The organism is Citromicrobium sp. JLT1363 (assembly GCF_000186705.1).
In the GTDB taxonomy this organism is placed as follows: domain Bacteria; phylum Pseudomonadota; class Alphaproteobacteria; order Sphingomonadales; family Sphingomonadaceae; genus Alteriqipengyuania.
On record NZ_AEUE01000001.1, the window covers coordinates 111,287 to 167,372 of the forward strand.

The 56,086-nt window shown below is 66.2% G+C and carries 51 protein-coding genes (2 of these 51 cut by a window edge); 27 read left to right on the forward strand and 24 right to left on the reverse strand.

The features are described from left to right. The 3 genes from ADAD_RS0100580 to ADAD_RS0100590 form a co-directional block, all read right to left on the reverse strand. Positions 1-1,050 carry the 5' portion of an NAD(P)/FAD-dependent oxidoreductase gene (locus ADAD_RS0100580; protein WP_010408051.1) on the reverse strand. 180 nt of this gene lie to the left of the window's left edge, so the window shows 1,050 of its 1,230 coding nt (coding positions 1-1,050); its start codon is at positions 1,048-1,050; its stop codon lies beyond the left edge, outside the window. A 40-nt stretch (positions 1,051-1,090) separates the two neighbouring features. Further along, positions 1,091-5,797, reverse strand: a complete 4,707-nt coding sequence (locus ADAD_RS0100585) for an NAD-glutamate dehydrogenase (RefSeq protein WP_010408054.1) — start codon at positions 5,795-5,797, stop codon at positions 1,091-1,093. A gap of 124 nt (positions 5,798-5,921) precedes the next feature. Further along, positions 5,922-6,659, reverse strand: coding sequence for an alpha/beta hydrolase (locus ADAD_RS0100590; RefSeq protein WP_010408058.1), 738 nt, complete (start codon positions 6,657-6,659; stop codon positions 5,922-5,924). Positions 6,660-6,921: 262 nt separating this feature from the next. Between ADAD_RS0100590 and ADAD_RS0100595 the strand changes: the two genes are divergently transcribed. Continuing rightward, the gene (locus tag ADAD_RS0100595; RefSeq protein WP_010408060.1) at positions 6,922-8,601 is read left to right on the forward strand and encodes an alkaline phosphatase D family protein; all 1,680 of its coding nucleotides are present in this window, start codon (positions 6,922-6,924) and stop codon (positions 8,599-8,601) included. 18 nt (positions 8,602-8,619) lie between these two features. Here the strand turns inward: ADAD_RS0100595 and ADAD_RS0100600 are convergent, their stop codons facing one another. From ADAD_RS0100600 to ADAD_RS16935, 5 genes are all read right to left on the reverse strand, one after another. Then, a complete protein-coding gene (locus tag ADAD_RS0100600) occupies positions 8,620-11,124 on the reverse strand; it encodes a GNAT family N-acetyltransferase (RefSeq protein WP_010408063.1) in 2,505 nt (834 codons plus the stop codon). A 90-nt stretch (positions 11,125-11,214) separates the two neighbouring features. Continuing rightward, positions 11,215-11,406 carry a helix-turn-helix transcriptional regulator gene (locus ADAD_RS0100605; protein ID WP_010408064.1) on the reverse strand — a complete coding sequence of 64 codons (192 nt, stop codon included), beginning with the start codon at positions 11,404-11,406 and terminating at the stop codon, positions 11,215-11,217. Continuing rightward, complete coding sequence (locus ADAD_RS15290) at positions 11,396-12,010, reverse strand: hypothetical protein (protein WP_139020287.1); 615 nt, start codon at positions 12,008-12,010, stop codon at positions 11,396-11,398. Before ADAD_RS15290 ends, ADAD_RS0100605 begins: the two co-directional genes overlap by 11 nt. Beyond that, a complete protein-coding gene (locus ADAD_RS0100615; RefSeq protein WP_010408068.1) occupies positions 12,007-12,189 on the reverse strand; it encodes a hypothetical protein in 183 nt (60 codons plus the stop codon). Before ADAD_RS0100615 ends, ADAD_RS15290 begins: the two co-directional genes overlap by 4 nt. A gap of 42 nt (positions 12,190-12,231) precedes the next feature. Continuing rightward, complete coding sequence (locus ADAD_RS16935) at positions 12,232-12,405, reverse strand: hypothetical protein (protein WP_010408072.1); 174 nt, start codon at positions 12,403-12,405, stop codon at positions 12,232-12,234. Between the two features lie 297 nt (positions 12,406-12,702). Between ADAD_RS16935 and ADAD_RS15295 the strand changes: the two genes are divergently transcribed. The 3 genes from ADAD_RS15295 to ADAD_RS0100635 are packed head-to-tail and all read left to right on the forward strand — an operon-like array spanning position 12,703 to position 16,008. Then, entirely contained in the window at positions 12,703-13,209 is a 507-nt protein-coding gene (locus tag ADAD_RS15295; protein WP_010408073.1) for a 3'-5' exoribonuclease, read from the forward strand. Between the two features lie 54 nt (positions 13,210-13,263). Further along, complete coding sequence (gene thrS, locus ADAD_RS0100630; RefSeq protein ID WP_010408075.1) at positions 13,264-15,261, forward strand: threonine--tRNA ligase; 1,998 nt, start codon at positions 13,264-13,266, stop codon at positions 15,259-15,261. Between the two features lie 3 nt (positions 15,262-15,264). Then, on the forward strand, positions 15,265-16,008 hold the full coding sequence (locus ADAD_RS0100635; RefSeq protein WP_010408078.1) for a sulfite exporter TauE/SafE family protein: 744 nt from the start codon (positions 15,265-15,267) through the stop codon (positions 16,006-16,008). Between the two features lie 161 nt (positions 16,009-16,169). Here the strand turns inward: ADAD_RS0100635 and ADAD_RS0100645 are convergent, their stop codons facing one another. Both ADAD_RS0100645 and ADAD_RS0100650 read right to left on the reverse strand, forming a co-directional pair. Beyond that, positions 16,170-17,156: an agmatine deiminase family protein gene (locus ADAD_RS0100645; RefSeq protein WP_010408083.1), complete on the reverse strand. Its 987-nt coding sequence runs from the start codon at positions 17,154-17,156 to the stop codon at positions 16,170-16,172. A 23-nt stretch (positions 17,157-17,179) separates the two neighbouring features. Continuing rightward, a complete protein-coding gene (locus ADAD_RS0100650) occupies positions 17,180-18,877 on the reverse strand; it encodes a M28 family metallopeptidase (protein ID WP_010408086.1) in 1,698 nt (565 codons plus the stop codon). Positions 18,878-19,008: 131 nt separating this feature from the next. On the opposite strand from ADAD_RS0100650, the gene ADAD_RS0100655 reads away from it, so the two are divergent. The 4 genes from ADAD_RS0100655 (at position 19,009) to ADAD_RS0100670 (ending at position 24,858) form a co-directional block, all read left to right on the forward strand. Then, the gene (locus ADAD_RS0100655) at positions 19,009-21,705 is read left to right on the forward strand and encodes a bifunctional [glutamine synthetase] adenylyltransferase/[glutamine synthetase]-adenylyl-L-tyrosine phosphorylase (protein WP_010408091.1); all 2,697 of its coding nucleotides are present in this window, start codon (positions 19,009-19,011) and stop codon (positions 21,703-21,705) included. After that, a complete protein-coding gene (locus tag ADAD_RS0100660; RefSeq protein WP_010408094.1) occupies positions 21,702-22,169 on the forward strand; it encodes a peroxiredoxin in 468 nt (155 codons plus the stop codon). The genes ADAD_RS0100655 and ADAD_RS0100660 overlap by 4 nt, the downstream gene beginning before the upstream one ends. Before the next feature lie 416 nt (positions 22,170-22,585). Continuing rightward, positions 22,586-23,218, forward strand: a complete 633-nt coding sequence (locus ADAD_RS0100665; protein WP_010408096.1) for a M23 family metallopeptidase — start codon at positions 22,586-22,588, stop codon at positions 23,216-23,218. A gap of 107 nt (positions 23,219-23,325) precedes the next feature. Beyond that, the gene (locus ADAD_RS0100670) at positions 23,326-24,858 is read left to right on the forward strand and encodes an acyl-CoA synthetase (RefSeq protein ID WP_010408098.1); all 1,533 of its coding nucleotides are present in this window, start codon (positions 23,326-23,328) and stop codon (positions 24,856-24,858) included. Between the two features lie 6 nt (positions 24,859-24,864). On the opposite strand, the gene galU is transcribed toward ADAD_RS0100670, so the two are convergent. Further along, complete coding sequence (gene galU, locus ADAD_RS0100675; RefSeq protein ID WP_010408101.1) at positions 24,865-25,746, reverse strand: UTP--glucose-1-phosphate uridylyltransferase GalU; 882 nt, start codon at positions 25,744-25,746, stop codon at positions 24,865-24,867. A gap of 133 nt (positions 25,747-25,879) precedes the next feature. Here galU and murA point away from each other — a divergent pair, with 133 nt between their 5' ends. After that, positions 25,880-27,163, forward strand: coding sequence for a UDP-N-acetylglucosamine 1-carboxyvinyltransferase (gene murA / locus ADAD_RS0100680; RefSeq protein ID WP_010408104.1), 1,284 nt, complete (start codon positions 25,880-25,882; stop codon positions 27,161-27,163). A 68-nt stretch (positions 27,164-27,231) separates the two neighbouring features. After that, a complete protein-coding gene (locus tag ADAD_RS0100685; protein ID WP_010408107.1) occupies positions 27,232-27,459 on the forward strand; it encodes a hypothetical protein in 228 nt (75 codons plus the stop codon). Position 27,460: 1 nt separating this feature from the next. On the opposite strand, the gene ADAD_RS0100690 is transcribed toward ADAD_RS0100685, so the two are convergent. From ADAD_RS0100690 to ADAD_RS0100705, 4 genes are all read right to left on the reverse strand, one after another. Then, on the reverse strand, positions 27,461-27,721 hold the full coding sequence (locus ADAD_RS0100690; protein ID WP_010408109.1) for a ribbon-helix-helix domain-containing protein: 261 nt from the start codon (positions 27,719-27,721) through the stop codon (positions 27,461-27,463). Next, positions 27,718-28,536, reverse strand: a complete 819-nt coding sequence (locus ADAD_RS0100695) for an alpha/beta hydrolase (RefSeq protein WP_010408114.1) — start codon at positions 28,534-28,536, stop codon at positions 27,718-27,720. The genes ADAD_RS0100690 and ADAD_RS0100695 overlap by 4 nt, the downstream gene beginning before the upstream one ends. Positions 28,537-28,605: 69 nt before the next feature. After that, complete coding sequence (gene phbB / locus ADAD_RS0100700; protein ID WP_010408117.1) at positions 28,606-29,328, reverse strand: acetoacetyl-CoA reductase; 723 nt, start codon at positions 29,326-29,328, stop codon at positions 28,606-28,608. A 120-nt stretch (positions 29,329-29,448) separates the two neighbouring features. Continuing rightward, positions 29,449-30,204, reverse strand: coding sequence for a hypothetical protein (locus tag ADAD_RS0100705; RefSeq protein ID WP_010408118.1), 756 nt, complete (start codon positions 30,202-30,204; stop codon positions 29,449-29,451). A gap of 330 nt (positions 30,205-30,534) precedes the next feature. Here ADAD_RS0100705 and ADAD_RS0100710 point away from each other — a divergent pair, with 330 nt between their 5' ends. Genes ADAD_RS0100710 through holA form a run of 4 tightly spaced genes read left to right on the forward strand, consistent with a single transcriptional unit; the run spans position 30,535 to position 35,076 of the window. After that, the gene (locus tag ADAD_RS0100710) at positions 30,535-30,978 is read left to right on the forward strand and encodes a DUF3576 domain-containing protein (RefSeq protein ID WP_029139801.1); all 444 of its coding nucleotides are present in this window, start codon (positions 30,535-30,537) and stop codon (positions 30,976-30,978) included. A 30-nt stretch (positions 30,979-31,008) separates the two neighbouring features. Then, a complete protein-coding gene (leuS, locus tag ADAD_RS0100715; protein WP_010408121.1) occupies positions 31,009-33,537 on the forward strand; it encodes a leucine--tRNA ligase in 2,529 nt (842 codons plus the stop codon). Next, complete coding sequence (gene lptE, locus ADAD_RS0100720) at positions 33,537-34,028, forward strand: LPS assembly lipoprotein LptE (protein WP_010408123.1); 492 nt, start codon at positions 33,537-33,539, stop codon at positions 34,026-34,028. Before leuS ends, lptE begins: the two co-directional genes overlap by 1 nt. Before the next feature lie 4 nt (positions 34,029-34,032). Then, positions 34,033-35,076, forward strand: a complete 1,044-nt coding sequence (gene holA, locus ADAD_RS0100725; protein ID WP_010408125.1) for a DNA polymerase III subunit delta — start codon at positions 34,033-34,035, stop codon at positions 35,074-35,076. A gap of 17 nt (positions 35,077-35,093) precedes the next feature. On the opposite strand, the gene ADAD_RS0100730 is transcribed toward holA, so the two are convergent. The 3 genes from ADAD_RS0100730 to ADAD_RS0100740 are packed head-to-tail and all read right to left on the reverse strand — an operon-like array spanning position 35,094 to position 36,949. Next, positions 35,094-35,630, reverse strand: coding sequence for an LptA/OstA family protein (locus tag ADAD_RS0100730; protein WP_010408127.1), 537 nt, complete (start codon positions 35,628-35,630; stop codon positions 35,094-35,096). 11 nt (positions 35,631-35,641) lie between these two features. Then, positions 35,642-36,310, reverse strand: a complete 669-nt coding sequence (gene lptC / locus ADAD_RS0100735; protein ID WP_010408129.1) for an LPS export ABC transporter periplasmic protein LptC — start codon at positions 36,308-36,310, stop codon at positions 35,642-35,644. Positions 36,311-36,328: 18 nt separating this feature from the next. Beyond that, complete coding sequence (locus tag ADAD_RS0100740) at positions 36,329-36,949, reverse strand: ribonuclease D (protein WP_010408133.1); 621 nt, start codon at positions 36,947-36,949, stop codon at positions 36,329-36,331. Positions 36,950-37,067: 118 nt separating this feature from the next. Between ADAD_RS0100740 and ADAD_RS0100745 the strand changes: the two genes are divergently transcribed. After that, entirely contained in the window at positions 37,068-37,766 is a 699-nt protein-coding gene (locus ADAD_RS0100745) for a uracil-DNA glycosylase (protein ID WP_010408136.1), read from the forward strand. 19 nt (positions 37,767-37,785) lie between these two features. Here the strand turns inward: ADAD_RS0100745 and ADAD_RS0100750 are convergent, their stop codons facing one another. Together ADAD_RS0100750 and ADAD_RS0100755 are read right to left on the reverse strand one after the other, a co-directional pair. Then, entirely contained in the window at positions 37,786-38,958 is a 1,173-nt protein-coding gene (locus tag ADAD_RS0100750; RefSeq protein ID WP_010408138.1) for a hypothetical protein, read from the reverse strand. After that, positions 38,955-40,229, reverse strand: coding sequence for a TIGR04063 family PEP-CTERM/XrtA system glycosyltransferase (locus ADAD_RS0100755; protein ID WP_010408142.1), 1,275 nt, complete (start codon positions 40,227-40,229; stop codon positions 38,955-38,957). Before ADAD_RS0100755 ends, ADAD_RS0100750 begins: the two co-directional genes overlap by 4 nt. A 126-nt stretch (positions 40,230-40,355) precedes the next feature. On the opposite strand from ADAD_RS0100755, the gene ADAD_RS17050 reads away from it, so the two are divergent. From ADAD_RS17050 to ADAD_RS0100790, 7 genes are all read left to right on the forward strand, one after another. After that, positions 40,356-40,502, forward strand: coding sequence for a hypothetical protein (locus ADAD_RS17050; RefSeq protein WP_010408144.1), 147 nt, complete (start codon positions 40,356-40,358; stop codon positions 40,500-40,502). Further along, a complete protein-coding gene (locus tag ADAD_RS15300) occupies positions 40,499-41,908 on the forward strand; it encodes a putative O-glycosylation ligase, exosortase A system-associated (protein WP_010408146.1) in 1,410 nt (469 codons plus the stop codon). Before ADAD_RS17050 ends, ADAD_RS15300 begins: the two co-directional genes overlap by 4 nt. A gap of 53 nt (positions 41,909-41,961) precedes the next feature. Next, positions 41,962-42,411 (forward strand): MaoC family dehydratase, encoded by a 450-nt coding sequence (locus ADAD_RS0100770; protein ID WP_010408148.1) that lies wholly within the window; start codon positions 41,962-41,964, stop codon positions 42,409-42,411. 165 nt (positions 42,412-42,576) lie between these two features. Beyond that, positions 42,577-43,755 carry an acetyl-CoA C-acyltransferase gene (locus ADAD_RS0100775; RefSeq protein WP_010408150.1) on the forward strand — a complete coding sequence of 393 codons (1,179 nt, stop codon included), beginning with the start codon at positions 42,577-42,579 and terminating at the stop codon, positions 43,753-43,755. A 22-nt stretch (positions 43,756-43,777) separates the two neighbouring features. Next, complete coding sequence (locus ADAD_RS0100780) at positions 43,778-44,749, forward strand: DUF5996 family protein (RefSeq protein WP_010408152.1); 972 nt, start codon at positions 43,778-43,780, stop codon at positions 44,747-44,749. 130 nt (positions 44,750-44,879) lie between these two features. Next, complete coding sequence (locus tag ADAD_RS0100785) at positions 44,880-45,518, forward strand: hypothetical protein (protein WP_029139803.1); 639 nt, start codon at positions 44,880-44,882, stop codon at positions 45,516-45,518. 64 nt (positions 45,519-45,582) lie between these two features. Further along, positions 45,583-46,188 carry a DUF4126 domain-containing protein gene (locus ADAD_RS0100790; protein ID WP_010408156.1) on the forward strand — a complete coding sequence of 202 codons (606 nt, stop codon included), beginning with the start codon at positions 45,583-45,585 and terminating at the stop codon, positions 46,186-46,188. Between the two features lie 26 nt (positions 46,189-46,214). Here ADAD_RS0100790 and ADAD_RS0100795 read toward each other — a convergent pair whose 3' ends face one another. Beyond that, a complete protein-coding gene (locus ADAD_RS0100795) occupies positions 46,215-47,450 on the reverse strand; it encodes a polyhydroxyalkanoate depolymerase (RefSeq protein ID WP_010408159.1) in 1,236 nt (411 codons plus the stop codon). 165 nt (positions 47,451-47,615) lie between these two features. Here ADAD_RS0100795 and ADAD_RS0100800 point away from each other — a divergent pair, with 165 nt between their 5' ends. The 5 genes from ADAD_RS0100800 to ADAD_RS0100820 all read left to right on the forward strand — a co-directional run bounded on the left by ADAD_RS0100800 (position 47,616) and on the right by ADAD_RS0100820 (position 53,400). After that, positions 47,616-49,451, forward strand: a complete 1,836-nt coding sequence (locus ADAD_RS0100800) for an ABC transporter transmembrane domain-containing protein (RefSeq protein WP_010408163.1) — start codon at positions 47,616-47,618, stop codon at positions 49,449-49,451. A gap of 166 nt (positions 49,452-49,617) precedes the next feature. Continuing rightward, a complete protein-coding gene (locus tag ADAD_RS0100805; RefSeq protein WP_010408167.1) occupies positions 49,618-51,792 on the forward strand; it encodes a M13 family metallopeptidase in 2,175 nt (724 codons plus the stop codon). Between the two features lie 80 nt (positions 51,793-51,872). After that, positions 51,873-52,682, forward strand: a complete 810-nt coding sequence (locus ADAD_RS0100810; RefSeq protein ID WP_010408170.1) for an undecaprenyl-diphosphate phosphatase — start codon at positions 51,873-51,875, stop codon at positions 52,680-52,682. 86 nt (positions 52,683-52,768) lie between these two features. Continuing rightward, the gene (locus ADAD_RS0100815) at positions 52,769-53,023 is read left to right on the forward strand and encodes a hypothetical protein (RefSeq protein WP_010408172.1); all 255 of its coding nucleotides are present in this window, start codon (positions 52,769-52,771) and stop codon (positions 53,021-53,023) included. 116 nt (positions 53,024-53,139) lie between these two features. Further along, complete coding sequence (locus ADAD_RS0100820; RefSeq protein WP_010408174.1) at positions 53,140-53,400, forward strand: pentapeptide MXKDX repeat protein; 261 nt, start codon at positions 53,140-53,142, stop codon at positions 53,398-53,400. A 126-nt stretch (positions 53,401-53,526) separates the two neighbouring features. Here the strand turns inward: ADAD_RS0100820 and phhA are convergent, their stop codons facing one another. From phhA to ADAD_RS0100835, 3 genes are all read right to left on the reverse strand, one after another. Continuing rightward, complete coding sequence (gene phhA, locus ADAD_RS0100825) at positions 53,527-54,417, reverse strand: phenylalanine 4-monooxygenase (RefSeq protein ID WP_050803675.1); 891 nt, start codon at positions 54,415-54,417, stop codon at positions 53,527-53,529. A gap of 93 nt (positions 54,418-54,510) precedes the next feature. Continuing rightward, the gene (locus tag ADAD_RS0100830) at positions 54,511-55,371 is read right to left on the reverse strand and encodes an FAS1-like dehydratase domain-containing protein (protein WP_010408178.1); all 861 of its coding nucleotides are present in this window, start codon (positions 55,369-55,371) and stop codon (positions 54,511-54,513) included. Next, positions 55,368-56,086, reverse strand: partial view of an acetyl-CoA C-acetyltransferase gene (locus ADAD_RS0100835; RefSeq protein ID WP_010408180.1) — the 3' portion only. Its footprint extends 502 nt past the window's final position; 719 of the gene's 1,221 nt are visible here — the last part of the coding sequence; its start codon lies off the right edge, out of view — the gene reads right to left on this strand; the stop codon is at positions 55,368-55,370. Before ADAD_RS0100835 ends, ADAD_RS0100830 begins: the two co-directional genes overlap by 4 nt.

Consider the following 56,086-nt stretch of genomic DNA (forward strand, 5'->3'; position numbering starts at 1 on the left):
GCGCAGGATCGCCTCGTCATCCTCGGATGAAAAGCCGACCGTCTGCAGGCGCAGATCGTACTGGTTGGACCAGAACCAGGGAATCGTATCGTAGGGTACGCGTTCGCCAGTCAGGTGCTTGGCGACGGTGGTGGCCATGTCGGTCGCGTTCTGGACCGATTCCAGCCGGATCACCTTGTTTTGCGCATAGGCATTGGCATGCGCCGCGCAGTCTCCGATGGCGTAGGTATCGTCGAGGCTGGTCCGGCAGAATTCGTCCACGTCCACGCCGTTGGTGCCCGCCGCCCCGGCGGAGAGCAGCGGGCCGACCGCTGGGACGATCCCGATGCCCGCGATCACCAGATCCGCCTCGATCTCGCCGCCGTCCGCCAGCGCGACCGCGCGTACCCGGCCCTGATCGTCGCCCCGCAGCGCTTCGACCTCGTGACCCAGCAGCAGGTCGACACCCTGCCGCCGGTGCTCAGCCTCGTAGAATTCGGAGAGCTCCGCCCCGGCCACGCGGCTCAGCACGCGGTCCTCACGCTCTATCACCGTGACGGGCAGGCCCATCGTGCGGAACACCGCCGCTGCCTCCAGCCCGATATAGCCACCGCCGATCACCGCGACCTGCCTCACGCCGCCGTCCAGCTGCGCGCGGATGCGGTCCACATCGCCGCGCGTGCGGATCGAGTGCACGCCATCGAGATCCGCACCCTCGCACGGCAGGCGCCGCGGGTCGCCGCCCGCCGCCCAGATCAGCGTGTGGTAGTCCAGCCGGCTGCCGTCGCTCAGTTCCACGCTGCGCAGTTGCGGCGCGATGGAGACGACCGCACAGCGTGTGCGGATGTCCACCGACCGGTCGGCCCAGTATTTCTCGGGCCGGATCAGCATCTTCTCGAAGGGGCGCGTGCCCGCCAGATAATCCTTCGACAGCGGCGGCCGCTCGTAGGGCAGCCAGGCCTCGCGCGCGATCATGACGATGCGCCCTTCGAACCCGCGCTGGCGCAGCGCGAGCGCGGCCTGCGCGCCGCCGTGCCCCCCGCCCACGATCAGAACGTCGGCAAAGCTCATCGAACATAACTCCCGCTGGCTGGAATTGTCGGAATCGCGATCACCGGCCCAGCAGGTTGCGCGCCTGACTGGCGACCTGCGCCAGCGTGGCGGGCGTGACGGGGTTCTGTGCCTGAGCCCGGCGGACCATGCCGCGGAACTGCTTCACCGCAGGCTCGTGCGCTTCGATCCAGGTCTCGACCAGCACGCAGGGCTCTGCCGAAGCACTGCTCTGCTCGCACACGCGGTGCAGGAATTCGAGCCGCATCTGCTGGAAGTCGCGCGCCAGCCCGGCGACCAGCAGGCGGTCCCACACGTCCGACGGAGACATCAGCGCGGCGGTACCCTGCGCCCAGTCGATCCCCAGTTCGGCCCCCAGCTGGGTGAAGGCCTTGGCCATCATCCGCGGTTCTATGTCGAGGTCGCTGGCCAGGTTGGCAATGCCGATCGCCCCGTCGAGATCGAACAGGTGCGCCACCTGCGAAGCGATTTCTTCGGTCGCGCCGCTCTTGGCGAATTCGGCGCGCATCCTGGCGGAACGCTGGCGCGATTCGGCCGCCAGCAGATCGGCCGTGTCTTCCTTGAGGACATCGAGCGATGGGCGCAGATCGGCCACGATCTCGCTGGGCGAGGCGGAGCCGCACACGCGCAGCGCATCGGCCATCTGGATGCGCATCGCGGTCGCCACGCGGTCGAACAGCGTCAGCCGGATATCCTCGGGCATGTCGCTTTCGTCCAGCGCGTCCCAGATCTTCTGCACGTCGAGCAGCCGGTCGGCGGTGACGAAGGCGCTGGCGATCTGGTTGAGGCCGACGCCTTCCTCCTCCGCCAGTTCGAACGGGAGGACCATGCCCATCCGGTTGACGATCCGGTTGGCGAGATCGGTCGCGATGATCTCTCCGCGCAGGCGGTGCTGCCGGATCTGTTCGGGGAACTTCTCGCGCAGGGGCGCCGGGAAGTACGAGAACAGCGCGCTTTCCAGCAGGGGATCGCGCGTAAGACCGCCCGCCTCGATGGCATCCTGCAAGGTCAGCTTGCTGCTGGAGAGAAGCACCGCGAGTTCGGGCCGGGTCAGCCCGATTCCCTCGCCCGCTCGGCGAGTGAAGGTCTCGTTATCGGCGATGCCTTCGGTCCGCCGGTCGAGCATGCCCGCTTCTTCCAGCGTCTCGATCAGGCGGATGGCCGATGCGGTGGCCGCGTCGCCGCGCTGCTGCGCGATCGAGATCGCGAGTGCCTGCAGCCGGTTGTCTTCCAGCACGATGGCCGCGACATCCTCTGTCATCTCGGCGAGCAGGGCGTTGCGTTCTTCCTCGGTCAGTGCGTCGGCCCGGCGGGCGGCGGCCAGCGCGATCTTGATGTTGACCTCGTTGTCCGAGCAGTCGACCCCGGCCGAATTGTCGATGAAGTCGGTGTTCAGACGGCCGCCGGCCCCGCCGTTTCCTTTCAGCGCATATTCGATGCGGCCCGCCTGGGTCATGCCCAGGTTCGCGCCTTCGCCGATCACCTTCACGCGCAGGTCTTCGCCGTTCACGCGCAGCGCGTCGTTGGACGGGTCGCCGACCTGGATGTTGTTCTCCCGCTCGGCCTTCACATAGGTGCCGATGCCGCCGAACCACAGCAGGTCGGCGGGGGCCCTGAGGATGATGGAGATCAGCGTTTCGGGATCGACCTCGGTCTCATCGGTGCCGAGTGCCTTGCGCGCCTCTTCGGACAGGGAAATCGACTTCTCGGTGCGGGGGAACACGCCGCCGCCCCTGGAGATCAGGCCCTTGTCGTAATCGTCCCAGCTCGACCGGGGCAGATCGAACAGGCGCTTGCGCTCGTCCCAGCTCTTCGCCGGATCGGGATCGGGATCGATGAAGATGTGGCGGTGGTCGAACGCGGCGACCAGGCGGATGGCCTTGGACAGCAGCATGCCGTTGCCGAACACGTCGCCCGACATGTCGCCGCAGCCCACGACCTTGGTCGGCTCGGTCTGCACGTCGACGCCCATTTCGCGGAAGTGCCGCTGAACGGAAACCCACGCGCCGCGCGCGGTGATGCCCATTTCCTTGTGGTCGTAGCCGTTGGAGCCTCCGCTGGCGAAGGCATCGTCGAGCCAGAAATCCTCGCTCTCGGCGATGGCATTGGCGACATCGGAGAAGCTGGCCGTGCCCTTGTCCGCCGCGACCACGAAATAGGGGTCCGGCTTGTCGAGGATGCGCACGCCGTCGGGGTGCACCACGTTGTCGTCCACGATGTTGTCCGTGATCGACAGCAGGCTGCGGATGAAGACCTGGTAGCTGGCCTTGCCCTCGGCGAACCAGGCATCGCGGTCGAGCGCGGGATCGGGCAGCTGCTTGGGATAGAAGCCGCCCTTGGCACCCGTCGGCACGATCACCGCGTTCTTCACGCGCTGCGCCTTCATCAGGCCGAGCACTTCGGTGCGGAAGTCGTCGCGCCGGTCGGACCAGCGCAGCCCGCCGCGCGCAACCGGCCCCGCGCGCAGGTGAATACCCTCGACCCGGCGCGAATAGACGAAGATTTCGCGGAACGGGATCGGCTTGGGCAGGCCGGGCACCTTCGCGGAATCGAACTTGAACGACAGTGCGATGTCGGGGTGGAGCGCGAAGGCGTTGGTACGCAGCATCGCCTCGATCACGCTGCGGTAGAGGCGCAGCAGCCGGTCGTCGTTGATTGCGGCGACCTGCTGCAGGCCGTTCTTGATCGCGTCCTGCGCGTCCTTCTCCGCCCGGTTGCGGTCGCCTTCGAACGCGGGATCGTGCCGCGCGACGAACAGCGCGACCAGCGCGCGGGTGATCGCGGGCGCATTGGCCAGCGCATCGACCACGGTGTAGATGGTGAAGCCCATGCCCGTCTGGCGCAGGTAGCGATAGATCGCGCGCAGCCATTCCGCCTCGCGGGCACCCAGGCCCACCGCGATTACCAGCCGGTTGAAGGGATCGTCCTCCGCCAGGCCGTTGAGCACCCGCGCAATCGCATCCTCGATCGCAGGCGCGCGGTCGAGCAGGTCCTCCGGATCGATCCGGGGCCCCAGATCGCACTGGAAATCGTGGATCGTGCCGAGAGAGCCCTGAGCGAGAAGCGTGGGCACTTCGCTGATCGACTTGAGGCCGAAATTCTCGAGCGCGGGCACGGCTTCGGAAAGCGGCAGGGTGCCTTCGTTCTGGTAGATCTTCAGCCGCAGGTTGGCGCCGTGTTCGCCCGGGCTGCGGCGCAGGCGGACCCCGCGCGCGTGCAGATCGGCATCGCCCTCGCCGGCATGGCTCGCCAGTTCACGCATGCGCATGATGTCGAGCGCGGCTTCCTCCGCACCGCTCGCGGCGCGATAGAAGGGCGGGAAATTGTCGGCATAGCGGCGCGCCAGCGACGCGGCGAGGTCCGCATCGACATGCGCGCGCAGTTCTGTCTCGACTGCCTCGGCCCAGACCCGCAGCATTTCCTGCAGGCGGGTCTCCAGGTCCTCTTCGTGATACCGGGTGCTGCTTTCCCTGAAGTCCAGCACGAAGCGCAGCAGCGCCAGATTGCCGCCTTCGATCTCGAGGCTCCAGTCGAGCAGTGTGGAGCCGGTCTGTTCTTCCAGCAGCGCCTGAATCTGCTGGCGCACCTGGGTCGACATCGAGTCGCGCGGCAGCCACACGAAGGCGAACAGGTGCCGGGCGAGCGGCGCCTCGACCAGCGCGAGGCGCGGGCGGGGCCGGTCGGTCAGGCTCATGGTGATGCTGGCCACCCGGCGCACGTCCTCGTCGCGGAAGCCGATCAGCAGATCGTGCGGCAGCGAGGTGAGCGCGTGGACCAGCGCCTTGCCGGCATGGCCGTTCGGATCGAAATCCAGCGCGTCCATCATCTCGGCGAGCTGGCGCCGCAGGCGCGGCACGGCATGCGGATCGGTGGAGAGCGCGGCGCTGGTCCAGATACCGGCGTGGATCGAGACCGCGACCGTTTCGCCGCCCTCGCGGATGGGGATCAGGAACAGGTCCAGCGGCACGCGCCGGTGAACGTTGGAAACCCGGTTCGCCTTGACGATCAGCGGCATGCGCGCATCGGCATTGGCGGGATCGTCGAACCACGCGAAGGCCCGATCGTAGGATGCGTCGGCAAGGATCTGGCGCGCGCTCGCCCGGCAGATGCCCAGTGCGCTGTCCTCGCGCCCGTCGCGGTGGCGCACCAGATGGCCGAGCTGGGTCAGCATGCCGCCGCTCAGCCATTCGAGCAGGCCCGCGCCTTCCTTGTCGTCCAGCTTCTGCGCATCCTGCTGCATGGCCTTGCGCATCGCGGCCCAGTCTTCGACCGAGGCGCGCACATCGGCGAGCGTGGTGCGCAGCTGCTGCGCGAGCTCTTCGCGCGCGTCGGGCTCGGCATGGTCCGTTTCGAGGTAGATCATCGACTCGCGCGGCGTGTCGCTGGCCTTGCCGGGCAGGTCCTGCAGCACGCCGTGCGCATCGCGCTGCACGTGCAGCACCGGGTGGACCAGACGGTCTATCGAAAGCCCGAACTCGGCCACCTGGGCGGAGACCGAATCGACCAGGAAGGGCATGTCATCGTTGACGATGGCGATGCGCAGCTTGCGCTTGCCCTCGCCCCCGTCCGCCATCGCGACAGCGGGCTCGCCCTGCGTGCGGGACGAAGCGGTGTCCAGAACCAGCTCGGCAGCCGTGTCGAGATTGGCGTCGTCGAAGGGCTGGTCCACCGGCAGCAGCGATTCGCGCATCCGATCGGTCAGCCGGGTCAGCAATTCGGCTTTGGACTGCGTATCGTGGCCTGCCATTGCGATGTTGTCTCCCAAAAGAGGATTATTGTGCCTATCCCCCCTCGCTCCCTGCGGGGGCAGCCCCCCGTGGCAACGTCCTTTATGTCGCGCCGTTAGAAGGTCGCGCGGTCCCCCGCAAGGATCACGCGCGCGTCAGGTGGCCTTCCACGGCGGCCAGCAACCGCGCGATGTCCTGCCCGGATGAAAGGCGATGATCCCCGCTTTTGCTCAGCAGAAGAAGAACATCGGGGGTGGTCAGGCGTTCCACCAGCCGCAGGCTTGTCTGCCACGGCACGTCGGCATCGGCCTGGCCCTGCAGCAGCGTGACCGGACAATCGAGCGGGATCGGCGCATCCAGCAGCAGGTGCAATTGCGCGTCCGACCAGAAGCCCGGGTACGTCGGCGTGGGGTCCGGGCCGTAGGGGTTGTCCTCCAGCACGGTCTCTCCGTGCCTGAGCTGCGCCTTTTGCGCATCGTCGTAACCCCAGTCCGAAAAGTCGGGCGCGGCCGCGATGCCGACCAGCCCTGCGAGCCGATCCTTGCCGAGTTTCAGCGCAACCAGCAGCATCAGCCAGCCGCCCATCGACGAACCGACCAGCAGCACCGGCCCGTCAAGCTTCGCCTCGATCAGTGCCAGCGCTTCGTCGCGCCAGCGCGAGAGCGTGCCTTCGGCAAGATCGCCCCCCGATTCGCCGCAGCCCGAATAGTCGAACAGCAGGCAGGTGCGGCCTTGCTCGCGCGCCCATTCGAACAGCGCACTCGCCTTCGATCCCGCCATGTCGGACATGTAGCCCGGCAGGAAAACGATCGCGGGGCCGGTGCCTCGGGTCAGGCGGTAGGCGATGCGGCGCCCGTCGGGCAGGTCGAGAAAGTCGGTCATGTCCCGAAGGAGTAGGAGGCGCGCAGGCCCGTGTCCATGCGCGCAGTGGGCAAGCGCAGGGGCCGATTTTCCTACCCGTTGGCAACGCGCTACAGCATGATGGATGATCGAAGCGCACCCTGTCCGGAAGGCTCTTGAACCTCCGTGCGCGTCCCTTCGGGCCCGGCGGAATTTTCCGCCCCTGGACACTGTGTCAGGTGTGTCAGGCAATGGCGGTGCGGATCGTCTCGGTTCCGTCACGCAAGGCGAATAAGCGCGCCTCATGAGCAATCTTCTCGCCCCCCCGCCCGCCGCCGAAAGCCACCCGCGTTCGGCCCTGTCGATCAATCGCCGCTCGCTGCTTGTGGGCGGCGCGCTGGGGGCGGGCTTCGCGGCCATGCCGCTGTCCGCACAGGCGCGCGCGAAGGGCTTCACGCATGGCATCGCCAGCGGGGAGCCTCACGCGAACGGCGTGCTGCTGTGGACGCGCTTCGTGGGATCGAACGAGGCGAAGCTGGCCTGGCAGGTCAGCGACAGCGCGCAGTTCACGCGCGTGGTGGCCGAAGGCGAAACGCTGGCCGCGCCGGGCAGCGACTGGTGCGCCAAGGCAAAGGTGACGGGGCTGGAGCCCGATTCCTGGTACTATTACCGCTTCGTGGGCCCGGATGGTTCGCGCTCCGCAGTGGGCCGGACCCGCACGTTGCCGGTCGGCCCCACCAGCCGTTTCCGGCTGGGCGTGTTCTCCTGCTCGAACATGGGGTTCGGCTATTTCAACGCCTACGCCCATGCGGCCGAGGCGAACGAATTCGACCTGCTGCTGCACCTGGGCGACTACCTGTACGAATATCAGGTGGGCAAATACCCGGACGCGGACCAGAGCGTCGAAGGGCGTACTCTCGCGCCGACCAGCGAGATCGTGCAGCTGGCCGATTATCGCCTGCGTCATGCGACCTACCGGATGGACCCGGATCTGCAGCGGCTGACGCAGCTCTATCCGATGATCCTGGTGCCCGACGATCACGAAAGCGCGAACGATTCGTGGAAGGGCGGGGCGGAGAATCACCAGCCCGCGACCGAGGGATCGTGGGATGTGCGCAAGGCGGCCTCGATGCGTGCCTATCGCGAGTGGCTGCCCGTTTCCGACGATCCGTGGAAGGCGTACGATATCGGCGATCTCGCCACGCTCTTCCGGCTGGAGACGCGGCTGATCGGGCGCGACCAGCAGCTGAGCGTTGCCAGCGTGCTGGCGGGCAGGAAGACCCCGGACGAGATGATGGCCGCGCTCACCGCGTTCCGCGACGGGGCCTGGGCCGATCCTTCGCGCCACATGCTGGGCGCCGCACAGGAGGCGTGGCTGGCCGAACAGCTGCGCGCCTCGACCCGCAGCGGCAGGCGCTGGCAGGTGCTGGTGCAGCAGGTTCTGATGGGCAATCTCAGCACGCCGACCGCGCTTGCGGGCGCGCTGCCCGCCAACGCGCCCGAGGCGCTTCGCCAGCGGGTGCAGGCGGGGGCCATGGCCAGCCAGGTAGGGCTGCCGCTGAACATGGATGCGTGGGACGGCTACCCTGCCGCGCGCGCACGCGTGTTCGATGCCGCGCTCGCTGCCGATGCCAATCTGGTGGTGCTGGCGGGCGACACGCATAATGGCTGGGCCTTCGACCTTGCGCAGGACAAGACGCCGGTGGGCGTCGAATTCGGCGTGTGCTCGGTCACTTCGCCCGGCTTCGAAGGCTACCTGCCGCAGATCCCGACCGCACTGATGGAGCAGGGCCTGGTGGCCGCCAACCCGCAGCTGCAATGGGCCGATACCTCGCGGCGCGGGTACATGGCGGTGGAGCTGACCCCCTCGGCGGCGACCTGCGAGTGGCGCTTCGTCTCGGGCATCCGCCAGCGCGGCACCACGCTGGCGGGCACGCACCGGATGGCGAGCGCGATGGGATCGAACCGGCTGGGGGTCGCATGATCGGGGCCCGCGCGCGCTTCACCTGTCGCGGCGGGCGGTAATCTCGTTCCAGATGAAATAGGCGATCAGGACGAGCGCGGCGGTGATCAGCACCCAGAAGGTGACGATGCCGACCGAATCGCTCTTTTCCAGCGCCAGTGCGATGTCGTTGCCCACGCTCACCAGGCCCAGCAGCGCGATCACGGCGAGGGCCTGGTTGGTGCGCTTTTCGGTATAGGCGCTCTTCATGCTGGTCGTATCCTCGACCAGCCCCTCGATCCGGTCGATCATGGCGAGGGCGCGTTCGAAGCGGTCGTCGATGCCTTTCTCGTGGAGCAGCATCTCCAGCGCGGCCTTCTCCTTCGGGTAGCGGAAGATCTTGCCGGTGCGATGGATCGTGTGGAAGCGGAACAGGTCGAGCCGGCGCTGCAGGTTCTTCTCCAGAATGCGCGCGCCGCTGCGCCCCGACATCCGCTTCGCATTGCGCCGCACGCTGTCGACGTCGCGCATCGCGATCGCCCGGAAGCGGGCGGGTTCGCGCCCCGGATCGTAGATCATGTCTTCGATCCGGTCCTCGATGGTGGTCACGGTCAGCTCGTCCTGCACCGCCGCGATCCACATCAGCAGCAGGTAGGGGCAGTTGCCCAGCGAATCGAGCGAGTTGGTGAAGGAGCGCCATTCGCGCGCGACCTCGAGGATGAAGCGGGGATGGACGTAGAGAACCGAGTCCACGCTGGCACCGCCGGGCCGCGTGGAATCGTGCACTTCGGACTTGTCCTGCCACGGAAAGTCCGGAACCCCCGTCGCCAGTCCGGCAAGGGCAAGCAGCTTGCGGTCGATATCGTTCTCCGGATCGTCGTGCGGCGGAAGATCGAGCGTGCCGCCGGGCGCGATCCAGGATCGGTCGGCGGACTTCAGCCGCGAAAGGTCGGGGGCGCCGTTGCCGTCATGGTCGAAGATCGCATTCGCCCGCTCGGCCGTTTGCACCAGCTCTTCGCTCTCGATCGAGATGCACAGGTTGCGCAGGTCGGCGGGGCGGACGGCCCGGCGTTCGAAGCCGGGGCGCCGGATGCCGTAGGCGTGGATGAGGTCGCGAAAGGCGCCCGGCTGCGTCGCAGGCTCGTTGCGTTCGAGCCAGGCGAGCCGTGCCTCGACGAAGTCGAAGATCGATCCGCCGAGCGGTCCGTCATGCTCGAAAGGTTGCCAAGTGAATTCGAGGTCTCCGTATCGGCGCACTTCGTCCGGATCTTCCGGCTTCATCGCGAGCGCCTGGAGCTGGAGAACGGTGTACTCGTCGATGCCCTCTTCGGCGTCTTCGGGAAGGACCAGGGTGGGCAGATAGAACACCCGCCCGCTTTCGAACACGCAGAAGCAATCGCGCAGTTCGAAAGCGGTCGTGCGGGGCGCGGCGTGCATCTCGCGCCCCTCGTTCTCGGCCTTGTAGAGCCAGCGTTCAGGGCGCTTCAGCATCACGCGCCTGTTCGGGCTTCCGCGGTAATCGCCCGCCGCGAGGAACAGCAGCGGGCGGCCATTGTGGCCGGGAGGGCCGGTCGTCACATCGTCGAGGTAGGAGCGCGCAGGTTCGATGAGCTTCTCGCGCACCTTCTTGTCGCGCAGCAGCGTGTCCATGATCGACTTGAGGACGATGGCAGGAGGCTGCTCCTCACCCCTGGGGCCGGTAAAACCCAGTTCGAAGGCGAAGGTGAAGGCGGCAGGTCCGTGAAGCGGGATGACGGGCGTTTCGCGGAACCTGCGGTCGAAGCGCGTTCCCGGAAGCCGGCTGACGGTCAGCGTCTTGCGTCCGGCGAGGAAGGCCTCCATCGCGCGCGTGGGTGCATGATCCTCCAGCCGCGTCTGCAGCGACTGCGCCAGTTCCTGCAGCAGCGCCCGAACAGTATGGGCGGAAACCCGCGGTGCGCGCCCCGGATCGGGCGGGTCGAGAACCAGCAGGTGCAGCGCGCGGGGCTCCGCGCCGGGCCGAAGCGGGGGCATGACGTAATCGAAATCGATCGCATAGGCGCCGAGCGCGTCAAGCCGTCGGTGCCGCCGGATCAGGGCTGCGCGTTCGTCCTCTTCCGCATTATCATCGAACTTCTCGGTCTCGGCGAAAAGCAGCGTGGACTTCGACGCGATTGCGGCCAGCGCCTTGTGTGCTGCGTCGACCAGGCGCCGGGACAGGCCTTTCTCCCGATAGTCTTCCGCGATGGCCAGATAGGTCAGCAGCCCGGCGTCTGCCTGGCGGTAGTATTCCACTGTGGCGCCGCCGATCACCTTGCCTTCGCGCAGCAGCAGAATGACCTCGGTATGCGGCAGGGGCGGGGGCAGTTTGCCGTCGATATACTGCGCCCAGTCCTCCGGATTTTCCGCCAGATCGCTGTCGGGAAAGGCCTTATCGTACACCGCTTCGCGATATTCGGCGAGCAGGGCCTTGCGCCTCCTGGCGCCGACCCTGGACAGGAAAAGGACGGAGAGGTCGTGCTGGTCGGGAGCATGCTTCCCGAAGCGTCGGTTCGCCTGCCTCGTGTCGGTGATGTGCTGTTCCATCCGGCCCCTTTCGCAAGGGGCATCGAATACGCGCGGCGTGGCGCGCAGGCCAGCCAAAACGCCGCCGGGGAGGGGCGGCGCCGGTGGCGTCTAGTCGCGCGAGAAAATCTCCTCGATCGCCATGCCGAAGACCTCGGCGATCTGGAAGGCGAGGGGCAGCGAGGGGTCGTAGCGACCGGTCTCGATCGCGTTGACGCTCTGCCGGCTGACGCCCAGCTCGTCCGCCAGCGCCTGTTGGCTCCAGTTGCGCTCGGCGCGCAGGACCTTGAGCCTATTCTTCATCGACCGGACCCACCTTGTGGCGCATGCTTTGCCACGCCTGGCCCAGCCCCATGCCCATCGCCCAGATCGGCACCGCCCACCAGCCGGGCACGTGCGGCACCAGCTCGAAGGTTTCGAGGAAGCCCCAGAAGCTGCCGATGGCGAGCACGAAGCCGAGCCCGATCAGCGAAGCCATGATCGCGCGATGGCGCAGGTACTCGTCCTGCTCCTCCACGATGTACCGGCCCATGACGAAGATCATGGCAAGGATCGGTGCGATCGGCAGCATCGCGAGCAGCCAGGTAAGCTCGACCGAAGGGTCGAGGTTGCGAAACACCCACATCGCGACACCCAGGCCAAGTACGTAGGCGATCGAGGTTGCCATGATTCCGAAGATGTATCGCTTCCCCGCCTGGCTCGTACTCCCGCACCGGTTCTCGCGCTGGTTGGCCAGCGAGCGGAACAGGGCGAAGAGGAGCGCTGTCGGGACGATGGCGAGGAGCAGCGTGGTCGTATCGTTGATCGCGCCGGACGCCTTCAAGCCGAAGATCAGGCCGCAGGTTCCGAGAATCAGCCCGACCCACAAGCCGGGGCGGGCGCCCAAACCTGTTTTCGTCGTGCTCATGCCCGGCCCCCGCAGCGCGAGCGGACCGCGACCGCGCCGATGGTGGCGACGGCCAGCGCGGGCATCACGACCAGCAGTTTCTGGGCATTGTCGCCCGGGATCAGATCGGTGCGGCCCGCTGCGGCGATGCCGATCATTGCGACGGCCCAGACGATGGCGATGAGGAGAGAGCGTTTCATGGTCGGTTTTCTTTCTATGTCAGTATCGGCGAGGCTTTGGCCTCAGGAGCGAACGCGCGCCACGTCGGCACGGCGGGTAAGGCACCCGATCGCGGTCATCAGAGGGAGGGAGAGCACCGCGGCGAAGGTCGCCCAGTCGGGCAGCACGTCCACGATGTTGAGCAGGGCGACGACGACGATGAGGACGCCCCAGAGAATTTGGATATTGCGGGTCATGGTCAAGCTTCCTTTCTGCTATGGAAAGGGTACTTGTCATACCCTACGCGCATTGTCAAGCGACCTTGCCATAAGAGAAAGCGTGCTTGCCAACCGCATCTCTGGACCCCGCGCCAAAACGCGCTATATCCCTCCGCATGGCTCAGAAGATCGCCACGACTACGACCACTACGACCTCGGGGTACCGGGGGCGGATGGTCGTGGCCTGACACGCGATCGCCGCCACCCGGGTTCGGGTGGCGATGCGTCGGCTTCCCCGAACCTGCACCAGCTTGGCGGCGCAACGGGAAAGCGAACATGCGCTATTACATCGATACCGAATTCAACGGCACTGGCGGCCAGCTGCTCAGCATCGCTCTGGTGCGGCAGGACGGCGCGCATTTCTACGAGGTGCTCCACGCGCACGAACTGATCGTGCCGTGGGTGCAGGACCATGTCGTGCCGCATTACGGGCAGGAGCCGGTGGAGCGGCTTCAGGCGGTCAAGAAGATGCAGAAATTCCTCAGGAAAGATAAGGGCCCGCACATCTTCATCGCCGACTGGCCGGAAGACCTCGCGCACTTCAATAGGATGCTGCTGCGCGGCCACGGCAAGCGCAACGATCCCTTGCAATTCGCCTGCCTGCTGCTGAACCTGCCCGGCTTCAGCACGTCGAGCGCCAGCGAAGTGCCGCACAACGCACTGGCCGACGCGCGGGCACTGGCCGATCATGTCGAGCGCAACCTGTCCGGCGAGCTTGCGACGATGGGCCCGGCCGACCTCTCGCTGGTGCAAAGGGCTTGCGCCGACAGCGATCTTGCCTAGGCCACGCGGCGCAAGGCATAGCTCCTTCCCAAGACTTCCCGATGGATTGAACCAATGACCGAACTGCTCAAGATCAGCCTGCCCGATGGCTCCGTGCGCGAGATGCCCGAAGGCTCCACGCCCGCAGATGTCGCCGCCGAAATCGGCCCCGGTCTCGCCAAGGCCGCGCTCGCTGCGCGCGTGAACGGCGAACTGCGCGACATGACGCGGCCCTTCGAAGGCGATGCGCAGCTGGCGCTGGTCACCAGCAAGGATGTCGACGAGGCGCTGGAGCTGGCGCGCCACGACTATGCCCATGTCCTCGCCGAAGCGGTGCAGAACCTGTTCCCCGGCACGCAGATCACCTTCGGCCCGGCAACGGATGATGGCTTCTATTACGACTTCGCCCCCCCGGCGGAGCGTGGCGCCTTCACCGAGGAAGACCTCCCGAAAATCGAGGAGGAGATGCGCCGGATCATCGCCGCCGACACGCCCCTGGAGCGCGAGGTGTGGACCCGCACCCAGCTGATTCAGTGGTTCAAGGACCATGGCGAGAGCTTCAAGGCGGAGTGGGCGGCGGAGCTGCCCGAGGGCGAGGAACTGACGATCTACCGTCAGGGCGACTGGCTCGACATGTGCCGCGGGCCGCACCTCGCCAGCACAGGCAAGCTCGACCCGCAGGCGTTCAAGCTGACGCGCGTTTCGGGTGCCTACTGGCGCGGCGACCAGAAGAACGCGATGCTCAGCCGCATCTACGGCACCGGCTGGCTCAACAAGAAGCAGCTGAAGGAGCATCTCGTCCGGCTGGAAGAGGCCGCCAAGCGCGACCACCGCAAGCTGGGCCGCGAGATGGACCTGTTCCACCTGCAGGAAGAGGCACACGGCAGCGTGTTCTGGCACCCGCAGGGCTATCGCATCTGGCGCCAGCTGGAATCCTACATGCGCCGCAAGATGGACGGCGCGGGCTATCGCGAGATCAAGACCCCGCAGGTGATGGACGCGCGTCAGTGGGAGCAGTCCGGCCACTGGGGCAAGTATCGCGAGAACATGTTCGTCATCCCCGACGAGGTGCCCAATACCGAGGACGAGGGCGAGCTGGTGTCGAAGGACGCCGACTGGATGGCCTTGAAGCCGATGAACTGCCCTGCGCACGTTCTGGTCTTCAAGCAGGGCATCACGTCCTATCGCGAACTGCCGATCCGGCTGGGCGAAATGGGCTGCTGCCACCGCAACGAACCGCACGGCGCGCTCCACGGGCTGATGCGCGTGCGCCAGTTCACGCAGGACGACGCGCATATCTTCTGCACCGAGAAACAGGTGGTCGAGGAAGTGCGTGCCTTCTGCAAGCTGGCCGACGCCGTCTACAAGGATTTCGGCTTCAAATACGCGATCAAGCTGGCGCTGCGGCCCGAACAGCGCCTCGGTTCGGACGAAGACTGGGACCGGGCCGAGCAGGAACTGCGCGACGCGGTGCGCGATGCGGGCATGATGAACGAGGAATACGGCTGGGAAGAACTGCCGGGCGAGGGCGCGTTCTATGCGCCCAAGCTCGAATGGCATCTGACCGACGCGATCGGGCGCACCTGGCAGGTCGGCACGATCCAGGGTGACCGCGTGCTACCCGAGCGGCTCGACGCGAGCTATATCGGCGAGGATGGCGAGAAGCACCGCCCGGTGATGCTCCACCGCGCGATCTTCGGCAGCTATGAACGCTTCATCGGCATCCTGATCGAACACTTCGCGGGACGTTTGCCGGTATGGCTCGCGCCGACGCAGGCCGTGGTGGCGACCATCGTTTCGGATGCGGACGACTACGCGAAGGACGCGGTCGGCAAGCTCGAAGCGGCGGGCATCCGCGTCGATAGCGATCTGCGCAACGAGAAGATCAACTACAAGGTGCGCGAACACTCGCTCGCCAAGGTTCCGCACCTGCTGGTGGTCGGCAAGCGCGAGGCGGAGGAAGGCACCGTCGCCGTCCGCACGCTGGGCGAGAAGGATCAGAAGGTAATGAGCCTCGACGAGGCCGTCGCGATGCTGCGCGAAGCCGCAACCCCGCCCGACCTGCGCGACTGAGGTTTGGAACTCCTCGCAGGATTCACGTGGCTGCAGCTGGCGGTCGCGCTCGGCACGGGACTGGTCGCCGCGTTCATTCGCGGGCTGGCGGGATTCGGCCTGGCAATCCTGCTGGTGCCGGTGCTGGCCCTCGCGCTCAGCCCGGTGGAGGCAGTGCTGACCACCAATGTGGTCGCCTTGCTGATCGGCGGGCTCGAACTGCCGCGCCTGCTGCGCGAGGCGGAGCGCAGCGTCTGGATCATCATCGGCCTGGTGCTGCTGACGACCTTGCCGGGCCTGGCGCTGCTGGCCGCGACCCCGCCCGATCTTGCGCGCCTGCTGATCGCGCTGGTGGCGCTTTCGGCCTTTGCTGCGATCCTCTTCCCCGTGCGCGAACCCGAACGTCCCGGAATGCTGACCACCGGGCTGACGGGCGCGGCGACCGGCATCCTCACCGGATTTGCGGGCATGCCCGGCCCGCCGGTTGTGCCATACTACGTGGGTCGCGCGATCCCGCGGCAGGTCGCCAAAAGCTCCATGATCCTGATCTTCACCTTCGCGGCGCTGATCGGAATCGGGTCGGGCGTAGCGCTGGGCCGGATGGAGTGGCGGCTGGCTCTGCTCGGCGCGCTGCTGCTGCCGGTCGTGCTGATCGGCACCTGGCTTGGGCGACGCGCGGACGGCTACGTGTCCGACCGGGCATGGCGTATCTTCGTGGGGGTCGTGCTGGCCGCGGCGGCCTTGGCCGCGCTGGCGAAGCTTTTCTGACCGGCTCTAGAAGAGCGGAACGAAACGCTCAGCGACGATCAGGGCAAGGGCGCAGGACGTAACGATGATGCCGCGCGCAGCGGCAGTGACGTCGAGGTTGCGGGTGAGGGAGGTCGCACGGGTCATGCTGCGCAGTCTCCCCTGCGCGGGTTAACAAAGTGCTACCCGGCCACCGGCATTTGCATGCTGGCGCAGTGGAATCCGCCCCCGCCCGCCAGGATGTTGCGCATCGGCAGGCCGACGGCCGTACGGTCTGGGAACAGCGCATCGATGGCCGCAACCGCCTCTGCATCCTGTGGCACGCCGAAGGCCGGCACGATGACGAGCGAATTGCAGATCAGGAAGTTGGCGTAGCTGGCGGGCTCCACAAAGGGGCCGCGGCTGATACGCCCGGGCGAGGGGATGGGCGCGACGGCCAGCCCCGCCCTTTCGAGCCGCGCCTTCGCATCGGCATAGATCGCCGCGTTCGGATCGTCCGCGCCGAACGGCTCGGCCAGCGCCACCGTGCCGGCCGCCACGAAACGCGCCAGATTATCGACATGACCATCGGTATGATCGTTGAGCAGTCCGTCGCGGAGCCAGATTACGCGGGTAAGGCCGAAATCCTTAGCCAGCCGATCCTCGATCTGCTCGCGGGTCAGCGAAGGATTGCGGTTGGGGTTGAGCAGGCACTGCTCGGTCGTGAGCACGGTGCCTGCGCCGTCGGTATCGATCGCCCCGCCTTCGAGCACCCAGTCCGGCCGGTCGAGGTCGAGCCCCGCATCGCGGGCGAGTTCTTCGCCGATGGTCTGGTCGCCCGCCATCAGGTATTTGCCGCCCCAGCCATTGAAGCCCGGCCGCACGGCTGCGCGTATTCCGGCGCGGTCGAGCACGATGGGCCCCGTATCGCGCAGCCAGATGTCGCCATAGCTGCGCCGTTCGAGCGTCACGGCGCCCGAAACCAGCGATCTGGCTCGCGCCTCGTTCGCCGCATCGCGCACCAGCAGGCGCACCTCCTGCCCGCTCTCCGCCACCGCGTTGGCGAAGCCGGCGACTTCCTCCTGCGCCGCAGCCAGCACGTCCCACTCGTCAGGGTCGTGCGGGAAGCCGATCCACAGCCAGTCCTGCGGCTCCCACTCGGCGGGGAGCCGCACGTTACTATCGCTCATCCTGGCGCCTTTCCCGGGGTCGCTCAGCAGCCTTCGTTGGTGGCGGCGCAGCTCTCGTCGCGGATGCTGCGGAATTCGTCACCTTCGACCCAGTTGGGCCAGCTGGTGCTCATCGCCATCATCCGGCCCAGGCGGTAGTAGAGCTGCAGGTCGGCCATCACGCCCGACCAGTCCCAGTTCTCGTCGAACTCGTCCTTGGGCCCGTGATAGCGGTTGTCGCGGTAGTCCTTCGACACCGCCTCGCCTGCTTCGCGCCCGCCCTCGACGAGGTCTTCACCGCCGTCGATATAGAGCATCGGAACGCCCTGCTTGGCGAAGGGGAAGTGGTCGGAACGGTAGTAGTAGCCTGCCTCGGGGCTCGGGTTGGGCGTTGCCACCCGTCCGTCGGCCTCAAGCGCTGCCTCGAGAAATTCGTCGAGCTGCGACTTGCCCGGGCCGACCACCGTCACATCGCGCGATGGGCCTGCGATCGTGAACGCGTCCATGTTCACGCCGCCCACGGTCTGGTCCAGCGGGAAGACCGGGTTCTGCGCGTAATAGGACGATCCGAGCAGCCCCTGCTCCTCGGCCGTCACCGCCAGGAACACGAGGCTGCGATCTGCGGCCCCTGCCTTGGCATGGGCTTCCGCCAGCGCGACCAGCGCCGCCGTGCCGGTGGCATTGTCGACTGCGCCGTTGCAGATATCGTCGCCATCGTCGGCGGGCTTGCAGCGCCCCAGGTGATCCCAGTGAGCGGTGTGGAGCACGTATTCGCCGGGGCGCTTGGTGCCCGGCAGAATGCCGATCACGTTCTGCGACATGTATTCACGCGATTCGTTCTCGAAGCTCGTGGAAGCGTCGAGGCCCAGGGCTACGGCCTTGAAGCCCTGCTTCTTCGCCGCGTCCTTCAACTCGCCGAGATCCTTGCCAGCCGCCTCGAAGATCTGCTCCGCAACGCCGTTCTGGATCCAGCCGTTCATCTTGGTGGGCGCAGGCGCGTCCTCGCCCCGCTGCGGATAGGCCTGCGGGCCCGACCAGCTGCTTTCGACCACGTTCCAGCCGTAGGACGCCGGTTCGGTCTCGTGGATGATGAGCGCGGCGGCGGCGCCTTGGCGCGCGGCTTCCTCGAACTTGTAGGTCCAGCGGCCGTAATAGGTCATCGCCTTGCCGTTGAAAGTGCCTTCGAGGTCTTCGCTGTCGAAGTCGGGATCGTTGACGAGGATGACGGCGGTCTTCCCCTCCATGTCGAGCCCTTCATAGTCGTTCCAGTCGCGCTCCGGCGCGTTGATGCCGTAGCCCACGAAGACCAGTTCGCTGTCGTTGATCCGGGTGCGCGGCGTCTCGCGGTAGCTTACGCCCACCCAGTCCTTGCCATATTCGAACGCCATGCCGCTGGCATCGCCCCCGGTGATGGACAGCGGTGCGAAATCGCTGCCGGTAATCTCGACCAGCGGTACGTCCTGCACCCACGAGCCGTTGTTGCCGGGCTCCAGCCCCGCTTCCTCGAACCGGGTCTTGAGCAGATCGACCGTCATCCGCCCGCCCTCGGTCCCGGGCATGCGGCCCTCGAACTCGTCGCTCGACAATTCGCGCGTGAGGTCGACCATCGTTTCCTGCGAGATATCGCCATCGGCGACTTCCGGAATATCGAGTGCGTCGTCTTCCGAACCTCCGGAAAGGACGGCGGCGTCGCAGGCAGCCAGGCTCAAAGCGAGTGTGGCCACGGCAAGGATGCGTTTCATGGCTTGGATATCTCCGGGTTTCCCAATTCCGGCGCTTGTTGCAAACCCGGCGGGCGAGGGCAAGTAATCGGGGCCCTGATCGACCTGCCATCGCGCTTGCCATCCCGAGATGGGGCAGGCAGGGCGCCCCCATGGCATCCGGGCACGATCACGATTGGGCAGGAGCGATCGCGAGGGCGAGGACGAATGCTCCCTTCCTGGCCCGCACCCTCGATCGGCTGCCTGAACTGGCGGACCTTCTGCGCGCGGGCGATGTGGACGCAGCCTTCGACTATTGCGCAAAGGCAGGCGCCGGGGCGGAGCAGGGCGTAGCCCTGCGGCGCGAGCGGCTGGCTCTTGCGCTGACGCTGGCCATCGCCGATCTGGCGGGCGCCTATTCGCTCGACGACGTGATCCAGCGCCTGTCCGCCTTCGCCGATCGCGCGCTGGGTCAGGCGATTGCCGAAGCGGCGCGCAAGCGCACCAAGCTGGACAGCGTGGACGGCTTCTTCGCCATCGCGCTGGGCAAGCATGGCGCACGCGAATTGAACTACAGTTCGGACATTGATCCGATCCTGCTGTTCGATCCCGATGTGCTGGCCGAGGGGGAGCGGTCCGGGCCAGCGGACACCGCGCAGCGCATGGCGCGCGACATCCTGCGGCTTCTGTCCGACCATACGGAGGAAGGCTACGTCTTCCGGGTCGACCTGCGGTTGCGCCCGGCGGCGGAGATCACGCCGCTGGCGGTGTCCGTCAACGCAGCGCTTTCCCACTACGAGAGCGCGGCACTCGCCTGGGAGCGTGCGGCCTTCATCCGCGCGCGCTCGGCCGCGGGCGATATAGAGCGCGGGGAGCGGTTCCTCGCCACGATCCGCCCCTTCGTGTGGCGGCGCAGCGTGGATTTCGGCACGATCGACGATATTGCCCAACTGCGCCTGCGCATCCGCGAGGCCTATAGCGGCGAGCCGGAGCTGGGACCGGGCTTCGATCTCAAGCGCGGGCGCGGCGGCATCCGCGAGATCGAGTTCTTCGCGCAGACCCACCAGCTGATCCACGGCGGACGCGATCCGCGCCTGAGGAGCAGCGATACCCGCGCGGCGCTGTTCGCGCTGGCCCGGGCGGACATCATAGCGGAGGAGACGGCAGGCAGGCTCGCCGCCGCCTATGCACGCCTGCGCGTGGCCGAGCACCGCATCCAGATGCTGGAGGACCGGCAGACCCACACGATCCCTTCGGGCGATGCTCTGGAGCGGCTCGCGCATCTGGACGGCTTTGCCGACGGGGCAAGCCTTCTTGCGGACCTCGAACCCCACATGGCGGCCACGGCCAGGGCTTTCGACGGGCTGCTGACGACGAGCGAGAACCAGCCGCCCAGCGAACGCCCGGTGCGCGAAATGGTGGGCAACAGCCCGCTTGCGACCCAGGATAACCTGGCAGACCGGGTCGCTGGCTGGCTCGACGGACGTTACCGGTCCCTGCGCAGCACCGATGCGCAGACCGCCTTTCGCCGGCTTCTGCCGAGGCTGCTGGAAGGTCTTGCCCAGTCGCCCGAGCCGGACCGTGCGCTGGTGCGCCTCGAACGGCTGCTGGACGCGATGCCGAGCGGGATCAACCTGTTCCGCCTGCTGGAGGCGCGGCCCGCGCTGCTCGACCAGTTCCTCGCGATCATCACGCTGGCGCCCCCGCTGGCCAACGATCTTGCGCTGCGCCCGGCGCTGATCGACGCGCTGATCGACCGGTCGGCTCTGGATCTGCCGGAAGACGTGCCGAACCTGCGGCGCAGGATGATGCGCGCCGAACCGCACGGCAATTACGAGGCCCTGCTCGATCGTATCCGCGTGGTGACGGGCGAGCAGCGTTTTGCGCTCGGCGTGCAGCTGATTGGCGGCGTGCACGATCCGCTGGATATCGCCCGCGGTTTTGCGACCGTGGCCGAGGCCGCGATGCAGGCGGCGCTGGCGGGCACCGTCGCCGAGTTCGAGCGCACGCACGGACGGGTGGAAGGCAGCGAGCTGGTCATCCTCGGGCTCGGCAGGCTTGGCGGCGAAGCGCTGACCCACGCATCCGATCTCGACATCATCTACCTGTTTACCGGCGATCACACCGCGGAAAGCGATGGCGAACGCCCTCTGGGTGCCACCCGCTATTTCAACCGGCTCGCGCAGCGGGTCAGCGCGGCGCTCAGCGTGCCGACCGCCGAGGGGCCGCTCTACGATGTCGATACCCGGCTCAGGCCGCAGGGCGCGCAGGGGCCGCTGGCCGTCAGCGTGGAGAGCTTCGCCCGTTACCAGCGCGAATCGGCGTGGACGTGGGAGCATATGGCGCTCGCGCGCGCGCGCGTGGTCGCAGGCTCGTACGCGGCGCGGGCCGATGTGGACGACATTATCCGCGAGGTGCTGTGCGCCCCGCGCGATGCGGCCACCTTGCGCGACGATGTCCTGCGGATGCGCGGCGAGATGGCGACGCACAAGCCTGCCAAAGGCCCGCTCGATGTGAAGCTGCTGCGGGGCGGGCTGGTCGATATCGAGTTCATCCTTCACTTCCTGCAGCTGCGCGATCACGTCGCGCTCGATCCGCGCCTGTCGAGTGCATGCGATACGCTGGTGCGCGCGGGCCACCTGCCCCGCGCCTTCGCCGACGCGCACGATTTCCTCACCCGCCTGATCGTGGCGGCCCGGCTGCTCGCGCCCGATCTGGAAGTCCCGCCCGGCGCTGCGGGAGCGGCGCTGTCCAGCGCATGCGGTTGCGAGGATACCGGCGCGCTCTTGCACAAGGTGGAACAGGCACGGCAGGAAGTGGCGCGCAGCTGGCACGACATATTCGACGAGAAACTGGAGATTGACCAATGAGCATTGGCGAAGGCGACACCATGCCCGACATCGCGATGGTGCGGCATGATGGTGAAGAGGTGAAACCGTCCGACTATCGCGGCCGCAAGCTGGTGCTGTTCTTCTACCCGAAGGACAACACGCCCGGCTGCACGACCGAGGCCAAGGATTTCTCCGCGTTGAAGCCCGAATTCGAGAAAGCAGGCGTCGCCCTGCTCGGCATCAGCAAGGATTCGAGCAGGAAGCACCAGAACTTCATCGCCAAGCACGATCTCACGGTCGATCTGGCGACCGATGCGGAAGAAAACGGCTTGTCGGACGAGCTCGGCGTATGGGCCGAGAAGAAGATGTACGGGAAGACCTTCATGGGCATGGTCCGCAGTACCTATCTGCTGAATGCCGATGGCACGATCGCGCGCATCTGGCCCAAGGTGAAGGTGAACGGCCATGCGCAGGAAGTGCTGGAGGCCGCAAAGCAGCCATGACGGAGGCGGGTGCGCCGTATCGCGTGGAGCTTCACCGCACGGCAAAGCGATGGGATTCGTCGCTGGAGCCGGGCGTGAAAACACGCGCAGCCCCTTGTTAACCATCGTTTTCCAGAGATGATTAAGCCGCCATTCAACGACTCGACCCGTTCCGCAGGCGGTTTATCGCGGTAGCGCCAGGAAGCGCTTGTGGTCTTAACCTAGGCCCGCCTAATCCTCTAACAGACGAAGGCGGGGAAGGTTCCCGCCGCAAACGAGGGGTCTCGGCGCGCGATGGGATCGCGAACGCGCTTGGGATCGGAACCAGCGGAGCAACCTGCTCCGCCGCCGACAGAGGGACGGACATCTTGCTGACCACTGATCGACTTTTCAGCCGCGCCACCATTCTTTGCACCGCGGCAATTGCCACTTTCGCCATGCCCGCACACGCCAACACCAGCGCCGCCGCCGCGGTCGACGTCTCTGACGCGGCCAAGGAAGCGCAGAGCCCGCTCGGCAATGGCGACACCCAGTTCCGTCAGCTCTTCGCCAGCTGGCAGAATCTCGACATCGAACGCAGCCCCGAACCCGCCGTTGCCCTGCCGACGGTTTCCGTGCCTTCGCGCATGCCGGTCGATAATGCCCGGATGAGCAGTGGCTACGGCATGCGCAACCACCCGGTGCTGCGCAAGCGCAAGAATCACAACGGCGTCGATCTGGCCGCGCCCTCGGGCACGCCGATCTACGCGACCGCCGACGGCACCGTCGAGCGTGCGAACTATTTCGGCAGCTACGGCAATTATATCCAGATCGGCCACGGCAACGCGATCGAAACCCGCTACGCCCACCTGTCGCGCATCATCGTCGCCGACGGGCAGGAAGTGCGCAAGGGCGACCTGATCGGTTATGTCGGCTCGACCGGCCGCTCGACCGGCCCGCACCTCCACTACGAAGTGCGCATCGACGGCAAAGCGGTCGATCCGCGTCCCTTCATGGTTGAAACCGAAGCGCAGGAAGCCTTCCGTCTGGCCATGGGCCCCGGCGGCATGGGCGGCGGCGGCGACGAATAAGTCCTCCGCAATCCGTTTGAACTTCATGTGAAAGGCGGTGCTTCGGCGCCGCCTTTTTTCTTGCGCGACGCACGCACTTTCCCGAAACTGGCGAACGGGAGAGAGACATGCATCCGATTACACACGCGGCCACGCGGCCCGACCACGCGGCCATTATAGACGCAGCCAGCGGTACTACCGTCACCTATGGCGAACTGGAGGCCCGGGCCAATCGCATCGCGCGCTGGCTGCGCGCGCAGGGAGTCACACGCGGGACCAGCGTGGGCCTGCTGCTCGAAAACCGGCCGCTCTATCTCGAGATATTCTGGGCGACCCAGCGGATCGGTGCGATGCTGGTGCCGGTATCCACCCGGCTGACCGCGCCCGAGATCGCCTACATTCTCGAAGATGCCGAATGCTCCTTGCTGCTCACGTCGCGCACTTACGCCGATGTGACGCAGGAGCTGGCGCGATCAATGCCCGATCTTCGGATCGTCGATGTCGATAGCGACGCCTTCTCCGCTGAGGTGTCCGGCCAGTCATCGCAGATGGTGGAAGACCCGGTGCCCGGGCAGTACATGGTCTATTCCTCCGGCACGACGGGGCGACCCAAGGGCATCAAGCCGGCCCCTCCGCCGAGCGAGGATATCACCGCGCCCAACCCGCTGGTGGGGCTGGCGACGATGGGCGTGGGCATGCCCGCCGATGGCAGCATGGTCTATCTCTCGCCCGCACCGCTCTACCACGCGGCGCCGCTCGGCTGGTGCAGCACGGCGCACCGGCTGGGCGGGACCGTTGTCATCATGGACAAATTCACGCCCGAAGGCGCGCTCGCCGCGATCGAGCGGTATGGCGTGACCGATAGCCAGTGGGTGCCCACCCATTTCGTGCGCATGTTGCGGCTGCCCGAGGAGGAACGGGCGCGCTACGATCTTTCCACCCACCAGCGCGCGATCCATGCCGCCGCGCCGTGTCCGGTGCCGATCAAGCGGGCGATGATCGAATGGTGGGGGCCGATCATCCAGGAATATTACGCCGGGTCCGAAGGGATCGGCATGTCGCTGGTGAAGAGCGAGGAATGGCTGGCGAAGCCCGGCACGGTAGGCCGCATGATCTACGGCAAGGCGCATGTCTGCGGGCCGGATGGCACCGAGCTGCCGCCTGGCGAGACGGGTCTGCTGTTCTTCGAGAACGAAGTCCTGCCCAGCTATCACAAGGATCCGGACAAGACGGCCGATGCCATGAACCGTCAGGGCTGGATGACGCTTGGCGATATCGGCCATATCGACGAGGATGGCTTCATCTTCCTGACCGACCGCAAGAGCCACATGATCATTTCCGGCGGGGTGAACATCTATCCGCAGGAGATCGAGGACCTGCTGGTTTCGCACCCCGACGTGCTCGATGCGGCGGTGATCGGCGTGCCCGACGACGATCTGGGCGAGCGTGTGGTCGCGGTGGTGCAGCCGGCGGATATGGACCAGGCGGGCGATGCGATGGAGCAGGCCCTGCGCGACTACCTGGAGCCGCAGCTCAGCCGGATAAAAATGCCGCGCCAGTTTGACTTCCGGCCCGATCTCCCGCGCGAGGCCAATGGCAAGCTCTACAAGCGCGAACTGCGCGACGAATATGCCCGGCTCGCCGAGACGCAGTCTGGCTGAGCGCGCCTAGTCGGCCAGCAGCCGTCTCGCCATTGCGCGCACTTCGTCGCCCATATCCTTGCGCTCCAATGCCAGCGCCAGGGTCGCCTCCACGAAGCCGACCTTGCTGCCGCAATCGTAGCGGGCGCCGTCGAAGGTGACCGCGTGGAAGGGCTGCTGCCCGATCATCCGCGCCATCGCGTCGGTCAGCTGGATCTCGCCGCCCGCGCCCTTGCCCTGCGTTTCCAGCACGCGCATCACCTCGGGCTGCAGGATGTAGCGGCCCGAGATGATCTTGTTCGAGGGCGCCTCGGCCACCGGCGGCTTCTCGACCAGTCCGCGCACTTCGGTCAGCGAGCCGTCTTCCTTGCCCGGGTCGACCACCCCGTAGCTGGAGACGGTTTCCTGCGGCACCTCGAGCACGCTGATCAGATTGCCGCCGACCTTATCGTAAGCGTCCACCATCTGCTTCATGCAGCCCGAGCTGCCTTCCCGGCCGATCATCAGCTCGTCGGGCAGGAAGATCGCGAAAGGATCGTCCCCCACGATCGCGCGCGCGCACCAGATCGCATGGCCCAGGCCCAGCGGGACCTGCTGACGCACGGTGATGATGTCGCCCGGAGTCGCACGGGTGGAATCGAGGATCGCCAGATCCTTGCCGCGTTCCTCCATCGTCTGTTCGAGTTCGAAGGCGACGTCGAAATGTTCGACGATCGCTGTCTTCCCGCGACCGGTGACGAAGATCATCTGCTCGATTCCCGCCTCGCGCGCCTCGTCCACCGCATACTGGATCAGCGGACGGTCGACGATCGCCAGCATCTCCTTGGGAATGGCCTTGGTTGCGGGAAGGAAGCGGGTGCCGAGCCCCGCGACCGGGAAAACGGCTTTCTTGATCGGTTTGTGCGCCATGGCTTGCGAGTATGATGGCCGCTGGGAGGGCGGTCAATGGCGGGCCCGGGAAGCTAGCAATCATTAGTCGAGGAGAGTCAGCCGATGCGGGCTTCGACTTGTCTTGCCGCGCATGCCCGCTAAACGCTCTGGGATGGACAAGCTAAGCATTACGGGAGGGCAGAGGCTCTCCGGCACCATCCCGATTTCCGGCGCCAAGAACGCGGCGCTGACCCTCATTCCGTGCGCGCTGCTGACCGACGAGCCGCTCACGCTGCGCAACTTGCCGCGGCTGGCGGATATCGACAGCTTCCAGCACCTGATGACGCAGTTCGGCGTGTCGGTGAACATTGCCGGGACCAAGCCGGAAGATTTCGGCCGGGTGGTTACTTACGAAGCCACCCGCCTCACCTCGACCACCGCGCCCTACGATCTGGTGCGCAAGATGCGCGCATCGATCCTGGTGCTCGGGCCGATGCTGGCACGCGCAGGGGTGGCCACGGTCTCGCAGCCCGGCGGATGCGCCATCGGCAACCGTCCGATCGACCTGCACCTGTCCGCGCTCGAAGCGCTGGGGGCGGAGATCGAGCTGGCGCAGGGCTATGTCCGCGCGCATGCGCCCGACGGCGGCCTGCCGGGCGGCGAGTTCGACTTCCCCGTGGTCTCGGTCGGCGCGACCGAGAATGCGTTGATGGCGGCGGTGCTCGCCAACGGCACTTCGACTTTGCGCAACGCCGCGCGCGAGCCCGAGATCGTCGACCTGTGCAACCTGCTGGTGGCGATGGGGGCCGAGATCGAGAATATCGGCCAGTCCGACCTCGTCATCCATGGCGTGAAGCGGCTGAACGGTGCGACCTACAAGGTAATGGCCGACCGGATCGAGGCAGGCTCCTATGCCTGCGCCGCCGCGATCACCGGGGGCGACGCGCGGCTCGAAGGCGCGAAGGCGGACGATATGTCGGCCACCTTGCACGCGCTGCGCAATATCGGCGTCCACGTGGAAAGCGATGCCAAGGGCGTCAATATTGCTGCCGACGGCAAGCTGCGCGCAGCCAACCTCTCGACAGCGCCCTATCCCGGCCTGGCGACCGACATGCAGGCCCAGCTTATGGCCCTGCTGACGGTGGCCGAGGGCACGAGCGTCCTGACCGAAACCATCTTCGAAAACCGCTACATGCACGTGCCCGAACTCAAGCGGATGGGCGCCGACATCGAGGTTTCGGGGCGCACCGCCATCGTCAAGGGAGTCGAGGGGCTGACCGGCGCGGAAGTGATGGCGACAGATCTGCGCGCTTCGATGAGCCTGGTGATCGCGGCGCTTGCGGCAAAGGGCGAATCGCAGATCCGGCGCATCTACCACCTCGACCGCGGATACGAGCGGCTGGAGGAGAAGCTGCAGGCGATCGGCGCACAAATCGAGCGGGTCGGCGACGAATAGCACGCCTGCGCAGGACCCAAAGCCGCGCTCCTTCGTTCGCCAGATAGAACGATTATTGGAGACGTGAGATGGGTTTGATTCGCACCGCAATCCTGGGTGGCCTCGGTTACCTGGGTTACAAGGCCTACAAGGACCGCAAGGACGAGAACGGCGTGGCCTTCGCCAAAGGTCAGCCCGAAGGTGCCTTCCGCGAAGCCGGTTCGGGCGCAACGGCCACCAAGGGCGACAAGATGAGCGAGACCGACGAAGCTCTCGACGAGACCTTCCCGGCCAGCGACGCAACCGCGAAGTACTGAGCTAGTCGGACGGGGGCGGGCCTTGCGGTCCGGCCCCGCTCCTCACCTCGGCAACGAGGAATTGCCTGATGGCGCTGGCGAGCCCGGTCGGCTCGTCGGCTTCGAGCCGTGCAACATCGATCTGCGCGACGATGGCATTTATCGGTACGCGGCGCTGTTCGGCCAACTCGCGCAGCAAGTCCCAGAAGACAGGCTCCAGCGAAATGCTGGTCTTGTGGCCGGCGATCTCGACCGAGCGTTTTACGGGTGGGTGGTAACTCACGGAGCCATCGGCGTATCGCCGGGCGCAAGGGCTTCCGCCGCTTCCCACTGTTGCCAGATCCCGCCCGCAATCGAATCGAGCGGGACCCAGTGGCCGCCTCCCTTGAGATTGATCCGGGTGATGTTTGGCCCGCCCGCTTCTTCCAGCCGCTCAACCATCTTGGGATCGACCGTCCCGTCTCTCGTGCCGTGCAGGAGCAGCGCAGGCTCTGTCACGAGAGCAATCGAGGCGAGATTGTCGTAGCGTTCCTTGATGAACGGCCGCGCAAGGAGCGGTGCGGCATCGCGCAGACGGGTGAACGCGCCCATCGTTGCCACGCCGGCAAAATCGTCACGCGCCGCCATTTGCAGGGCGACTGCGCCGCCCAGCGAAAAACCGAAGAGATAAATCCGTGCGTCGGGCCTCAGCTCGCGTGCCTTGGCGATCCACGCTTCGGCATCGCTGTAGAGCCCGCCTTCCGAAGGAGTGCCCGGGTTGTCGCCATAGCCGCGATAGGAGGCGACCAGCACGCCGCGCCCCCCGATGCGCAGAGGCTCGGCGCGATAGGCAGATACGAGGTGGTTGTAGCCGTTGCCGTGGAACACCACGACAATCTGGTCGATGCCCTCTTCTGGCGGCCAGAACGCGCCTTCCAGCTCGAGCCCGTCTCGCGTCTTCGCCTGAATCGGCAAAGGCGGCTCACCGCGAAATTCCACCTCGGTCTGGGATAGCGGGACGGGTTGATAGACCCGATCGGAGACCGGGCCGGCATGCGCGGGCGCGGCAGCCGTGCCGATCAGCGAGACCGCGCATGCCGCCAGGAAAAGTCTGAACATGGAAGGCGCTCCGCATGATCCTGCAGCTGGCGATACCGTCGGCGCCGCACGGGGGCGCGCCGCGGCGCCTCAATACATGTGCTGGCCACCATTGATGCTCATGGTCGATCCGGTGACGAAGGCACCATCGTCTGCGGTCAGGAAGGCGACGCCGCGGGCGATTTCCTCTGCCTGGCCAAGCCGGCCGACGGGAATCTTCGCCACGATCTTCTCCAGCACGTTGTCGGGCACGGCGGCGACCATATCCGTATCGATATAGCCCGGGGCAATCGCGTTGACGGTGATGCCGAAGCGCGCGCCTTCCTGCGCCAGCGCCTTGGTGAAGCCGTGGATACCGGACTTGGCGGCGGCATAGTTCACCTGGCCGTACTGGCCGGCCTGCCCGTTGATCGAGCCGATATTGACGATCCGGCCCCAGTTGCCTTCGCGCATGCCCGGGAAGCATGCCTTGGCCATGTTGAAGCAGCCGCCCAGGTTGACCCGCATCACCTCGTTCCAGTCGTCGAAGCTCATCCGGGCGAGCGTGCCATCGCGGGTGATCCCGGCGTTGTTGACGAGGATTTCGACGTGTCCGTGTTCTTCGGTGATGCGCGAACAGTTTTCGAGACAGGCTTCGTGGTCGCCCACATCCCACTTCATCGCGGTGATGCCGGTGCGCGCGGAGAATTCCTTCGCGCGTTCATCATTGCCCGCGTAGTTCGCAATCACCGTGCGGCCCTGTTCTTTCAGGGCAAGGCTGATGGCCTCGCCAATCCCGCGCGTGCCCCCCGTCACGACTGCAACTCGTGCCATCCTCAATCCTCCCATTGCTTTTCAAGTCTTTGAACAAAGACGTAGCGTCAGCCGCAGGCGCGGGCAAAGCAAAACGGGAGCGGAGGAGCTTTTTTCGGCGGCGGGTGCAGCCGGGCGCAATCAGAAGCGCAGCTGCGTGCCGATATAGACCGACTGGCTGTCTTCCGCGCCGTCGGTCAGCGGGGTCAGCCGGTCGCGTTCCTCGGACAGGCGCACGCCGGCGGTCACATCCAGGTTACGCGTGACGCGGTATGCGCCGCCCAGATCGAGCTGACGCTCTCCGCGCCCTTCGAGCGTGCGCGGCGCGCGCCCGGGGGTGCGTTCCTGATCGACCGAGATGCGCGGCTGGAACCGGCTCGGTTCATCCTTCACGCCCTGCGAGGGGCGGAATTCGGAGAGGTCCGGCATGGTAATCTTCGAAACAGACTTGGGCAGTTCGGCCACCGGCTTGGTGAAGCTCTGGTAGCCGCGGGCCACGCCAAGGTCGAAGGCGGACGGGGCGACCGCGACATCGCGGCGGCCCGGTTCGCTGCGCGCCGAATCGATGGCCGAGCGAATCGAGATCGCGCGCGCCGAATCATCGTCGAGGCGGACGGCCACCGTCACCGTACGGTCTGAGACAGCCTTCCCGGCGGCAGGCGTGAAAGGCAATGCCTCGCGACGGGCGGCGTAGCGTTCAGCCACGCGGCGGGCGAGTTCGGGATCGACAGTGGCAGGCGTGAAGCGGGTGCCCTTGGCGTCGGCCCCGGAAACAAGCGTAGGTGCGGTCGCTTCGACCAGGGCGGCGCCGACCACCGGAGCCGCGACCAGCGCCAGCGCCCCGCCAATGGCGGGTGCAAGCAGCTTGCGCAGTACAGGTGCGGTTTTCTTGCCCATATCCCCAGTTCTAACACCGCGAGACTTACACACGGTGAATAGCCACCGAATGCCTCGCCCCCGCTTTCGATCCAGGGTGTTAAGTCATCGCTGGGTGGCTTTCCAGTTTTTCCACAAGGGGTCGCTTCGCTTGCGACAGAGGTGTTGCAAGAGGCACACAGGGTCGCCGCATGCCCTCGCAAGGTTCATCATGCGTACACCCGCACACGCCAGCTTGCGCGCAGGAAGGCAGGCGCGCCCTTGCTGCGGTTGGTCCGTGGCGATAGAGGCATCAGCATGCGCGGTCTGCCGACCTGCTCCTTCGCATTTTTCTTTGGAAAGCCAGCCACGATGATCCAGCGCCGCCTCCCGATTGCTTCCGCCAGCCTGCTCGGCCTCGCTGCCGCCCTGTCGGCCTGCGCCAGCGGCAACGACCTGCCCAGTGCCGATACCGCCGCCAGCCAGGTGACGACGATCGGCGTCAATTCCTATCTCTGGCGCGCCAGCCTCGAAGCGGTGAGCTTCGCGCCGCTGCTTCAGGCGGACAGTGCGGGCGGCGTGATCGTGACGGACTGGTTCGCCAATCCGGAAAACCCGGCCGAGCGTGTGAAGCTGACCGTTTCGATCCTCGATCAGGATCTGCGCGCCGATGCGCTGCGCGTGGCGGCCAGCCGCCAGGTCAGCCAGGGCGGCGGCTGGGTCGATGCGCCGGTGCAGGCCGCGACCGTGCAGAAGCTGGAAGACATCATCCTGACCAAGGCACGCGAATTGCGCCGCCAGGCGATCGCCAGCTAAGCCACTCACCTATCCGATAAAGACCCGAGCATGAACGATACGCGGTTCGACCCGTCCCAGGCAGATGGCCGCTGGCAGAAAGCCTGGGACGAGGCGCAGTGCTTCCGCGCCGACAGCGCGAGCGACAAGCCCAAGAGCTACGTGCTCGAGATGTTTCCCTACCCATCGGGCCGCATCCATATCGGCCACGTGCGCAACTACACGATGGGGGACGTGCTGGCGCGCTACAAGAAAATGCGCGGGCACGAGGTTCTCCACCCGATGGGCTGGGACGCCTTCGGCATGCCGGCCGAAAACGCGGCGATGGAAAAGGGCGTCCATCCCGGCAAGTGGACGCGCGAAAACATCGAATCGATGAAGGCGCAATTGAAGCGCCTGGGCTTCGCGCTCGACTGGAGCCGCGAACTGGCGACGTGCGAACCCGACTATTACGGGCACGAGCAGGCGCTGTTCGTCGATCTGTTCGAAGCGGGCCTCGTCTATCGCAAGGAAAGCGAGGTCAACTGGGACCCGGTCGACCAGACCGTCCTCGCCAACGAACAGGTGATCGACGGCAAGGGCTGGCGGTCCGGCGCGGAGATCGAGAAGCGCAAGCTCTCCCAGTGGTTCCTCAAGATCACCGATTTCGCGCCCGACCTGCTCGATGGACTCGCCAGCCTCGACAAGTGGCCCGACAAGGTCCGCCTGATGCAGGAAAACTGGATCGGCCGCAGCCAGGGCCTGCAATTCGCTTTCGACCTTTCGACCGGCGAGAAGCTGGAGGTCTACTCGACCCGGCCCGACACGATCTACGGCGCCAGCTTCGTGGCGGTCGCGCCCGATCACCCCGTGGCGCGCGCATATGCCGAAGGCGACGAGGGAGCGGCCGAGTTCATCGCCGAATGCAAGCGCGGCGGAACGACGGCCGCCACGGTGGAGACGGCGACCAAGCTCGGCTACCTCACCGGGGTCAAGGCCCGCCATCCCCTGATCGCCGATCACGATCTGCCCGTATTCATCGCGAACTTCGTGCTGATGGATTACGGCACCGGCGCCGTCATGGGCGTGCCGGGGCACGACCAGCGCGATTTCGAGTTCGCGAAGAAATACCACCTGCCGATCCTGCGGGTGATCGGCGCGAGTGCGGCCGATGCGGATCGCCCGCTGGGATCGGGCGCGGAACCGGGCGAGGGCATCCTGGTCAATTCGGGCCCGCTGGACGGGCTCGACGTCGAAACCGCCAAGGGCAAGGTGATCCGGCGCGCAGAGGCGGATGGCTGGGGCGAAGGCAAGACGGTGTGGCGCCTGCGCGACTGGGGCGTCTCGCGCCAGCGCTACTGGGGCACGCCGATCCCGTTCATCCATTGCGATTCCTGCGGTATCGTACCGGTCCCCAAGGACCAGCTGCCGGTGGTTCTGCCCGAGGATGTAGATTTCAAGACGCCGGGCAACCCGCTGGAACGGCACCCGACCTGGAAGAATGTCGCCTGCCCGCAGTGCGGCGCGCAGGCGCGGCGAGAGACCGACACGCTGGATACCTTCGTCGATTCGAGCTGGTATTTCCTGCGCTTCGCCAGCCAGCCCGCCGACAAGCCCTTCGATCGCCACGAAGTGGCCAAATGGCTGCCGGTCGAGCAGTATATCGGCGGGATCGAGCATGCGATCCTGCATCTCCTCTACGCCCGTTTCTGGACCCGCGCGCTCGCGCGACTGGGGCAGATCGACTTTACCGAACCCTTCGCCAGCCTGTTCACGCAAGGGATGGTCACGCACGAGACCTATTTCCGCCGCGAGCCTGATTCGGGCCGTGTGGTCTATTTCGCCCCCGACGAGGTCGAACGCAGCGGGCAGAGCGCGGTGCTGAAGGAAGACGGCTTCCCGGTAACCGTGGGCCGCGTGGTCAAGATGTCCAAGTCCAAGCGCAACGTGGTCGATCCCGATACGATCATCGCGCAATATGGTGCGGACGCCGTGCGCTGGTTCATGCTGTCCGACAGCCCGCCCGAACGCGATCTGCCGTGGTCCGAAAGCGGGATCGAGGGCTGCGCGCGTTTCGTCCAGCGCGTATGGCGCCTGGTTGCGGAGCATGACCCGCAGGCGAGCGGCGAGGATGCGGATCTGGCGCGAAAGACTGCGCGGATCGTCCACGATGTTGCCGAAACCATCGAGGCGCTGCATTTCAACAAGGCCGTCGCCAGGCTGTACGAACTTGTCTCGGCGATCGAGAAGGCCAAGCCGTCCGCCGACCGCACCAGCGCCATCGAGGCGCTGTTCCCGCTGGTTGCGCCGATGATGCCGCACCTCGCCGAAGAGGCGTGGCAGGCAATCGGCGGCGAAGGCCTGATTGCCGAGACCGCGTGGCCCGAAATCGACGAAAGCCTGCTGGAGGACGAATCTGTCACGATCGCGGTGCAGCACAAGGGCAAGCTGCGCGACACGCTGACTGCGCCTGCCGGGGCATCGAAGGATGTGCTGGAAGAGATGGCTCTTGCCAGCGAGAAGGTTCAGCGGTCGCTCGACGGTGCGCCCATCCGCAAGATCATTGTGGTGCCCGACCGGCTGGTGAATATCGTCACCTGATGCGAATCGTCTGGTGCCTTTTTGCAGCGTGCGCGCTCTCGGCCTGCGGGTTGCAGCCGATCTATGCGGGCGCGAACGGCAGCAGCGCGACGGCCAAGCTGTCCGCCGTGGAGGTTGCGCCGATCCAGGGCCGCACGGGCTGGCTGCTTGCCACTGCGCTGGAGGATCGCGTGGACCTGCGTGCTTCCGACACCGCGCCGCGCTACCGGCTCGACGTCCAGATCGACGAGAGCCTCGAAAGCCTAGGCCTGCTGACCGACGAGACCGTCAGCCGCGAAAGGCGCATCCTGCGCGCGCGCTACCAGCTGGTCGACCTCTCGAGTGGTGCGATCCTGCTCGATGCGACGGCGGGATCGGACGCCGGGATCGATGTGGTGTCTAGCGATTACGCCACGATAGCCGCAGAACGCGCGGCGGCGGAACGGCTGTCGCAGGTGGTTGCGGACCAGATCGTCACGCGGGTTTCGCTGGCGCTGCGCAATCGCGACTGATCGCATGGCCAAGGCCCCCTCGTTCAAGGCCAACCAGAACAGCTTCGGTCGCATGGCTGCTCAGGCCGCGCGCGAATGCCATACCTTCTTCTTCTGCGGGCCGGACGAAAGCGCGGCCTCTGCCGCTGCTGCCGCGATCGTCGCTGGCCTGCCCGATGCGGGCGAGCGGGTCGACATGTCGGGCTCCGATCTCAGACGCGATCCGGTGCGGCTGGCGGACGAGGCGCGTTCTTCCTCCCTTTTCGGCGATTCGCGGCACATATTCGTCCGCGCGACCGGTGAAGAAGCGCATGATGCGCTGAAGATCCACTTCGAGGCCGAGGGGGAGGCGTGCCCTGTCCTGGTGGTGGCCACCTCCGCGACAGACAAGTCGCGCACAGCCAAACTGGTTGCGGGCGCGGGCAATACGCTGGTGGCGATGTTCTACCCGCCCAACCTGACGGACATGGCCAACACGGTGCGCGATCTGGCGGATCGCAACGGCCTGCGGCTGGACGGCGATCTGGCGCAGCGCATCGCGCGCGCATCCGGGCTCGACCGGCGGCTGGCGGAGGCCGAGGTGGAGAAGCTGGCGCTGTACCTCGATGCCGCGCCTGATACGCCGCGCAAGGCCGATCTTTCGGCATGGGACGCGGTTGGCGCGACGAGCGAGGAAGACGGCTTCATGCCGCTGGTGAACGCAGCGCTGAGCGGCCACGCGAAACGGCTGCCGGGTGAGTTGGCGCGGCTCAACACGCTTTCGCTCAATCCGGTGGGCGTCGCCCTGGCGTTCGAGCGCCGCGCGGCGCAGCTTGCCCAGCTATCCGCGCGGATGCGCCCGGGCGAGGATGTCGGCTCTTTCGTCGAGGCACAGAAGCGCGCGCGGCGCATCTTCTTCAAGGACGAGCGCGACATTGCCGAACAGCTGCGCATCTGGCGCGGCAAGCGGCTGGACCGTCTCGTGTCGCGGCTGACCGCGCTGCACCAGGCCCTGCTCGCCAACAGCCAGCAGGCCGAACTGCTGCTTGCCCAGGAAATCGCGTGGATCGCGCGCGCCGCCTCCCGTTAGGGGGCAGTGTCGGGCACCTAGTTCTGGGGAACGGAAAAGCTGCCGGTCACCTGGCCACCATCCGCAGCGCCGCCCGCACCGTCGATGCTGGAAAGGCCGGTTTGCAGGTCGATGGTCAGCCGACCGCCGTTCAGCGTGTCGGACCCGCGCCGCAGCCGGACATCTCCGGTCAGGGTGATGATCCGGCGGTTGAAGTCATACACCGCGACGCTGCCGCGCGCGCTTTCGTCGCCCCGGGTGACGGTGACGCCGCCCGTGGCCGAAATGCGCTGGATGCTGAGCGAACCGCTGTCCGAATAGTCGACGATGGTGCGCGCCGCGGTCATCCGCAGGTTGGCCTGATCGATCACCACGTTGCCGGAAAGGACCACCCGGTCCTGCCGATCCTGCAGCTCGATCCGGTTGGCGGCGTAGTTGACCGGAGCGTTGGAGTTGTGCGCGGCGATGGCCTGCGCGTGAAGCTGCAGGCCCGCCACGGTGCACGCGGCCAGCGCGACACCGGCCATGCCGGATCTCAGCGCGAGGCGACCATGGGTCTTGGTGAAAAGGGACATAGGGCGGCGGTTCATCGCATGCTCTCCAGTGCGCCGGGCACCATGCGCAGGCGCGCGTTCCCGTCAAGCAATATAGTACGTGTTTCCAGGTCCACCCGAAGGCTGTTGGCAGAGAACGTGCCCGCAGGGACCGCGCCGGAAACGCCATCGTCGCCGATCAGCAACTGGTCCTTCAGGTCCACCGAAACGCCGCGCGCGACCAGTTCGTATCCGTCGGTCGCCCGCAACATTACGGGGCCCTGCACGTTCAGCAGTTCCTCGTCGATGGTATAGGCGCCCCCTTCGGCAGAGATGCGGGCCGGGCCGTCGCGCAGCAAGATCTGCGCGACCACATCGTCCAGCCGAACGATCCCTTCCGCGCTCGATTGCTGCACGGCCCTGTCGGAGGTGAGCGAGAAGGGGCGGCCCTGATTGTCCGATCCGCGATAGGTCGCCTTGTCGATCCGCAGGCGTTCGTCGATCTGCTCCACCTTGTCCCGGTCGAGGATGAAGGACACCTCGCTGCGCGGGGCGAGCGGGGTCAGCACCAGAAAGGCGACGATGGCGCCCGTGGCCATTGGCAGCCCGATCGCCAGGATCTTGATCAGGCGGTCGTGGAAGCCGCCGGGCGCCGCCTGGCGTTGCCGCCCGCGGCGCTGCCTGCGCGCTTCCTTCGTTTCTTCCACCGGATCGTGATGCATGGCGCTGGGACCTGAGGCCTACTCGTGGCTGAAAATGTCGGCGTTGGGCCACCCGGCAAGGTCCAGCCGCGCACGGGTCGGCAGGAAATCGAAACACGCCTGCGCAATCGGCATACGCTGTTCGCGCAGCAGGCGTTCCTCGAAGATGTCGCGCAGGCGGTGCAGGTAGCGCACGTCGGAGGCGGCATATTCGCGTTGCGCGTTGTTGATCTCGGGCGCGCCCCAGTCCGAGCTTTGCTGCTGCTTGGAAATCTCTTCACCCAGCAGTTCGTTGACGAGATTCTTCAGCCCGTGCCGGTCGGTATAGGTGCGCGTCAGCTTGCTGGCGATCTTGGTGCAGAACACGGGTGCGGCGGTTACGCCCAGCCAGAACTCGATCGCGGCGAGATCGAACCGCGCGAAGTGATACAGCTTCACCCGCGCAGGATCGGCAAGCACCGCCTTGAGGTTGGGCGCATCGTAGCTGCTGCCGACGCCGAAGCGGACCAGGTGTTCATCCCCCTGCCCGTCGCTGATCTGCACAAGGCACAGCCGGTCACGATGGGTGATGAGGCCCATGGTCTCGGTGTCGACGGCCAGCGCCGCGCCTTCGGCCAGAACGCCCTCGGGCAGGTCTTCTTCGTGAAAATGTACGGCCATCGAAATCCTTTATCCGTGTTGGGGGCAGCCTGCTGCCTTTGCTCCCGCACCTAGGCCGATTGGGGAAAGAGTAAAAGGGCGTCTGGCGCGCGGCGTGCTCTGGCCATAGCGGTGGTCCATGGCCGAAGACCTTCCTGCAAGCTGGGCCCCCGTGCTTGAACCCGTGCTGACCACGCCCGAAGCGCGGCGACTGGGCGGCTTCCTGCGTGCCGAAGAAGCGGCAGGCAAGGCGATCTATCCACCGCAGGGCCGCCGCCTGCGCGCGCTCGAGCTGACGCCATTGCAGGAGGTGAAGGTCGTGATCCTGGGGCAGGACCCGTATCACGGGCCGGGGCAGGCAATGGGCCTGAGTTTTTCGGTGCCGGACGGCGTGCCGCACCCGCCATCGTTGCGGAACATATTCAAGGAACTGGCGGACGATTGTGCGATCCCCGCACCGACGAGCGGCGATCTGACGCCTTGGGCAAGGCAGGGCGTCCTGCTGCTCAACAACAGCCTGACCGTGGAGGGCGGGCAGGCGGGCAGCCATGCCGGGCGCGGCTGGGATGCGATTACCGATGCCTGTGTCGCCGCAGTGGCCCAGCGGGACGAGCCTGCCGTTTTCATCCTGTGGGGCAGCCATGCGCAGAAGAAGGCCTCGCGCATTGCGGAATTGAACGCGCCGACACGCCATTGCGTCATTCGCTCGCCGCATCCCAGCCCGCTATCGGCGCATCGCGGGTTCTTCGGTTCCAGGCCGTTCAGCCGCGCGAATGCCTTTCTGGAGCAGGCCGGGCGGGGGGCCATCGACTGGCGGCTGGAGGGCGAAGCGCCCTAAGGCGCGCTGCCCGTCGCCTTCAGGCCACGTCGTCGAGCCGGGAAAGGCGGTCCAGCGCGCCGCGCAGCGCACGGTCGACGTCCGGACCAGCCCGGTTGGCCGGGGCGAGTGCGGATTCGTGGCGGTGCTGGCCGGTGCGGGCGGGGGCGCGCTGCGTTTCGGAGGGCGCTGGCTGCGATGGCCGATCCTGCGATTTCTGCTGGCTCTGCAGGGCGCGGGCGAGGCGTTCCACCAGTTCGGCCACACCCAGTTCCTTGAGAGTCGGCTCTTCCGCTCGCGGCGCGGGCCATGCAGGTGGCGGCGGCGCGGAAAAGGTCGCAGACGCGGCAGGTTCTGGAGTCGGCTGCGATTCGAGGGATTCTCTCGGGAAGGGGTCGGCAGGCTGCGGTTCCTCCGCCTCGGAGGTGTCGAAGCCATCCGCAGCATCGTCCTCGTCCACGCGCACCATGTCGGCGAAGGGGTTGTACCGTGAAGGCCGCGCGGGCGCGGACGCTGGGCCCGGCGCCCATTCGTGCGGGGCGGGGTTGGTCTGCTCCGTCTGGAAGGAGATGGAGGCCTCGTCGAACTGCTCCTCCTCGAAGTCCTCGGAAGGGCGCACCGGTCGATAGGTGTCCGAATCGCTCCACGCAGAGGCGAAATGCGGATCGTCGATCGGGGCAGCGAGACGTTCGGACGCCGGATCGCAGGGGTCGGAATCGTGGGAGAGGTTTTCTTCCGTCAGCTCAAGATCGTCATCCCCTGCGCGCTCTGACGGTCGATCATCGTGCTGATCCTCCTCCTCGTCGTCTTCGTCGTCGAGATCGTAATGGCTGCTGCCAAGCCCCAGCGCGGCGCGCACGTCCAGCGGTGGGCGGGGGTCGTCCTTGCGCGACTTTTTCCTGGTCCTGGGTACGGACTGCGCCGGTTCGGGGGCATCGGTGCGCACCTGCCGGGCGATCAGCAGGCCCAGCACCAGCCCGATTCCCGCAGCGACCAGCGCGAATACGATGCGGGTCTGCGGCCCGAAGGGGGCCGCATCGCCCAGAATAGCGTCGAACAGGGCGGGAGGCAGAAACAGGCAGCCGCCGCCGAACAGCGCGGCGAACCACAGGGCAACCAGCGCGGGAAAGGCGGAGCTGGAGGTCAGCCCACCCGACGGCGCGTCGGTCTCTTCCGCAGGAGTGTCGATATCGGCCACGGTGCCTTCCTTCATCCCGGGCCGCCCTCGTGGGCGTGAAGGCCGTCTGGCGATGGCCTCCACGCCCCGCTTTCGGGCGACCGATCCACCGCCCGGCCTAGCAGGCGATGGTAAACGCCGAGATAACGACGCGCGTTGAGCGACCAGTCGCGGTGCGTGGCGACATAGCTTTGCGCACGCTCGCGAATGGCGGGCCAGGTCTCTTTCGCGTCGAGCAGGTCGGCCAGCGCCTGCGCCACGCCTGCCGGGTCGTCGGCGGGGAACAGCACCCCGGTTTGCCCGTCGGCAATCAGTTCCTCGTGTCCGCCCACATCCGAGGCGGCGACGATCCGCCCCTGCGCCATCGCTTCGAGCGGCTTCAATGGCGTGACCAGTTCGGTCAGCCTGCTGCGTTTGCGGGGAAAGGCGAGAATGTCGATCAGGGCATAGTACTGCGCGACCTCTGCGTGCGGCACGCGGCCGGTGAAGATGATCGAATCGCTCGCGGGGGACGCGGCGGCCTGTTCGCGCAGCGCCGCGTCCTGCGGCCCGCCGCCTACCAGCAGCAGGCGGGTATCGGGGTGGCGCGCGCGCAGGGCGGGCAGGGCGGCGATCAGATCGTCGAGGCCTTCATAAGGGTAGAAGCTGCCGATGAAGCCGATCACCGGGCCGCCGTTCAGACCCAGCTTCGCGGCCAGGGCGGGATCGCGCTCTGCCGGCGTGCCGAACTGCGTCAGGTCGACCGCATTGGGCGATATGCCGATCTTTTCGGGCGGGAATCCGCGCGCGATCAAATCGCTGCGCAGCCCCTCGCAAATGGTGAAGACGGCGTCGGCGCGTTTGACGACGGCGTTTTCGAGCATGCGGGTCAGCCGGTAGCGGGGCGAACCCTCGCGCCCGGTCCCGTTGCCCACGGCCGCATCCTCCCAGAAGGCGCGAATCTCGTACACTACCGGAATGCCGAGCTTCCTCCCCGCGCGAATCGCGGCAAGGCCGGACAGGGCGGGCGAATGCGCATGCAGCACGTCGGGCCGCCAGTCCCTGGCAACCGCCACGATGGCATCGCCATGTGCGGCAACCTCGCGCCATTCGCGCAGGCCAGGCGGGCCGCTGACGGATTGCGGAGTACGGTGGAAGTGCAGCCCCTCGCAGGTTTCCTCCGCCGGACCCTGTGCCGAATGGCGTGGGCCGGTGATCCCGCGCACCTCCAGCCCGTCGTCCATCTGCGCGCGCATGATCGCACGGGTACGGAAGGCATAGCCGCTGTGCAGCGGAAGCGAATGGTCGAGAACATGAAGCACGCGCATAGCGTGGGCTTGCCTAGCGCGGATGTGCTTAACGGGCCGTCAACTCCACCCTGCTAGCCGGTCTTGCGATGCTGGCGCAGGGTGCGACCGGCGCAGCCCGGCCTTGAGACAGGAGCCCGTGCCCGCGTGATCGACATGGCAGTCATTGTGGCGATTCACGGCCTCCTGCTGATTGCGGGCTATCGCCTGATGCTGCGCGACGATCTGGACGAGGATCCGCTGCTGGAAGGCGATGGCGATGGCGACGGCGCGGCGGACGAGCGGACGCTATGACCGACCTGTTCCTGCTCGGCTTCTTCGCTGTCTTCCTGCTGTTGGGGCTGAAGCGCCCGTTCCTCTGGGTCTGCCTGTACCTCTACGTCGATATCCTGGCCCCGCAGAAGATGGGCTACGGTCCGATCACCAGCGTGCCCGTATCGCTGATCGCCTTCGCGGCTGCCTTCGGCGGGTGGCTGATGATGGACAAGAAGACGCGTCCCACCTTCACCTTCCGCCAGGCGCTGATGCTGTTCCTGCTGGTCTGGGCATGGTTCACGATGCAGGGTGCGCAATTCCCGGTAGAGGCCGTCGGCAAATGGGACTGGGTATGGAAGACGCTCGTCTTCGCGATTTTCCTGCCCTTCACAGTGACCACGAAGCTTCGGTTCGAGGCGGCTGCGCTCGTCATGGTGCTCACGGCGGGGGCAATCATCATCTCCGGCGGGATCAAGACCGTCTTCGGCGGCGGCGGCTACGGCACGCTCTCGCTTTTCGTGAACGACAATAGCGGGATCTACGAAAGCTCCACGATCTCCACCGTGGCCATCGCGATCATTCCGCTGCTCTACTGGTTCACCCGCTACGGCACGGTGTTCAAGCCGAGCCTGCCGGTCAAGCTGTTCGCCGCAGGGCTTGCCGGGGCGTGCCTGCTGATTCCGATCGGTACGGAAGCGCGCACCGGGCTGGTGTGTATCGCCATGCTCGGCCTGCTGGTCCTTCGGGAAAGCCGCCACAAGCTGCTGCTGATGGTCGGCGGCGTGCTGCTGTGCATCGCCGCCTTCCCCTTTCTGCCGCAATCCTATGCCGATCGCATGGCCACCATGCTGACCGCTGAGGAAGACGAGAGCGCCTCGACCCGCGTGGCGGTGTGGAAATGGACCATCGACTACGCAAAGGAACGCCCGCTCGGCGGCGGGTTCGAGGCCTATCGCGCGAACAGCTTCACCTACCGCATGCCGCAGACCACGGGCGAGGGGAACATGACCACCACTCGCTACGATGAGGTGGTGGATGAAGGGCGCGCGTACCACTCCGCAATTTTCGAGATGCTGGGCGAACAGGGTTGGCCGGGGCTTGGTGCATGGCTGCTGCTGCAGGCGTTGGGTCTGATCCAGATGGAGCGGCTGCGACGGCGCATGCGCAGGAAGGGTGATCCGAACCTGGCATGGCTCGGCCATCTCGCCATCGCGCTGCAATATGCGCAGGTGATCTATCTGGTCGGCGCGACCTTCCAGGGCATCGCCTGGCAGCCCTTCATCATGATGCTGGCGGGGCTTCAGATCGCGCTCGTCATCTACGCCAAGCGCCATGATTCGCCTGCCGAGGCCACCATCGGGGCGCGGCTGGCGGCGGAGCGAGAGGCGGGACAGCCGCATGCCGTAGCGACAGGCGCAGGAGCGGCCAGCCCTCCATTGCGCTAGGCATTTTCATCCTGCATGGAATGCGCGCAATGCAAGACTAAGGAGAGGCGCGCATGACCCCCCAGGACATCGCCGCAAAGGTGGGCGAACAGATCGGCACCAGCGAATGGATCGAGATTTCGCAGGATCGGATCAACAAGTTCGCCGACGCGACGGACGATCACCAGTTCATCCATGTGAACGAGGAAGCGGCCAAGATGACGCCGTTCGGCGGCACGATTGCCCACGGCTTCCTGACGCTTTCGATGATCCCCTATCTCACCCAGAAAAGCGACGTGCCCCGGCCCGACGGGATCAAGATGGCCGTCAACTACGGTGGCAACAAGACGCGTTTCCTCAACCCCGTGAAATCGGGCAAGCGCATCCGTGGCCACTGGAAACTGCTGGGCATGGAAGAAAAGCGCCCCGGCCAGTGGCAGCACACGGTCGAGATCACCATCGAGATCGAGGGGGAGGAAAAGCCCGCCCTGATCTGCGAATGGATGTCGATGTTCTACGTCTAGGATCCCTCCCCTTCCCTTCGGGGTTAGGGGATTGAGGGGTGGGGGCGCTGGCGCAACGCATGCCGGGCCCCACCCTGCTGCGACGAGGGCTTGCGTCGCAAACCCAGGTTTCGCTGTCCCTCCCTTGAAGGGGAGAGGCAAGTTCAGTTTCAAGGAGTTCACATTATGCGCAGCGCAGTCATCGTATCCACCGCACGCACCGCCATCGGCCGTGCCTACAAGGGCGGCTTCAACGACACCAAGGGTGCCACCCTCGGCTCCTACTCGCTCGCCCCCGCGATCGAGCGTGCGAAGATCGAAGCAGGCGAAATCAACGATGTCGTGTGGGGCGCCGCGCTCCAGCAGGGCGCGCAGGCGGGTAACCTCGGCCGCCAGGTCGCGCTGCGTTCGGGCTGCCCGATCGGCGTTTCGGGCATGACGATCGACCGCCAGTGCTCTTCGGGCCTGATGGCGATCTCGACCGCCGCGAAGCAGATCATGGTCGACAACATGGATATCGTCGCTGGCGGCGGTCAGGAATCGATCAGCCTCGTGCAGACGCCGGACATGCGCGTGATGCCCGACCCCGAACTGATGGCGATGCACAACGCGGTCTACATGCCGATGCTGCAGACGGCGGAAACCGTCGCCCAGCGCTACGGCATCAGCCGCGAGGCGCAGGACGAATACGCTCTGCGTTCGCAGCAGCGCACCGCCGCCGCTCAGGAAGCGGGCAAGTTCGATGACGAGATCGTGCCCGTCACCGTCACCATGAAGGTGAAGGACAAGGAAACCGGCGAAGTTTCCGAGAAGGAAGTGACCGTCGCGAAGGACGAAGGCAACCGGCCCGACACCAAGCTGGAAGGCCTCGCCTCGCTCAACCCCGTGCTCGGCCCCGACACCACGATCACTGCGGGTAACGCCAGCCAGCTGTCCGACGGTTCGTCCGCCAGCATTCTGATGGAAGAAAAGCTGGCCGAAAAGCGCGGCCTGACCCCGCTGGGCCGCTATGTCGGCATGGCGGTCGCGGGCACCGAGCCCGACGAGATGGGCATCGGCCCGGTCTTCGCGATTCCCGCCGTGCTCGAACGCACCGGCCTGAAGATGAGCGACATCGGCCTGTGGGAACTGAACGAAGCCTTCGCGGTGCAAGTGCTCTACTGCCGCGACAAGCTCGGCATCCCCGACGAAGACCTGAACGTGAACGGCGGCTCGATCTCGATCGGCCACCCCTATGGCATGACGGGCGCGCGCTGCGTCGGCCACGCGCTGATCGAAGGCAAGCGCCGCGGTGCGAAGTATGTCTGCGTCACCATGTGCGTCGGCGGCGGCATGGGCGCAGCGGGCATCTTCGAGGTCCTGTGACCCCCGCATAACGGAGACTGACATGGCTGGACGGTGGCCCGCACTCGATTTCGAGGCCGAGAAATCGGTTTACGCCACCGTCCACGCCTACCTCCAGGTGGTCGGCAAGCTGCCGACCCGTGCCTTGCCGTGGTGCAACCACAGCTGGCATCTCGCCCTTCTGGTGGTGCCGCAGGGCTTTCGGACCTACCCGGTCGTGACCGAGACCGGCGAGGCCGAGATTCTGTTGGACTGTGTTTCCTCGCGGCTTGTCCTGACGACGTCGGACGGGCGCGAGCGGGCGATGGACCTGACCGGCCAGAGCGTCGCCGCCTTCCATGCCGAGCTAGCCGGATTGCTGCGCGAGGCGGGGATCGCGACCTCGATCGAGGGTGGTCCCAACGAAGTCGAGGACGCGGTTCCCTTCGCCGAGGACGAGCGTGAACGCGCGTGGGACGGCGATGTGATCCGGCGTTTGCACCGTGCCTTCGCCGATGCGGCACGGGTGCTCTATCATTTCCGCACAGGCTTCGTCGGGAAGTCGAGCCCGGTGCATCTCTTCTGGGGCAGCTTCGACCTCGCGGTGACGCGCTTTTCGGGGCGCGAGGCACCGCTTCACCCCGGCGGTTTCCCCAATCTTCCCGACGCAGTCACGCGCGAGGCTTACAGCCATGAGGTTGCGAGCTGCGGCTTCTGGCCGGGTGGCGGCGGGGTCGAGGAAGCAGCGTTCTACGCCTATGGCTACCCGGCGTCGGACGGGCTTGGCGACACGCCGATAGAACCCGAAGAGGCGTTCTGGCATGCCGGGCTGGGTGAATTCGTGCTGCCCTATGCTGCGGTTCGCGCCGCCGATAATCCCGACGCGGCCCTGCTGCGCTTTCTCGAAACAAGCTATCGCGAGATTGCATCGCGTGCCGGGTGGGACCGCGCGAGCCTCGAAATTCCGACCGGCCTTTTCGGCAGGCCCTATGATGTCGCCGCCCGTCACAAGAGCCTGAGAACCAAGCCCGACTGATCCAATCGTCGAACCGGGTATTGTCGGATGCGCTCGTGTGTACGCGAAGCGCAGCAGCGCAAACAGCTGACTTGTGCGGGACCCAGGAGCTGGGGCGGCGCATTGTCTCGATAACCAACGGGAGAATTTCATGCGCTTGCCCCTTTCCACCCTGTCGCTGGCATTGGCCGCGACAGCACTGACCGCTTGCGGCGAGACCGTACCTGCCGATCAGGCGCGCGAGAGCAGCGTCGAGGATGTGACGATCGATGAACCGCAAGTCCCGCCGATCGGGGAGACGGCTTCCGGAGAGACCCCGGACGAGCGTTTCGCCTCCGCCTATGGCACGCTCGATCTCGACCAGTGCGAAGTCCTCACGCAGCAGGAAGAGGGTGAGGGCGCGACCTTCCGCTGCGGTCTGATAGCCGGGGTACCGATCTTCGTGCAGGCGGGCGATGGGCGTTTCGATCTCGATGCAGGGGTCGAGAACGATCAGTTCCAGACGATCGCTGCCTTCAACGAGATCGCGCCGCGGATCGAGATTCGCAGCGACGAGGGCGCACCTTTCGCGGTCATCTTCCGCTACCAGGACGCCAGCCTGCAATCCAACAATCGCAGCGTTATCGCGGTCGAACGGATTGGGACGCGCGACGATCCCGGCTGCCGCATCGCGCAGATCGGTGGCGGATCGGGCGCGGCCAACCAGCGCGCACGCGAGATTGCCGATCTGGCAGCCGATGGCGAGACCGATTGCACTGCCGAACCGCAGGTGATTGGCGACGCTGAATGAAGCGCCGGGCCCGGGGGCCGAAGTTCGCTGATCGCGCTCGCGCAAACGTGCTATAGGCACGCCCATGGGCATCATCGAACTGCTTGGGCTGGCGGGTAGCGTCAGCCTGCTGTCGGGCTGGCGGCTCTACGCAACCGTCCTCATCACGGGGCTGGCGATGCGATCCGGCTGGGTGCCGCTGCCCGAACAGTTGCAGATGCTGGACGTGCTCGCCAATCCCTGGGTGCTCGGCATTGCAGGCGTCGGCGCGGTGATGGAATTCTTCGCCGACAAGGTGATGTGGCTCGATTCGATCTGGGACGCGGTGCATTCGCTGATCCGGCCTGTCGGCGGCGCGCTGCTGGCGCTGGCGATCGTCGACCCGGGCGATCCCACCTGGCAGGTGATCGCCTTTCTGCTGGGCGGCGGTGCGGCGTTCGCGGCGCATGCGGGGAAAGCCAGTGCGCGCGCCGCGGTCAACACCAGCCCGGAGCCGGTCAGCAACGTGATGGTCTCGACGGCGGAGGATGTGGCCACCGTGGGCCTGCTGGCGCTGGCCATCGCCAATCCGGTGATTGCGGCGGTGATCGCGGTGGGGCTGCTGGTATTCAGCATCGCGCTGATCGTGCTCGTCGGGCGCACGCTGCGACGCATCTTACGCCCCAGGCCGCGCCAACCCGGCGCGCCCTGAGCCGGACACGACTGGCGCCTTGCGGCTCAGCCGTGGGTGGCGATGAACTGTTCCACCACCGGGGCCACCTTGGTGCGCCACTTGCTGCCGTTGAAGATGCCGTAATGGCCCGCGCCCTCGGCCATGTAGTAGCGCTTCTTGTCTTCGGAGAGGTTGCGCGCCAGCGGCAGCGCGGCCTTGGTCTGGCCGAGACCGGAAATATCGTCACGCTCGCCCTCGACCGCCAGCAGCGCGGTCTGCTTGATATCGCCAAGGTCGATCACCTTGCCGCGATGTTCGAAGGCGTTGTTCGGCAGCGAGTGCTCCTGGAACACCTCCTCCACGGTCTGCAGGTAGAATTCGGCCGTCATGTCGCAGACGGAGCGGTATTCGTCGTAGAAATCCTTGGTCTGCTGCGCGCTTTCATCGTCGCCCGCGACCAGATGCTTGTACATCTCGTAATGACTCAGTATGTGGCCGCCCAGGTTCATGCTCATGAAGCTGGCGAGCTGCATGAAGCCGGGATAGACGCGGCGGCCCGCGCCCGGATACTGGGCCGGGACGGTCGCGATCACGTTCTGGCGGAACCAGCTGAGCGGGCGCTTCATCGCCATGTCGTTGACGGTGGTGGGGCTTTCGCGCGTGTCGATAGGCCCGCCCATCATGGTGAGGGTTTTCGGCGTTGCCTTGTCCTTCGCGCCGTTCATCAGCGCGGTCGCGGCCAGCGCCGGGACGGAGGGCTGGCACACCGCGACCACGTGCGCGGGGGCGCCTTCGTTGCGCTCTGCGATCGTCTGCAGGAATTCGATGATGTAATCGATGTAGTCGTCCAGATCGAAGCGCCCTTCGGACAGCGGAATGTCGCGCGCATCGTGCCAGTCGGTGATGTAGACTTCCGCGTTCTCGACCATCCGTTCCACCGTGCCGCGCAGCAGCGTGGCGAAATGCCCGCTCATCGGGGCGACGATCAGGACGGATGGCGCATCATCGGGCAGGTTCGCGCGGCGGAAGCGCTTCAGATCGCCGAAGGCGCGGTGCAGCACCAGCGTTTCGGCAACCGGATCGTCCTTGCCCTTCACGTTCACGCTTTCGATATCGAACTGCGGCTTGCCCCGGCGGATGGTCGCGTGCGCGAACACCTCCAGCGCGGAGCCCGCGACCGGGCCGATTCCGCTGTAGGCCAGCGGATTGCGCGGGTTGGTCAGCCATTCGGACCCGATCGAGGCCATGGCACTGGCGCTGTTGAGCCAGGCGGTCTGGAGTTCGTGGGCGTGGTAGAGCAAGGGAAGCCTCTTGGAATATTTGCCGGTTAGCGTGGCGGATATATTGGTATTGCCTGCTCCCCTTACCATCCTTGTGCAATGCACAAGAGAATTTGTCGCTTCCTCCCCTGCCGAAACGCAAGGGGCGTGGATTTTGCGGGCGGCCCCCGCTAGGCGGGCATCCTGATGGCACGCGACAACCCCGGATTGAGTCGAAGCAAGCGGATCGACGCTTCCCAGGCCGACGAACCGGCGGAAAAGGCGCGCTCGCTGGCGCCCCTGCGCCTCATTTTCAGCGAGGCGCTGCGCTACCCGGACAAGGTGGCCTACGCGCTGCTGGCCCTGATGGTTACGGCCGCGGCCACGCTTGCCATTCCTGCCGCGCTGCAATTGGTGATCGACCGCGGGTTCGCCGATGGCGGCGATCCGGGCAGCATTGCGCGCTGGTTCCGTTACCTGTTCCTGATCGTATGCGTGCTGGCGCTTGGCACCGCCCTGCGGTTCTATTTCGTCAGCTGGCTGGGCGAACGCGTGGTCGCCAACCTGCGGCTGAAGGTGCAGCAGAACCTGCTGCGGCAGGAACCGGCCTTCTACGAGGCAAACAGCCCCAAGGAAATTTCCAGCCGGCTGACCAGCGATACCGCGATCATCGAACAGGTGGTCGGCACCACGCTGTCGGTCGCGCTGCGCAACGTGCTGATCGCCGTCGGGGGCACGATCTACCTCTTCGTGCTGGCACCCAGGCTGACCGCGATGCTGATTATCGCCATTCCGGTGATCATCGTGCCGATCACGCTGTTCGCGCGCCGCCTGCGCTCGGTCAGCCGGGCGAGTCAGGATCGGGTCGCGGATGTCGGCTCGCTGATCACAGAGACGCTGTCCGCCATGGCCATCGTGCAGGCGTTCACCCAGGAACGCCGCGAGCAGGACCGGTTTGCGCAAGCGGTGGAGCGGATATTCGACACCGCCCGGCGGCGCATTCTCATCCGCTCGATGATGACGGGCGTGGTCATCACGCTGGCCTTCGGGGCCATCGTGCTGCTGATGTGGCGCGGCGCTGTGGCCGTAACCGAAGGGACGATCACGGGCGGCACGATCGGGTCCTTCGTGCTGACCGGCGTGTTCGTGGCAGGCGCATTCGGCGCGCTGACCGAGGTTTACGGCGACCTTCTGCGCGGTGCCGGCGCGGCGGACAGGCTGGCCGAACTGCTGCGCGCCAAGCCCCAGATCGCCCCGCCTGCGAGCCCGCAGCCGCTGCCCGTCCCCGCCCGGGGCAGCCTGTCTTTCCGCAACGTGCATTTCAGCTACCCCACGCGCCCCGGCGAGACCGTGATCGAAGACCTCACACTCGAGATCGAGCCGGGGGAAACGGTCGCGCTGGTGGGGCCATCGGGCGCCGGCAAGTCGACTCTCTTCATGCTCGCGCAGCGTTTCTACGACCCGGACGAGGGCACGATAAGGCTGGATGGCATCGCCTTGCCCAGTGCCGATCCCGCAGAAATCCGCCAGCGGATGGCCTTCGTCCCGCAAGCGGGTACGCTGTTTTCCGGCAATGCGCGCGACAACCTGCGCTACGGCCGCTGGGATGCGAGCGACGAGGAAATCTGGGAAGCCGCCCGGCTCGCCAATGCGGCCGATTTTCTGGAAGCGCTGCCGCAGGGTCTCGACACCAATCTGGGTGAAGACGGCACGCGGCTTTCGGGCGGTCAGCAGCAGCGGCTGGCCATAGCCCGCGCTATCCTGCGCGATGCGCCGATCCTGCTGCTGGACGAGGCGACCAGCGCGCTCGACGCCGAGAGCGAGCGGCTGGTGCAGGATGCGCTGGCGCGCGTGATGCGCGGGCGCACCACGCTGGTGATCGCGCATCGTCTTGCCACGGTGCGCGAGGCTGACCGGATCGTGGTGATGGACCAGGGCCGGATCGTGCAGCAGGGCACCCATTCCGAACTGCTCGCGCGGGGCGGTCTCTACGCCAAGCTGGCCCGTCTCCAGCTCGATCCGGCAGGTCCCGACGCGGGCTGACGCTGGCGGATGGCCGGACCCAATCGACGAGCGACATTGAGCGCCCGACAAACGTCGGCACTGGTCGGGCTTCGCGGTCTATGTCAGCTTCACGATCCATGCGCCGTTCATCCGGTCTGGCGCCAGAGGGTAGCTTGAAAACGTTTTCCAAACAGAGGGTTCAGTCATGATCCGTACCATCCTTGCCACCACCGCCAGCGTCGCCGCATTAGCGATGGCCGCACCCGCCGTCGCGCACGAGGGCGACGACCAGGGCGGGATCGAGATGCTGCTGCAGGATAGCGGCGCCAGCGAAGGCGCGACCGAGACGCCGACGATGAGCTTCGGCGAATGGGGCGTGGATACCTCGCTCCTGTCGGACGAGATCGATCCGGGCGACGACTTCTTCGCCTACGTCAACCAGGAATGGCTCGATGCCAATCCGCTCCCGGCCGAATACAGCCGCTTCGGCGCGTTCAACCTGCTGCGCGAGAAATCGACCAGCGATGTGAAGACGCTGGTCGACAGCCTGCTCGCCAAGCCCGAGGCGCAGCTGACCGGTGACGAGAAGCGCATCGTCGATGCGTATAATGCCTATTTCGACACGTCGGCGATCGACGCTGCGGGCCTGAGCCATGCGCAGCCCTACCTCGACAAGATTCGGGGCGCGAGCACGCTGGCGGAACTGGCCACATTGTGGGGCCAGCCGGGCTATTCCTCTCCCCTCGGCGGCGGCGTGAGCGTCGATTCCAAGGAACCGACGCGTTATTCGGTCTATGTCGGCTCGGGCGGCCTCGGTCTTCCCGACCGCGATTACTATCTGGACGAGAGCGAGAAGGGGCGGGAGATCCAGTCCAAGTATCGCGACTATCTCACCTTCCTGATGGATGAGGCGGGCTACGAAGACCCGGCCGCAATGGCGCAGTCGATCTACGATTTCGAAGACACGATTGCGCGCACCGTATCCTGGGATCGTGCGACCAGCCGCAATCGCGACCTGACCTATAATGCGCTGAGCCCCAGCGAGCTGGGCGAGCTGGCCGAGGGCTTTCCCCTCGCCGCGCTCCTGACCGCCAGCGGTTTTGCGGAAACCGACCGGTTCATTGTCGGCGACCTTCCGCCGAGCCTGGAAGAGGCCGAGGAACTGGGGCTCGATCAGGATACGCTCGACAAGATCGGCGGGGGCACGCCCGCGATGATGGCGCTTGCCGTCAACACGCCGGTCGAGGTTCTGCAGGCCTGGACGATCAAGGAATTCCTCGAAAACAACGCGTCGGTCCTGCCTTCGCGTTTCGACGAGGCCGATTTCGCCTTCTACGGCCAGACGCTGCAGGGCACGCCGGAACAGCGCCCGCGCTGGAAGCGTGCCATCGGCGAGACCGAAGGTCTGCTGGGCGAACTTCTGGGCAAGTCCTATGTCGCGGAATACTTCCCCGCAGAGAACAAGGCCGCGATGGAAGAGCTGGTTGCCAACCTGCGCGTTGCGCTGCGCGAATCGATCGGCGAGATCGGCTGGATGGGCGAGGACACCAAGGAACAGGCTCTCGCCAAGCTCGACAGTTTCGATCCGAAGATCGGCTATCGCGACAACCTGGAAACCTATGAAGGTCTGGCCATCCGCCCCGGCGATCCGATTGCCAATCGCATGGCGGCGGCGCGGTGGAACGCAGAGGAAAATCTGGCCAAGCTGGGCGGCCCGATCGACCGGACCGAGTGGTTCATGCTGCCGCAGACGGTCAACGCCTATTACAACTCGACCAAGAACGAGATCGTCTTCCCGGCCGCGATCCTGCAGCAGCCGTTCTTCGCCTTGTCGAACGATCCGGCGGTCAACTACGGGGGCATCGGCGGGGTGATCGGGCACGAGATGGGCCATGGTTTCGACGACCAGGGCTCCAAGTCCGACAGCACCGGCATGCTGCGCAACTGGTGGACCGATGCCGACCGCGCCGCGTTCGACGAACTGGGCGATGCGCTGGTGGAACAGTACAACAGCTACTGCCCGCTCGACGATGGCGAAACCTGCGTCAACGGGCGCCTCACGCTGGGCGAGAATATCGGCGATCTTGGCGGCCTGAGCCTGGCCTACCGCGCCTACAAGCTCAGCCTGGGCGGCAAGGAGGACAAGGTGATCGACGGGCTGACCGGCGATCAGCGTTTCTTCCTCGCCTGGGCGCAGGTCTGGCGCAGCCAGCAGCGCGAGGAAGCGGCCCGCAGCCGTCTGCTGACCGATCCGCACAGCCCGGAGGAATTCCGGGTCAACGGGATCGTGCGGAACATGGATGCCTGGTACGAGGCGTTCAACGTATCCCCGCAGGACGATCTCTACCTGCCGCCGGAAGAGCGCATCTCGATCTGGTAAGCGGGTAAAAGCTTGCCATCATGGCATTGGGGGGCCGCGCGAGGTTGACTTGCGCGGCCCCCTCTTCATGAGGCTTGGCCATGAGCACAATCGTCACCGCCATCCTGCTCGGCATCCTCGAGGGGCTGACCGAATTCCTCCCGGTCTCTTCGACCGGGCACCTGATCCTCGCGCAGGCGTGGTTCGGTTACGATCCGGCGCAGTGGCGCCAGTTCAACATCGTCATCCAGCTGGGCGCGATCCTGGCCGTGGTGGTGACCTATTTCAGAACCTTCTGGACCATGGGGACAGGGCTGCTCCGGGGCGAGCGGACCTCGCTGATGTTCGTGCGCAACATCCTGCTCGCCTTCATGCCTGCAGCAGTGATCGGGCTGCTGATCCTCGACATCATCGATGCCATGCTGGAAAGCCCGACAGTCGTTGCCATTGCGCTGATCGTGGGCGGCATCGCGATCCTGGTGCTCGAAAAGGCCATCCCCACGCGCGAGGAACAGGGCGTGGAATCGCTCTCCTGGAAGGCGGCCATCGGGATCGGCCTGGTCCAGTGCCTGGCGATGATCCCCGGCACCAGCCGATCGGGCGCGACGATCATGGGTGCGCTGGCGATGGGCGTCGGGCGCAAGACGGCGGCGGAATTCTCCTTCTTCCTTGCGGTGCCCACCATGCTGGGCGCGGCGACGGTGAAGATCCTGCAGGAGCCCGAATTGCTGGCCGGGACCGCGACCATCGGCTGGAGCGAGATTGCGCTGGGCTTCATTGCCAGCTTCCTCGTCGCGCTGGTCGTGGTGCGGGCCTTCGTCGCCTATGTCAGCAAGCGCGGCTTCGCGCCCTTTGCCTGGTATCGCATCCTGATCGGTTCGATCACACTGATCTGGCTGTACGCGTGGTGAGCTGTCTGCGCGGCTGGTAAACGCGCGGGAACCAAAGTCCGTCTTTCCTGTTCCCACTTAACGAACAGCAACTTTCGACGGATTCGATGGGTATTCTGGTACTTCTCTGCAGCGGCGCGGTCCTTGGCTGGCTCGTTGCGCTTGTCACCGGCGCGGAAGATCACCGGGCCGCCTGGCTGCGCGTCGGGCTGGGTGCGGGCACCACGGTCCTGTCGGGCATCCTGGTGAGCGATGCGCCGCTGATCGAGACCCTCGGCGCGCGTGCCCTGATCGTCGCGCTGGCGAGCGGCTGCGTGGTCCTCGGCCTGCTTTCCGTCGTCGGCCCCTACGCGCGCCGCTAGAGCGCCCGTCTCACTTCAGCACAGCCCCCTGCCTCATGCGATTGAGGCAAGTTCGGGGTATCCGTGTGGCGAAAACGTGGCTATGCGGGACTCCCAATCCTAAGAGGGGAAGACCAATGAAGACCACTTTCAAAGCCGCTCTGATCGCTTCGACCGTTGCTCTGGGCCTCGGCGTCGCTGCTTGCGGCGAAACCGAAACCGCCGAAGACACCACCGCTGAAGAAACCATGGCCGAAGACACCATGGCGGAAGACACCATGGTCGAAGACACCATGGCCGAAGACGCGATGGCCGAGGACACGATGGCTGAAGACACCATGGCCGAAGACACCATGGAAGACGAAGCCGCGACCGAAGAAGCTGCCGAAGAAGAGTAATCTTCTCGCGCTTCCCTCAGGGGAAGTGCCGGCATCTTGCCAAAAGCGACCGGCCCCGAAGCGATTCGGGGCCGGTTTCTTTTTTGCCGGCTGGAATGCTCGGGCGCAGCGCCCCGGGGCGCAGTATCAGACCGGGCGCGCTCCGCTTCCGCGCCCGCCGCGCAGCAGATATTCCTGCGTGCCGACATTCACGACATTGTCGACGTCTATGACGGCCGAGTTCGCGTAGGTGAACGAGGGCGACAGCGATTTGTACAACCGCTCGAAATCGCGCTCCACCGTCTTGCGATAGAGATCCTCGAAGCTCTCGATCACGAAGTAGGTCGGCTGAAGGTCGGAGATGACATAGTCGGTCCGCATCACGCGATCGACATTGAGCATGATCCGGTTCGGGCTCTTCGCCTCGACCGAAAATACCGCCTCGGTCGGGCCGGACAGGATGCCCGCACCATAGGCACGCAGCCCCGCCTCTTCCTGCACCAGACCGAATTCGACCGTATACCAGTACAGCGCGCCCAGGGCCTTGAGGCGATTATGCTCCATCGCCCGGAAGCCCGCGCGGCCATATTCCTGCATGTAATCCGCGAAGACCGGGTTGGTCAGCATGGGCACGTGGCCGAACACGTCGTGAAACACATCCGGTTCCTGGATGTAGTCGAAGGTCTCGCGCGTGCGGATGAAATTGCCCGCAGGGAAACGCCTGTTGGCGAGGTGCCAGAAGAAGATGTGATCGGGGATCAGCATCGGCACGGGCACCACGCTCCACCCGGTCAGCTTGTCCAGCGCCTCCGACAGATCGCCGAAATCGGGCACGCCGCCGGTGCCGAGGTCGAGCCGGTCGAGCCCTTCCATGAAGGCGCTCGCCGCGCGGCCGGGCAGAATCTCCATCTGCCGCGCGAAGAGATCGTTCCAGATCGCATCGTCTTCGCTGTCGTACTCGGTCTGCTTGGGTTCCAGCCAGTCCTCGCCGACATGCGCGGGCCGCTTGAGGGGTGCGGTGAACACGTCCTCCGGCATGGTTGGAATTTCTGCGAATTCGCTGTCGTTTTCGATCACTGCATCCATGCCGGCACAGATAGCATCTTGCGCGGGCGCGCACAATTTGACGTTTTACATGCCGCCTGGCGTCGCACTGGCCGTGGTCAGCAGCTCCCCCGCATCGTTGAGCGCTGCGAGATCGAGCGTATCGCCCTCCTGCCTGACCGCGAGATGCAGTGTGTCGCCCGCAATCGCGGGCGAACGCGCAGTAAAGGCGAAACTGCGCAACGCGTTGGGGCCCACCAGATCGGCGGCAAGCTGCAGCAGAAGGGACGAGATCAGCGGGCCGTGCACCACAAGGCCGCGATAGCGCTCCACCTCGCGTGCATAGGGCGCATCGTAGTGGATGCGGTGCGTGTTGAAGGTGAGCGCGGAAAAACGGAACAGCAGCGCTTCGGACGGCGCGAGCGTGCGCACCCGGTCCCACGCGGCGGGATCGAACAGCGAATCGGTCACTTCAGGCGGTACCAGCGGCGAATCGGACGGCGATGCGTCGCGGTAGACGAGAGTCTGCGTCTCGCGGATCGCCGCCTCTGTGTTCGCCGAGATGGAGTGTTCCAGCTTCAGAAAGGCGAGCCGCCCGCTGCGCCCTTCCTTCTCCTCAATCGACGTCACGCGGCTCAGCTTGTCGATCCGGTCGCCCAGCGCAAGCGGGCGCAGGAAGGTGATCTCGCTGCCCGCCCACATGCGCCGTGGCAGGTCTATCGGCGGATAGAGGCTGGCCGGATCGTCGGAGCGGGCAGGATGTCCGTCCTCGCCCAGCATCGCGGTGGGTGCCTGCGGGGTGCACAGCGCGAAGTGGATGCCCTGCGGCATGTCCGCGCCGTCGGGCGCGCCCAGATCGAGCGTCGCGAGCCAGCGCGCCGCCAGCGCTTCGTCGAGCCGGTCGGCGCTGCGTTGCTCGCGCCCGATCCAGTCGGACCAGTCGCTCATGCTGCGCGTTCGAACAGCGCGGCGAGGCCCTGGCCGCCGCCGATGCACATCGTCTCCAGCGCAAAGCGCCCCTCGCGCCGGTGCAGTTCATGCGCCATGTCGGCCAGAATGCGCCCGCCGGTCGCCCCGATCGGGTGGCCCAGCGAAATGCCCGAACCGTTGACGTTGAGCATGTCGCGGCGCGAATCGTCCTCGCTCCAGCCCCAGCCCTTGAGCACCGCGAGCACCTGCGGCGCGAAAGCCTCGTTCAGTTCGACCAAGTCGATATCGTCCCAGCCCCTGCCGGTGCGGGCGAACAGCTTTTCCGTCGCGGGCACAGGGCCGATCCCCATGCGTGCAGGATCGCACCCCGCAGCGGCCCACCCTTCGAACCACAGCATGGGCTCGAGGCCCAGCTCGTCCAGCTTGTCTTCCGCGACCACCAGACAGGCGGCGGAGGCATCGTTCTGCTGGCTGGCATTGCCCGCCGTCACGATGCCGTCCTTCTCGAGCGCGCGCAGGCCGCCAAGGCTCTCCATCGAGGCATCGGGGCGGAAGCCCTCGTCGCGCGCGAAGTGGATCGGATCCTTGCGGCGCTGGGGTACGTCGATCGGCACGGTGTGCGCGTCGAACTTGCCCGCATCCCATGCAGCTGCGGCCTTCTGGTGGGAAGATACGGCGTATTCGTCCGCTGCTTCGCGGCTGATGTCGTAATCCTTCGCGAGGTTCTCCGCCG

Excerpts from the sequence above, each read along its gene's own strand:
- ADAD_RS0100585 (WP_010408054.1), bottom strand. The coding sequence starts at position 5,797 with ATGGCAGGCCACGATACGCAGTCCAAAGCCGAATTGCTGACCCGGCTG.
- ADAD_RS0100590 (WP_010408058.1), bottom strand. The coding sequence starts at position 6,659 with ATGACCGACTTTCTCGACCTGCCCGACGGGCGCCGCATCGCCTACCGC.
- ADAD_RS0100595 (WP_010408060.1), top strand. The coding sequence starts at position 6,922 with ATGAGCAATCTTCTCGCCCCCCCGCCCGCCGCCGAAAGCCACCCGCGT.
- ADAD_RS0100600 (WP_010408063.1), bottom strand. The coding sequence starts at position 11,124 with ATGGAACAGCACATCACCGACACGAGGCAGGCGAACCGACGCTTCGGG.
- ADAD_RS0100605 (WP_010408064.1), bottom strand. The coding sequence starts at position 11,406 with ATGAAGAATAGGCTCAAGGTCCTGCGCGCCGAGCGCAACTGGAGCCAA.
- ADAD_RS15290 (WP_139020287.1), bottom strand. The coding sequence starts at position 12,010 with ATGAGCACGACGAAAACAGGTTTGGGCGCCCGCCCCGGCTTGTGGGTC.
- ADAD_RS0100615 (WP_010408068.1), bottom strand. The coding sequence starts at position 12,189 with ATGAAACGCTCTCTCCTCATCGCCATCGTCTGGGCCGTCGCAATGATC.
- ADAD_RS16935 (WP_010408072.1), bottom strand. The coding sequence starts at position 12,405 with ATGACCCGCAATATCCAAATTCTCTGGGGCGTCCTCATCGTCGTCGTC.
- ADAD_RS15295 (WP_010408073.1), top strand. The coding sequence starts at position 12,703 with ATGCGCTATTACATCGATACCGAATTCAACGGCACTGGCGGCCAGCTG.
- thrS (WP_010408075.1), top strand. The coding sequence starts at position 13,264 with ATGACCGAACTGCTCAAGATCAGCCTGCCCGATGGCTCCGTGCGCGAG.
- ADAD_RS0100645 (WP_010408083.1), bottom strand. The coding sequence starts at position 17,156 with ATGAGCGATAGTAACGTGCGGCTCCCCGCCGAGTGGGAGCCGCAGGAC.
- ADAD_RS0100650 (WP_010408086.1), bottom strand. The coding sequence starts at position 18,877 with ATGAAACGCATCCTTGCCGTGGCCACACTCGCTTTGAGCCTGGCTGCC.
- ADAD_RS0100655 (WP_010408091.1), top strand. The coding sequence starts at position 19,009 with ATGGCATCCGGGCACGATCACGATTGGGCAGGAGCGATCGCGAGGGCG.
- ADAD_RS0100660 (WP_010408094.1), top strand. The coding sequence starts at position 21,702 with ATGAGCATTGGCGAAGGCGACACCATGCCCGACATCGCGATGGTGCGG.
- ADAD_RS0100665 (WP_010408096.1), top strand. The coding sequence starts at position 22,586 with ATGCCCGCACACGCCAACACCAGCGCCGCCGCCGCGGTCGACGTCTCT.
- ADAD_RS0100670 (WP_010408098.1), top strand. The coding sequence starts at position 23,326 with ATGCATCCGATTACACACGCGGCCACGCGGCCCGACCACGCGGCCATT.
- galU (WP_010408101.1), bottom strand. The coding sequence starts at position 25,746 with ATGGCGCACAAACCGATCAAGAAAGCCGTTTTCCCGGTCGCGGGGCTC.
- murA (WP_010408104.1), top strand. The coding sequence starts at position 25,880 with ATGGACAAGCTAAGCATTACGGGAGGGCAGAGGCTCTCCGGCACCATC.
- ADAD_RS0100685 (WP_010408107.1), top strand. The coding sequence starts at position 27,232 with ATGGGTTTGATTCGCACCGCAATCCTGGGTGGCCTCGGTTACCTGGGT.
- ADAD_RS0100695 (WP_010408114.1), bottom strand. The coding sequence starts at position 28,536 with ATGTTCAGACTTTTCCTGGCGGCATGCGCGGTCTCGCTGATCGGCACG.
- phbB (WP_010408117.1), bottom strand. The coding sequence starts at position 29,328 with ATGGCACGAGTTGCAGTCGTGACGGGGGGCACGCGCGGGATTGGCGAG.
- ADAD_RS0100705 (WP_010408118.1), bottom strand. The coding sequence starts at position 30,204 with ATGGGCAAGAAAACCGCACCTGTACTGCGCAAGCTGCTTGCACCCGCC.
- ADAD_RS0100710 (WP_029139801.1), top strand. The coding sequence starts at position 30,535 with ATGATCCAGCGCCGCCTCCCGATTGCTTCCGCCAGCCTGCTCGGCCTC.
- leuS (WP_010408121.1), top strand. The coding sequence starts at position 31,009 with ATGAACGATACGCGGTTCGACCCGTCCCAGGCAGATGGCCGCTGGCAG.
- lptE (WP_010408123.1), top strand. The coding sequence starts at position 33,537 with ATGCGAATCGTCTGGTGCCTTTTTGCAGCGTGCGCGCTCTCGGCCTGC.
- holA (WP_010408125.1), top strand. The coding sequence starts at position 34,033 with ATGGCCAAGGCCCCCTCGTTCAAGGCCAACCAGAACAGCTTCGGTCGC.
- ADAD_RS0100730 (WP_010408127.1), bottom strand. The coding sequence starts at position 35,630 with ATGTCCCTTTTCACCAAGACCCATGGTCGCCTCGCGCTGAGATCCGGC.
- lptC (WP_010408129.1), bottom strand. The coding sequence starts at position 36,310 with ATGCATCACGATCCGGTGGAAGAAACGAAGGAAGCGCGCAGGCAGCGC.
- ADAD_RS0100740 (WP_010408133.1), bottom strand. The coding sequence starts at position 36,949 with ATGGCCGTACATTTTCACGAAGAAGACCTGCCCGAGGGCGTTCTGGCC.
- ADAD_RS0100745 (WP_010408136.1), top strand. The coding sequence starts at position 37,068 with ATGGCCGAAGACCTTCCTGCAAGCTGGGCCCCCGTGCTTGAACCCGTG.
- ADAD_RS0100750 (WP_010408138.1), bottom strand. The coding sequence starts at position 38,958 with ATGAAGGAAGGCACCGTGGCCGATATCGACACTCCTGCGGAAGAGACC.
- ADAD_RS0100755 (WP_010408142.1), bottom strand. The coding sequence starts at position 40,229 with ATGCGCGTGCTTCATGTTCTCGACCATTCGCTTCCGCTGCACAGCGGC.
- ADAD_RS15300 (WP_010408146.1), top strand. The coding sequence starts at position 40,499 with ATGACCGACCTGTTCCTGCTCGGCTTCTTCGCTGTCTTCCTGCTGTTG.
- ADAD_RS0100770 (WP_010408148.1), top strand. The coding sequence starts at position 41,962 with ATGACCCCCCAGGACATCGCCGCAAAGGTGGGCGAACAGATCGGCACC.
- ADAD_RS0100775 (WP_010408150.1), top strand. The coding sequence starts at position 42,577 with ATGCGCAGCGCAGTCATCGTATCCACCGCACGCACCGCCATCGGCCGT.
- ADAD_RS0100780 (WP_010408152.1), top strand. The coding sequence starts at position 43,778 with ATGGCTGGACGGTGGCCCGCACTCGATTTCGAGGCCGAGAAATCGGTT.
- ADAD_RS0100785 (WP_029139803.1), top strand. The coding sequence starts at position 44,880 with ATGCGCTTGCCCCTTTCCACCCTGTCGCTGGCATTGGCCGCGACAGCA.
- ADAD_RS0100790 (WP_010408156.1), top strand. The coding sequence starts at position 45,583 with ATGGGCATCATCGAACTGCTTGGGCTGGCGGGTAGCGTCAGCCTGCTG.
- ADAD_RS0100800 (WP_010408163.1), top strand. The coding sequence starts at position 47,616 with ATGGCACGCGACAACCCCGGATTGAGTCGAAGCAAGCGGATCGACGCT.
- ADAD_RS0100805 (WP_010408167.1), top strand. The coding sequence starts at position 49,618 with ATGATCCGTACCATCCTTGCCACCACCGCCAGCGTCGCCGCATTAGCG.
- ADAD_RS0100810 (WP_010408170.1), top strand. The coding sequence starts at position 51,873 with ATGAGCACAATCGTCACCGCCATCCTGCTCGGCATCCTCGAGGGGCTG.
- ADAD_RS0100815 (WP_010408172.1), top strand. The coding sequence starts at position 52,769 with ATGGGTATTCTGGTACTTCTCTGCAGCGGCGCGGTCCTTGGCTGGCTC.
- ADAD_RS0100820 (WP_010408174.1), top strand. The coding sequence starts at position 53,140 with ATGAAGACCACTTTCAAAGCCGCTCTGATCGCTTCGACCGTTGCTCTG.
- phhA (WP_050803675.1), bottom strand. The coding sequence starts at position 54,417 with ATGCCGGAGGACGTGTTCACCGCACCCCTCAAGCGGCCCGCGCATGTC.
- ADAD_RS0100830 (WP_010408178.1), bottom strand. The coding sequence starts at position 55,371 with ATGAGCGACTGGTCCGACTGGATCGGGCGCGAGCAACGCAGCGCCGAC.